Annotated in this window: 45 protein-coding genes (1 of these 45 only partly in view); 10 read left to right on the top strand and 35 right to left on the bottom strand. The window is 74.5% G+C overall.

Annotated elements, in window-relative coordinates; all coding sequences use genetic code 11:
* A protein-coding gene (locus QBL21_RS13545) for a TetR/AcrR family transcriptional regulator (protein WP_407562412.1) crosses the window boundary here: on the bottom strand, positions 1-634 show its 5' portion. 29 nt of this gene lie to the left of the window's left edge; 634 of the gene's 663 nt are visible here — the first part of the coding sequence; it begins with the start codon at positions 632-634; the stop codon falls past the left edge of the window.
* A 94-nt stretch (positions 635-728) separates the two neighbouring features.
* Here QBL21_RS13545 and QBL21_RS13540 point away from each other — a divergent pair, with 94 nt between their 5' ends.
* Positions 729-1433: an NAD(P)-dependent oxidoreductase gene (locus QBL21_RS13540; protein WP_407562411.1), complete on the top strand. Its 705-nt coding sequence runs from the start codon at positions 729-731 to the stop codon at positions 1431-1433.
* 107 nt (positions 1434-1540) lie between these two features.
* Here QBL21_RS13540 and QBL21_RS13535 read toward each other — a convergent pair whose 3' ends face one another.
* Together QBL21_RS13535 and QBL21_RS13530 are read right to left on the bottom strand one after the other, a co-directional pair.
* Positions 1541-2632 carry an NAD(P)/FAD-dependent oxidoreductase gene (locus QBL21_RS13535; RefSeq protein WP_407562410.1) on the bottom strand — a complete coding sequence of 364 codons (1092 nt, stop codon included), beginning with the start codon at positions 2630-2632 and terminating at the stop codon, positions 1541-1543.
* 60 nt (positions 2633-2692) lie between these two features.
* Positions 2693-2965, bottom strand: a complete 273-nt coding sequence (locus QBL21_RS13530; RefSeq protein ID WP_407566412.1) for a DUF5132 domain-containing protein — start codon at positions 2963-2965, stop codon at positions 2693-2695.
* A gap of 150 nt (positions 2966-3115) precedes the next feature.
* On the opposite strand from QBL21_RS13530, the gene QBL21_RS13525 reads away from it, so the two are divergent.
* A complete protein-coding gene (locus QBL21_RS13525; RefSeq protein WP_407562409.1) occupies positions 3116-3319 on the top strand; it encodes a hypothetical protein in 204 nt (67 codons plus the stop codon).
* A gap of 21 nt (positions 3320-3340) precedes the next feature.
* Here the strand turns inward: QBL21_RS13525 and QBL21_RS13520 are convergent, their stop codons facing one another.
* From QBL21_RS13520 to QBL21_RS13485, 8 genes are all read right to left on the bottom strand, one after another.
* Positions 3341-4837 (bottom strand): acyl-CoA dehydrogenase family protein, encoded by a 1497-nt coding sequence (locus QBL21_RS13520; RefSeq protein ID WP_407562408.1) that lies wholly within the window; start codon positions 4835-4837, stop codon positions 3341-3343.
* On the bottom strand, positions 4834-5058 hold the full coding sequence (locus QBL21_RS13515; RefSeq protein ID WP_407562407.1) for an MbtH family protein: 225 nt from the start codon (positions 5056-5058) through the stop codon (positions 4834-4836). The genes QBL21_RS13520 and QBL21_RS13515 overlap by 4 nt, the downstream gene beginning before the upstream one ends.
* A gap of 97 nt (positions 5059-5155) precedes the next feature.
* Positions 5156-7579: an ATP-binding cassette domain-containing protein gene (locus QBL21_RS13510; RefSeq protein ID WP_407562406.1), complete on the bottom strand. Its 2424-nt coding sequence runs from the start codon at positions 7577-7579 to the stop codon at positions 5156-5158.
* A 77-nt stretch (positions 7580-7656) separates the two neighbouring features.
* A complete protein-coding gene (locus QBL21_RS13505) occupies positions 7657-15321 on the bottom strand; it encodes an amino acid adenylation domain-containing protein (protein WP_407562405.1) in 7665 nt (2554 codons plus the stop codon).
* Positions 15322-15495: 174 nt separating this feature from the next.
* Complete coding sequence (locus QBL21_RS13500; RefSeq protein ID WP_407562404.1) at positions 15496-16968, bottom strand: arylsulfatase; 1473 nt, start codon at positions 16966-16968, stop codon at positions 15496-15498.
* Between the two features lie 514 nt (positions 16969-17482).
* Complete coding sequence (locus QBL21_RS13495; protein ID WP_407562403.1) at positions 17483-19471, bottom strand: protein kinase domain-containing protein; 1989 nt, start codon at positions 19469-19471, stop codon at positions 17483-17485.
* The gene (locus QBL21_RS13490; protein WP_407562402.1) at positions 19468-21336 is read right to left on the bottom strand and encodes a serine/threonine-protein kinase; all 1869 of its coding nucleotides are present in this window, start codon (positions 21334-21336) and stop codon (positions 19468-19470) included. The genes QBL21_RS13495 and QBL21_RS13490 overlap by 4 nt, the downstream gene beginning before the upstream one ends.
* A gap of 230 nt (positions 21337-21566) precedes the next feature.
* Positions 21567-22763 carry a serine hydrolase domain-containing protein gene (locus QBL21_RS13485; protein WP_407562401.1) on the bottom strand — a complete coding sequence of 399 codons (1197 nt, stop codon included), beginning with the start codon at positions 22761-22763 and terminating at the stop codon, positions 21567-21569.
* A 212-nt stretch (positions 22764-22975) separates the two neighbouring features.
* On the opposite strand from QBL21_RS13485, the gene QBL21_RS13480 reads away from it, so the two are divergent.
* The 4 genes from QBL21_RS13480 to QBL21_RS13465 all read left to right on the top strand — a co-directional run bounded on the left by QBL21_RS13480 (position 22976) and on the right by QBL21_RS13465 (position 26479).
* On the top strand, positions 22976-24412 hold the full coding sequence (locus QBL21_RS13480) for an MFS transporter (RefSeq protein ID WP_407562400.1): 1437 nt from the start codon (positions 22976-22978) through the stop codon (positions 24410-24412).
* A 320-nt stretch (positions 24413-24732) separates the two neighbouring features.
* Complete coding sequence (locus tag QBL21_RS13475) at positions 24733-25194, top strand: hypothetical protein (RefSeq protein WP_407562399.1); 462 nt, start codon at positions 24733-24735, stop codon at positions 25192-25194.
* Positions 25182-25751, top strand: coding sequence for a hypothetical protein (locus QBL21_RS13470; RefSeq protein WP_407562398.1), 570 nt, complete (start codon positions 25182-25184; stop codon positions 25749-25751). Before QBL21_RS13475 ends, QBL21_RS13470 begins: the two co-directional genes overlap by 13 nt.
* 191 nt (positions 25752-25942) lie before the next feature.
* Positions 25943-26479 (top strand): hypothetical protein, encoded by a 537-nt coding sequence (locus tag QBL21_RS13465; protein WP_407562397.1) that lies wholly within the window; start codon positions 25943-25945, stop codon positions 26477-26479.
* Positions 26480-26495: 16 nt separating this feature from the next.
* Here QBL21_RS13465 and QBL21_RS13460 read toward each other — a convergent pair whose 3' ends face one another.
* The 3 genes from QBL21_RS13460 to QBL21_RS13450 form a co-directional block, all read right to left on the bottom strand.
* Complete coding sequence (locus tag QBL21_RS13460) at positions 26496-27728, bottom strand: RNA polymerase sigma factor (RefSeq protein WP_407562396.1); 1233 nt, start codon at positions 27726-27728, stop codon at positions 26496-26498.
* A complete protein-coding gene (locus tag QBL21_RS13455; protein ID WP_407562395.1) occupies positions 27725-28048 on the bottom strand; it encodes a YciI family protein in 324 nt (107 codons plus the stop codon). The genes QBL21_RS13460 and QBL21_RS13455 overlap by 4 nt, the downstream gene beginning before the upstream one ends.
* 111 nt (positions 28049-28159) lie before the next feature.
* Entirely contained in the window at positions 28160-28792 is a 633-nt protein-coding gene (locus QBL21_RS13450) for a dihydrofolate reductase family protein (RefSeq protein WP_407562394.1), read from the bottom strand.
* Positions 28793-29081: 289 nt separating this feature from the next.
* Here QBL21_RS13450 and QBL21_RS13445 point away from each other — a divergent pair, with 289 nt between their 5' ends.
* A complete protein-coding gene (locus QBL21_RS13445) occupies positions 29082-33638 on the top strand; it encodes an RHS repeat-associated core domain-containing protein (protein WP_407562393.1) in 4557 nt (1518 codons plus the stop codon).
* Positions 33635-34081: a hypothetical protein gene (locus QBL21_RS13440; protein ID WP_407562392.1), complete on the top strand. Its 447-nt coding sequence runs from the start codon at positions 33635-33637 to the stop codon at positions 34079-34081. Before QBL21_RS13445 ends, QBL21_RS13440 begins: the two co-directional genes overlap by 4 nt.
* 216 nt (positions 34082-34297) lie before the next feature.
* Here the strand turns inward: QBL21_RS13440 and QBL21_RS13435 are convergent, their stop codons facing one another.
* The gene (locus tag QBL21_RS13435; protein ID WP_407562391.1) at positions 34298-34681 is read right to left on the bottom strand and encodes a hypothetical protein; all 384 of its coding nucleotides are present in this window, start codon (positions 34679-34681) and stop codon (positions 34298-34300) included.
* Between the two features lie 40 nt (positions 34682-34721).
* Positions 34722-35096 (bottom strand): PaaI family thioesterase, encoded by a 375-nt coding sequence (locus tag QBL21_RS13430; RefSeq protein WP_407566411.1) that lies wholly within the window; start codon positions 35094-35096, stop codon positions 34722-34724.
* Positions 35097-35379: 283 nt separating this feature from the next.
* Here QBL21_RS13430 and QBL21_RS13425 point away from each other — a divergent pair, with 283 nt between their 5' ends.
* Together QBL21_RS13425 and QBL21_RS13420 are read left to right on the top strand one after the other, a co-directional pair.
* Positions 35380-36789 (top strand): hypothetical protein, encoded by a 1410-nt coding sequence (locus tag QBL21_RS13425; RefSeq protein WP_407562390.1) that lies wholly within the window; start codon positions 35380-35382, stop codon positions 36787-36789.
* Between the two features lie 196 nt (positions 36790-36985).
* Positions 36986-38827 carry an alpha-L-fucosidase gene (locus tag QBL21_RS13420; RefSeq protein WP_407562389.1) on the top strand — a complete coding sequence of 614 codons (1842 nt, stop codon included), beginning with the start codon at positions 36986-36988 and terminating at the stop codon, positions 38825-38827.
* Positions 38828-38919: 92 nt separating this feature from the next.
* On the opposite strand, the gene dmpG is transcribed toward QBL21_RS13420, so the two are convergent.
* The 19 genes from dmpG to QBL21_RS13325 form a co-directional block, all read right to left on the bottom strand.
* Positions 38920-39942 carry a 4-hydroxy-2-oxovalerate aldolase gene (gene dmpG / locus QBL21_RS13415; protein ID WP_407562388.1) on the bottom strand — a complete coding sequence of 341 codons (1023 nt, stop codon included), beginning with the start codon at positions 39940-39942 and terminating at the stop codon, positions 38920-38922.
* Positions 39939-40898 (bottom strand): acetaldehyde dehydrogenase (acetylating), encoded by a 960-nt coding sequence (locus QBL21_RS13410; RefSeq protein ID WP_407562387.1) that lies wholly within the window; start codon positions 40896-40898, stop codon positions 39939-39941. Before QBL21_RS13410 ends, dmpG begins: the two co-directional genes overlap by 4 nt.
* Positions 40895-41734, bottom strand: a complete 840-nt coding sequence (locus tag QBL21_RS13405; RefSeq protein WP_407562386.1) for a 2-keto-4-pentenoate hydratase — start codon at positions 41732-41734, stop codon at positions 40895-40897. Before QBL21_RS13405 ends, QBL21_RS13410 begins: the two co-directional genes overlap by 4 nt.
* 88 nt (positions 41735-41822) lie before the next feature.
* Entirely contained in the window at positions 41823-43259 is a 1437-nt protein-coding gene (locus QBL21_RS13400) for an aldehyde dehydrogenase (RefSeq protein WP_407562385.1), read from the bottom strand.
* Complete coding sequence (locus QBL21_RS13395; RefSeq protein ID WP_407562384.1) at positions 43234-43464, bottom strand: 2-hydroxymuconate tautomerase; 231 nt, start codon at positions 43462-43464, stop codon at positions 43234-43236. Before QBL21_RS13395 ends, QBL21_RS13400 begins: the two co-directional genes overlap by 26 nt.
* On the bottom strand, positions 43436-44119 hold the full coding sequence (locus QBL21_RS13390) for a cysteine hydrolase family protein (RefSeq protein ID WP_407562383.1): 684 nt from the start codon (positions 44117-44119) through the stop codon (positions 43436-43438). The genes QBL21_RS13395 and QBL21_RS13390 overlap by 29 nt, the downstream gene beginning before the upstream one ends.
* Positions 44116-44829: a FadR/GntR family transcriptional regulator gene (locus tag QBL21_RS13385; protein WP_407562382.1), complete on the bottom strand. Its 714-nt coding sequence runs from the start codon at positions 44827-44829 to the stop codon at positions 44116-44118. Before QBL21_RS13385 ends, QBL21_RS13390 begins: the two co-directional genes overlap by 4 nt.
* Before the next feature lie 5 nt (positions 44830-44834).
* The gene (locus QBL21_RS13380) at positions 44835-45944 is read right to left on the bottom strand and encodes an amidohydrolase family protein (protein ID WP_407562381.1); all 1110 of its coding nucleotides are present in this window, start codon (positions 45942-45944) and stop codon (positions 44835-44837) included.
* Positions 45937-46266 carry an extradiol ring-cleavage dioxygenase gene (locus tag QBL21_RS13375; protein ID WP_407562380.1) on the bottom strand — a complete coding sequence of 110 codons (330 nt, stop codon included), beginning with the start codon at positions 46264-46266 and terminating at the stop codon, positions 45937-45939. The genes QBL21_RS13380 and QBL21_RS13375 overlap by 8 nt, the downstream gene beginning before the upstream one ends.
* A gap of 52 nt (positions 46267-46318) precedes the next feature.
* On the bottom strand, positions 46319-47164 hold the full coding sequence (locus tag QBL21_RS13370; RefSeq protein WP_407562379.1) for a hypothetical protein: 846 nt from the start codon (positions 47162-47164) through the stop codon (positions 46319-46321).
* Between the two features lie 86 nt (positions 47165-47250).
* On the bottom strand, positions 47251-48195 hold the full coding sequence (locus tag QBL21_RS13365; protein WP_407562378.1) for a creatininase family protein: 945 nt from the start codon (positions 48193-48195) through the stop codon (positions 47251-47253).
* Positions 48192-49046: an ABC transporter ATP-binding protein gene (locus QBL21_RS13360; RefSeq protein ID WP_407562377.1), complete on the bottom strand. Its 855-nt coding sequence runs from the start codon at positions 49044-49046 to the stop codon at positions 48192-48194. Before QBL21_RS13360 ends, QBL21_RS13365 begins: the two co-directional genes overlap by 4 nt.
* Positions 49043-49831, bottom strand: a complete 789-nt coding sequence (locus QBL21_RS13355; protein ID WP_407566410.1) for an ABC transporter permease — start codon at positions 49829-49831, stop codon at positions 49043-49045. Before QBL21_RS13355 ends, QBL21_RS13360 begins: the two co-directional genes overlap by 4 nt.
* A gap of 95 nt (positions 49832-49926) precedes the next feature.
* Positions 49927-50820, bottom strand: a complete 894-nt coding sequence (locus QBL21_RS13350) for an ABC transporter permease (protein ID WP_407562376.1) — start codon at positions 50818-50820, stop codon at positions 49927-49929.
* Positions 50821-50928: 108 nt separating this feature from the next.
* Positions 50929-51909 carry an ABC transporter substrate-binding protein gene (locus QBL21_RS13345; protein ID WP_407562375.1) on the bottom strand — a complete coding sequence of 327 codons (981 nt, stop codon included), beginning with the start codon at positions 51907-51909 and terminating at the stop codon, positions 50929-50931.
* A 193-nt stretch (positions 51910-52102) separates the two neighbouring features.
* Positions 52103-52885 (bottom strand): 2-keto-4-pentenoate hydratase, encoded by a 783-nt coding sequence (locus QBL21_RS13340; protein WP_407562374.1) that lies wholly within the window; start codon positions 52883-52885, stop codon positions 52103-52105.
* A gap of 123 nt (positions 52886-53008) precedes the next feature.
* The gene (locus QBL21_RS13335) at positions 53009-53545 is read right to left on the bottom strand and encodes an NADAR family protein (protein ID WP_407562373.1); all 537 of its coding nucleotides are present in this window, start codon (positions 53543-53545) and stop codon (positions 53009-53011) included.
* A gap of 132 nt (positions 53546-53677) precedes the next feature.
* Complete coding sequence (locus tag QBL21_RS13330) at positions 53678-54181, bottom strand: hypothetical protein (RefSeq protein ID WP_407562372.1); 504 nt, start codon at positions 54179-54181, stop codon at positions 53678-53680.
* Between the two features lie 80 nt (positions 54182-54261).
* Positions 54262-57474, bottom strand: coding sequence for an amidohydrolase family protein (locus QBL21_RS13325; RefSeq protein ID WP_407562371.1), 3213 nt, complete (start codon positions 57472-57474; stop codon positions 54262-54264).
* Positions 57475-57671 lie beyond the last annotated feature (197 nt).

Raw genomic sequence — 57671 nt, 5'->3', positions numbered from 1 at the left:
GGATGAGGTCCAGGCCCAAGGTGAACTCCCCGGCGTGGTCGTAGCCCGGCTTGAGGGCGTGCTCCGTGGCGAGTTCGGTGAGGTGGGGGTACGCGCCGGGGGGCATGTTCCGGACGATGGCGCCGGCGACCTCCTCCAGCTCCGTCGTGCCGTCGAACGGCAGGCTCGTCTCCTGGATGACGAAGCCGTAGAGGTAACTGTCGATCAGCGAGAAGGCGTGCGCCGTCATGGCGACGGAGAAGCCGGCGGCCCGCAGGGCGCCGATGACCGCGTCGTGGTGGCGGAGGGTGGCGGGACCGGGGTGGGTGCGGGAGTCCATCAGGGAGACGGCCCAGGGGTGGCGGCGCAGGGCGGTGCGGGCGGAGTGGGCCCGGGCGCGCATCGCGGCCCTCCAGTCCGTGTCGTGCGCGGGCAGTTCGATCTCCGCGAACACCGCGTCCACCATGCCGTCGAGGATGTCCTCCCGGCCCGCGACGTGGTGGTACAGGGACATCGCCTCGACGCTCAGGGGCCCGGCGACGGCCCGCATGGTGAGGGCGCCCGTGCCCTTCTCGTCCGCGACCGCGACCGCCGTGCGGATCACCAGCTCGCGGCTGAGGGGCGTGCGCCCCCGGCGCTTCCTTCCCTCGGGCATCCCTTCGCTCCTGTCGGTCCGTTGACTGCCTTACGCCATAAGGTTAACCTGCCTTACGTCATAAGGTTGCGCTTCGGCGGAAGAGGCACACGTCATGGGCACGAAGCGGAAGGTCTGCATCGTCGGCGCCTCGGGGAAGCTCGGGCAGTACATGGTCCGGCACGCGCTGGACCGGGGATACGAGGTCGTCGGCGTCTGCCGCGAGCGCAGCGTGCCGAAGCTCGCCGCGTACGAGGGGCGGATCACCGTCGCGCCCGGACCCACGAACGACCCCGAGGTGATACGCCGCGCGGTCGACGGCTGCGACGGCGTGCTGACGGTGCTGGTGCCCTGGGGGGTGCGCCAGTACTCGTCCGGTACGGCGCAGGCGGTGCTCGACCACGCGCGGCCGGGTGCGCGGCTCGTCTTCTCCTGCGGGTGGCACATCACCCGGGACGGCCGGGACCGCTACTCCCGCCGGTTCACCGCGGGCCTGCGGGTCGCCGCCGTGCTCGGCAAGCTCGTACGGGCCGTGGAAATCGACGACCAGGTGGAGGCGTGCCGGCGGATCTTCGCCAGCGACACCCGCTGGACGGTGGTGCGCGGCAGTTCGCTGGAGGAGGGCGAGAGCCAGGGGCTTCCCGTGTGGAGCAGGCACGTGGGCGACCCGGTGCTGGCCAGCGATCTGACCCGGCGGGTGGACTTCGCGCTGTTCATGGTGGCGGCGCTCACGGACGACACCCTGGTCCGGGAGGCACCGGCGATCGTCGGCTGCGCCACCCCCAGCGCCCTCGCCCACTCCTCTCGCGATCACCCCTAGCCGCGCGGGCCCGTACCGGGCGAGGGGGTGCACGGCGGCCGTGCAGACGGCGAGGATCGGGGCGCAGGCGTAGCCGGGAAGGACGTACGCGGCGGCGGCCCGCTTTTCTACGGGGCGCCTTCCTGCAAAGCGCCCTGCGGGCGGCAGCGGCGCAGTTCCGGGGCCGGTTCGCCGGTGGCGAGTTCGGCCGCGGCCAGCCGCCCGGCGGTGGGGGCGAGGGTCACGGCCGAGTGCATGACGGCGACGTACGCGGAGCGGTCGGGCGTCGCGTAGCCGATGAGCGGTCCGCGGGGCGGCATCGGGCGCCGGCCGAGGCGGTGGTCGAGCCGGCGGCAGGTGCCGGCGCCGCGGAACGCGTCCCGCAGGTGGCGCAGGGCGTCCTGGGCGGCCCGCTCCAGGGCCGGCGGCGAGGTGTCGTCGGGGCACGGGACGGTCATGAGGAGTTCGCCGTCGCGGACCTCGCGGACCTCGAACTCCGGTGCCGACACGATGGTCCTGACCAGCCCGGGCGGCGCCGCGAGGCGGACCCGGAAGGCCGGGGACACGGGCACGGGTACGTCGGCGGGAAGCGGCGCGCTGAGGTCGGCGACGCCGGTGCCGGCGGCGAGGACGACCGTCGCCGCGGGGTGGAGTCCGGCCGTGGACCGCGCGCCGACGACCCGGCCGCCGGAGGTCTCCAGCGACGTCACGGCCGTGCCGAGGAGCACCGTCGCACCGCGGGCGCGGGCGGCGGCGATCAGCGCGTGGGTCATCGCCGCCGGGTCGAGACCTCCGTCGCCCGGGATGTGGAGGGCGTGCGCGGGCGGGTTGCGGAGGTGCGGCTCCAGTGCGGCGATCTCGTCCCGTACGACCCGGTGGCCGCCCGGCGCCGGGGGGTCCTCGTCCGCGGCCGGCTCGCCGGTCCACGCCAGCGAGCCCGTCCAGCGGACCGCGTAGCCCGGCACCTCGGCCGCCAGCCGCCGGTGGTCGGCGAGCACGGCCCCGCGCAGGTCCGCCGCGCCGCCGGGCCAGTCGCCGCCGGTGCCGCCGATCCAGGCGAAGGAGGCGCCGGTGACGCCCGCCGCCGGCGCCGGCTCGCGGTCGAGCAGCGTGACACGTACCCCGAGACGGGCCAGGTGGTACGTCACGGAGGCGCCGACCACCCCGGCACCGACGACAACGACGCCGCCGCGCGGCGGAGTCGGACTCCCGGACACCATGCGATCACCTCGGCAGCAGTGTCGCATCCGGGCCCGGCGCCGCCGGGCCCGCCGCCCGCGTCAGTCCGTCGCGACCGCCTTGCCGGCGCGCGGCTTCTTGGCGCCCTGACGCGGCACGTCCGCGTCACCCCGGACATCGGAGGCGAACGCCTCCGCGCTCGCCTCGGCGGCGATGTCGCTGATGTCCTCGTTGATCTCGTGCGCAGCACGTTTCACATCGACCGCCAGTTTCACGGAGGTCTTGATGGTGCCGCGGACGACCGGCCGGATGACCTTCTTGATAAGGGGCGCGGATACCGCCCCGACCAAGAACACAGGAAGCACTGGAATCATCGCCAGCACCCACCCCTTCGAATTTCGTTCATGATTTCCCCGTCTGCCATTTCAGAGCCTAGCGGACGAAGCGGACTTCCTACCATGCTGACCTGGGAATCTTCACTCTTTCGAGTGCCGCGGGATTGAGTCGATCTTCCGCTTCCCGACGTGACCTATGGTTTCCCTGTGAATGAACGAGAAAACCTGGATGACGGCGTCCTGTATTCCGCGGAACTGCGGCACGCGGACGGCGAATACATGCTCACCATCAACGACCACCGATGCGACGAGATCGAGGTATTTCCGGTATCCCGCAAGGCCGTGAAGAGAATCCCCTTTTATCTTTCCGCGCTGCGCGGAAAGCTTCCCTGACCGCAGCCCGCGAGCCTCCGCTCACATCCGCCGCTGCCGCACCATGCGCACGCCGGCCCGGGAGCCTTCGAGCAGCGAGTGCGCCAGCACGCTGTACAGGACGTCGTTCGGGCCGTCGGCGATACGGAGTCCGCGGATGTCGCGGAGGCGCTTCTCCATCGGGGTGTGGCACGTGTACCCGTCGCTGCCGTGGAGTTGGAGCGCGAGGTCGACCACGCGGTACGACGCATCCGTGGCCAGCGCCTTCGCCGCCGAGCACGCCGCCTCGTCGACGCCGTCCGCGTCGCGGTCGATGCTCTCCAGCAGCGAGAAGCACCAGGCGGTGGCCGCCTGCACCTCCGCCGCCGCGGTACCGAGCCGGGACGCCACGGACGGGATGCTCGCCAGCGACGTCCTGCCGACGCTGCGCCGGCGGGTACGTACCGTCGCCTCGTCGATCGCGGCGCCGGCCGCGCCCAGGCAGACCAGCGCCATCATCAGCCGCCAGCCGGCGAAGTGCGCGTCGAAGATCCGGCGGCCGTCGCCCGGGGCGCCGAGCAGCCGGTCGCGTTCGACCCGTACGCCGTCGAAGTGCAGGTGGCCCAGGCTCCAGCCGCGCAGGCCCAGCGGGGCGGCGGTCTGGGTGCGTACGCCCGGGGCGTCCATCGGCAGCCAGAGCGCCGACAGCGGTACCTCGCGCAGACCCGCGTGGTCACCGGCGGCGTCGGCTCCCTCCGCGGTCAGCGCGGCGGCCTGCTCGGGCGCGACCACCTTGCAGAAGACGACGAAGCCGACGGCCTCCTCGACCCGGCTGACCAGCCCCTTGGTGCCCGACAGGACCAGGTGGTCGCCGTGGTCGGCCGCCACCGTGCGCAGCCCGCGCAGGTCCGAGCCGGAGTGCGGCTCGCTGGAGGCGACGCCCGCCAGCTCGCCGCGCCCGACCACCCGGTCGCGTACCGCCCGGGCGACGGCGGGCGCGCCGTAGCGCAGGGCCATCGCGCCGTGGCCCGAGCTGAAGACCTCGCGCGCGTCGCAGTCGCGCCGCCCGGCGAGGAACATCGCGAGCCCCTGCGCCACCCGCTCCAGCCCCGCGGGCACCGCACCGGCCGGGCCGCACCCGGCCGCGTGGGCGCGACCGCCGGCGAGGTCCGCGCCGCCGCCCGCCGCGGCCGGCGGACCGGCCACGTCGAAGCCGGTCAGCCCCGCCCGGGCCGCGTGGCTGCGCAGGTCGAGCCAGGGCGGCCGGGCCGCCTCCTCGGTGACCGGATCGGGCAGATGCAGGTCGAGGAAGTCGGTGACGCGGCAGGCGAAGTCCCCGAGCGCGGGGTGGCGGGCGAGGACGGCGCCGAGTTCCGGGGAGGTCGCGTACGGGGTCCCGGAGGGCGGGAGTTGGCGGGCGGGACGGTACGGTGCGGCACCCGTCGAGGCGGGGCCCGACGTCGTACCCGACGACGCGGCACCCGCCGGTGCGGAGCCTGCCGGCGCGGAGCCCGCCGGTGCGGAGCCCGCCGGTGCCGGGGCGGTCTGCGGCGAGGTCATCGGCCACCGTCCGCGGCCTCGGCGAGGCTGCGCGGCCGCATGTCGGTCCACGTCCTCTCGACGTACTCCAGGCACGCCTGCCGGGTGCCCTCGGGGAGGGCGACGGCCCAGCCCTTCGGTACGTCGGCGAAGGACGGCCAGAGCGAATGCTCTCCCTCGTCGTTGACGAGCACCAGGAAACGGGCTTCGTCGTCCTCGAACGGATTGGTCGCGTGCGTCATTCCACGCTCCTGGTTCTCAACGGACAATCACTGTCTGGGTTCAGCGGCTTTGCTTGAGGCCCTGCGTGGCGTTACCACCCGAAGGAATGACCACCTGCTACACGGGCGCCGGCCCGCCTGCCTGGAGCTTCCACAGGGAGGTGTAGACGCCGCCGAGCGCGACGAGTTCGTCGTGCGTGCCCCGCTCGGCGACCACTCCCCCGGAGCCCATGACGTAGATGCGGTCCGCGCCCTGGACGGTGGAGAGCCGGTGGGCGATGACGAGCATCGTGCGGTCGGCGCCGAAGACCTGGAGGGCCCGCTGGATGGTGGCCTCGGTCTCGTTGTCGACGGCGGACGTGGCCTCGTCGAGGATCACCACCGGAGGGTCGCGCAGCACGGTACGGGCCAGCGCGATCCGCTGGCGCTGCCCGCCGGAGAGCGCCGCGCCCCGCTCCCCGACCCTGGTGTCGTAGCCGTCGGGGAGACTGTCGATGAACGCGTGCGCTCCCGCCGTGCGGGCGGCGGCGACGAGTTGGGCCTCGGTGGCGTGGAAGGTGCCGTAGCGGATGTTCTCCGCGATCGTCGCGTCGAAGAGGAACGGCTCCTGGGTGACGTACCCGATGGCGCGCCGCAGGTCGGGCAGCGCGAGGGTGCGTACGTCGGTGCCGTCGAGCAGCACCTGTCCCTCCTCGGGGTGGCGGAAGCGCATGAGGAGCTTGGCGATCGTGGTCTTGCCCGCGCCGGTGGTGCCGACCAGGGCGGTGGTCCGGCCGGACGGGATGACCAGCGAGGTGTCGCGCAGCGCGGGGGCTCGGCCGGGGTAGGAGAAGGTCACCTTCCGCAGCTCGATGCGCCCCTTCAGGCTGCGCGGGGACAGCTCGCGGCCTTCCACGGCCGGGCCGTCCGGCCCGACGTGCGCGACCGGCTCCACGGGCAGTTCGTACAGCCGCTCGACGCGCTCCAGGGCGGCGAGGGTGCGCTGGTAGTGATCCGAGGCGCTGCCGACGCGGGACAGCTTCAGCATGGCGATGCCCGGGAGTTCGATCAGCGGGCCGAACGCCGCCACCGCCAGCTCGCCGCGCAGCACGGCCCGTCCGCCCAGCAGCACCGTGCCCACCAGCGCCGAGCCGCCGGCCAGCCGCAGGATCTGCGGCGGCATCGCGGCGCTGCGGTCGGCGGACCTGTTGGCCTCGCTGCACCGGCCGTTCAGCTCGCTGATACGGGCGATCTCGTGCGCCTCGGTCGTCGCGGCCTTGATGGTGGTGTGGGCGTGCAGGTTCTCGGTCACCCGGCTGTTGAGCTGCGCCCGGCGCTCGCCGCATGCGGCGGTGTCGGCCACCGCGCGCTCGTGGAAGCGGAACGACAGCCAGGTCACCAGCGGGATCGGCGCGAACGCGATCCAGGCGAGCTGCGGCGCGAGCAGCAGGAACATCGGTACGAGCAGCGCCAGTCCCGCGCCCATCTGCACGACGTCGTGCATGTTCGTGCCGACGAACGTGCCGAGTTGGCCGATGTCCTCGGACAGCACGGCGTTGACGCGGCTGACGCGCTCGTTCTCCAGGTCGGCCGGCGCGACGCTCTGGACGTGCGCGTAGGTACGGATGCGCCAGTCGTCCTCGACGTCCTGGGCCACTCCGCGCCAGGCGACGCTGGCCGCGTAGCCGGAGCCCGCCATGACGACGCAGGCGAACGCGCCGGCGCCGGCGAGCATGCCCAGTTGGGCGGGGAGGCCGGCGATGCCGAACCGGGCGAGGGTGGCGCTGCCGCCGCGCGCGACCAGCAGCACGATCGAGGGGGTGAGCGCGAAGAGCGCCATCTCCGCCAGCGTGGACACCGCGGAAAGCAGCGCCGCCACGCCGAACTTGCGCCGGTGCCGGCCGACGATGCGTCTGACGGCGTGGCGCCGCGGGCCCGTCCCGGACGGCCCCTCGCGGCCCCGGTCGGTCCTGCGCCACGCCCGCCGCACGACGACGGCCGTCGCCACGGCCGCCGCGCCGAGGGTCAGCAGGGGGCGTCTGAGGAACCGCAGCAGCAGCGGCCCGCCGGCGACCGCCGCCGCCGCGGCGCAGCCGAGGCCCAGGATCTTGGGCAGCCGGCGGGCGGTGCCTTCGGGGCCGCGCCGGGGGCGGGCGCCGCCGCGGGGCGCGGCGCCGGGCCCGGTGGTCTCGGGCGGGGCGGCGGGGTCGCGGACCAGCAGGTCGGCCGAGGGCGTGTGCAGGGCCGTCAGCACGCGGTCGACCGCGAGGTGCAGCAGCCGGGCGGCGTCGCGCGGGCCGAGGGTGTGGTCGTGCCGCAGGAGTACGCGGCCGGTGACCGGGTTGACGTGTACGTCCTCGATGCCCGGGGACTGCCGCAGCGACGCCTCCGCCACCCGGGCCAGACCGGGCCGGCCCCGGAAGAGGTCGACCTCCCAGCGCTGCCGCCCGGGCAGGATCGAGCGCGGCCTCGGTCTCGCGCGGCTCCCGGCGCGGATACGGGCGCTCGGTGCCGCCACCGCCGCACCGTTGGTGCGGGGGGCTGCGGCCAGGGTCGGGGTCATCGAAGCAGTCACCGGTTCTCTCGGGCGGTGCGCCGCCGCGGCGGCGCGGACGGTCGGTCTCGTACGGCAGGCGCGCGCTAGTGGTTCACGAAGGTCCAGTAGGCGTCGACGGCGGTGGCATCGACGTCCGGGAGGGCGATCCCGTACCGCCGCAGCCGCGCGACCGTCCTGCCGTTGTCGAACGCAGGACCTGGCGGGCCTGGTCTCGCCGCCGGCGCGGCGGCCAGGCTCTCCAGGTATTCGCGGTACGGCGCGATCGGCAGCTCAAGGCCGCGTGCGCCCGTCTCGCGCAGGCGCTCCAGCCACACGGCGAGCGGCACCTCGGCGGAGCGCGTCCCGTGCAGCCGGTCGTGTCCGGCCATGAAGGCGCCGGGGCCGGTGCGTTGCGGGTGGTGCAGGTGGTGGACGGCGCCGGGGCCGCCGTCGTCCCGCAGCACCAGCGCGACGACGGCGCGGGCGAGGACGTCGACGGGGAGCAGCGCCTCGTCGAGCGCCGGCTCCACCGGGTGGCAGCCGAGTTCGGCGCAGCTCGCCAGGAGTCGCGAGAACATGTCGTCGCGGTTGACGGCGCCGGTCGCGGAGTGCGCCCAGATGCGGCCGAGCCGGTGGATCCCGCCGCTCGCGCCGCGCGCGAACGCCCGCTCCACCAGCCGGTCGGCGACCCACTTGCTCGCGGAGTAGCCCTTGCCGTACGGGTGCTGCTCGCCGCCGGTCGGCGACTCCTCCGTGACGGGCGGGGCGGCGGGGCCGTGCGCCCGGAACACCCCGAGCGTCGACAGGTGGTGGAACGCCTTCGGCCGCCCTTCGGCCGCCAGCCCCAGCAGGGTGCGGGTGCCCTCGACGTTGGCCGGCTTCAGCCGGGCGTACGGCGAGAGGTGGTGGACGCGGGCGCCGGCGTGGACGATCGTGTCGACGCCGTCGCGCAGCCCGGCCCAGCGCTCCGGCCCGGCGCCGAGGTCGACGGCACCGAGGTCGCCCGGGACGACGACGGTCCGCGGGTCGCCGGCCGCGGCGTCGATGCCGTACGCGCGCAGGGCGGCGGCCAGCCGCTCGCACGCCTCGGCGGCGGTGCGCGCCCGGACCAGGCAGTGCACCCGGGCGGTGGTGGCGCGCAGCAACTCGGCGAGGAGGAACGCCCCGACGAAGCCGGTGGCGCCGGTCAGCAGCACCTCGCGCGGGCCGCCGGCCGGCGGCGGGGCGGCGGTGAACCGCAGCGCGGGGCTGAGTTTGGCCTCGGTGTCCGGCACCCAGGAGGGTGCGGCCCGCGGGCCGTCGGCGGTGAGCTGCCGGGCGAGCCCGGCCGGGGTGGGGGCCTCCAGGAGCGCGGAGAGGCTGAAGGGGACGGCGAGCCGTTCGCCGATGCGGCCGGCGAGCCGGGTGGCGAGCAGGGAGTGGCCGCCCAGTTCGAAGAAGTCGTCGTCGACGCCGACCGCGGGCAGCTCCAGCGTTTCGGCGAACAGCTCGCACAGGGCCTTCTCGTACGGGGTGCGCGGGGCGCGGCCGGCGCCGGGAGGCGCGGCGGTGCCCGGGTCCGGCAGGGCGCGGCGGTCGAGTTTGCCGTTGGGCGTCAGCGGCAGCTCGGGCAGCGCCACGACCGCCGACGGCACGGCGTGGGCGGGCAGCCGTTCGCGGAGGAAGGTGCGCAGCGCCGCGGGGCCGGTGCCGGGGTCGCCGGCGGCGGGCACGGCGTAGGCGACGAGCCTGGTGTCGCCGCGGTGGTCGGCGCGGGCGGTCACGGCGGCGTGGGCGACGGCGGGGTGGGCGGCGAGGGCGGCTTCGACCTCGCCGGGTTCGACGCGGTGGCCGCGGACCTTGACCTGGTCGTCGGCGCGGCCGGCGAAGTCGAGGCGGCCGTCGCGGCGGCGGCGGGCGAGGTCGCCGGTGCGGTACATCCGCGTGCCCGGGGGGCCGTACGGGTCGGCCACGAACCGCCGGGCCGTCTCGCCGGGGCGGCGCAGGTAGCCGCGCGCCAGGCCGGCCCCGGCGATGTACAGCTCGCCGGTCACGCCGGGCGGCACCGGGCGCAGCGCGGCGTCCAGGACGTACGCGCGGGCGCCGGGGACGGGCCGGCCGAGCACGGGGGTGGCGGCGTCGTCCAGCCGCGCCTGCACGCAGTCGACGGTGCACTCGGTGGGCCCGTACATGTTGTGGGCGGTCAGCCCGGGCACGGCGCGCAGCTCGCGCCAGAGCCCCTCCGGCAGCGCCTCGCCGCCCAGGACGGCGAGGGCGGGGTGCCGGCGCCCGTGCGCGAACAGGCCGCGGTCGCACAGCACCTGCATGTACGAGGGCGTGACGTCGACGCTGTCGACGCGCCGTTCGGCCAGCCACGCGACGAAGCGGTCGGCGTCCGCCCACGTACCGGCGTCCGGCACGTGCAGCTCGTGGCCGCCGGCGAGGGCCGCGAGCTGGCCCCACGAGGCGTCGAAGGACACCGAGGCGGTCAGCGCGACCCGCAGCGGCCGGCCGCCGGCGCGCCGGGCCACCGGGCCGAAGACCCGCTCCCGGTACCGCTCGGCGACGGCGGCGACGCTCGCGTGCCGGGCGACGACGCCCTTGGGCGCGCCGGTCGAGCCGGAGGTGTAGATGACGTACGCGGGGTGCCCGGGCCGCGGGGCGGGGCCGGGGTCGGTGTCGGGCAGGCCCTTCAGCTCCGCGGCGGTCTCGGGGGTGTCGAGCAGCAGCCGCGGGGTGCCGGTGCCGAGGGTGCCGGCGGACGCGGTGGCGGTGTCCGTGAGCAGCAGCACGGGGCGGGCGTCGGCGACCATGGCCGCGAGGCGCGGGGCCGGGTAGCCGGGGTCGAGCGGCAGGTAGGCGGCGCCGGCCTTGAGCACGGCGAGGAGGGCCACGACGAGGTCGGCGGAGCGCGGCAGGGCGAGGGCGACGACGTCCTCGGCGCCGGCGCCGCGGGCGGCGACGGCGTGCGCGAGCCGGCCGGCGCGGGCGTCGAGTTCGGCGTACGTCAGCTCCGTACCGCCCGCCGCGACGGCGATCGCGTCGGGGGCGGCACGTACCCGCGCGCGGAACAGCTCGGTGAGCGTGCGCGCGGGCGGCGGCGCCGGGGCGGGGGCGCGGTCGTCGGCGGCGCCGCCGGTCAGCAGGCGGCGTTCGGCGTCGGTGAGCACGTCGATGCGGCTGATCCGCAGGTTCGGTTCGGCCGCGGCGGCCCGCAGCAGGCGCACCCAGCGGTCGGCGAGGTCCTGGACGGTGGCGCGGTCGAACACGTCGGTGGCGTAGTCGAGGGTGCCGGTCAGACCGAGGTGTTCGCCTCGCGGGGAGCGCTGTTCGCCGATGCCGATGTCCAGGTCGAACTTGGCGGTCTGCGTGGGCACCCGCATCCGGGAGGTGCGCAGCCCGGGGAGCGTGAACTCCGCGGTCTCGTCGGCGTCGACGGAGAGCGCGACCTGGAACAGCGGGTGGCGGCCCGGGGAGCGGGGCGGGCCGAGCGCTTCGACGAGCCGCTCGAAGGGCACGTCCTGGTGGGCGTACGCGGCCAGCGCGGTGTCGCGTACGCGCTCCAGCAGCTCCGCGAACGCGGGGTCGCCCGAGGTGTCGGTGCGCAGCACCAGCGTGTTGACGAAGAAGCCCACCAGGTCGTCCAGGGCCTGGTCGGTGCGGCCGGCGATCACGCTGCCGACGGGCACGTCGGTGCCCGCGCCGAGCTTGGTCAGCAGGGCCGCCAGGCCCGCGTGCAGCACCATGAACAGGCTGGCGCCCGAGCGGGTCCCCAACTGGGCGAGCGCGGCGTGCAGTTCGGCGTCGATGTGCAGCGGGACCCGGCCGCCCGCGTACGAGGCGACGGCGGGCCGGGGCCGGTCGCGGGGCAGCGCGATCTCGTCGGGCAGCCCGGCGAGCGCCGACGTCCAGTGGGCGAGCTGGCGGTGCAGCAGGCCGTCCGGGTCGTCGGGGGCGCCGAGGAGGCTGCGCTGCCAGAGGGTGTAGTCGGTGTAGCGGACGGGCAGCGGCGGCCAGTCGGGCTCCCGGCCGCGCAGGCGGGCGGCGTACGCGGTCGCCAGGTCGCGGGTGAGCGGGGTCATGGACCAGCCGTCGGCGGCGATGTGGTGGATGACGAGGCACAGCACGGACTCGGCGGGGCCGAGCACGAACAGCTCGGCGCGCAGCGGCGGTTCGACGGCGAGGTCGAAGCCGTAGCGCACGGCCTCGGCCAGCCGCCGCCGCAGCTCCGCCTCGCCGGCGACCTCGGTGACGGGCAGCGCGGGCCGGGCCGCGGCGGGGCCGAGGATCCGCTGCCGCGGCCCGGGGTCGGCGCCGGTGCCGGCGTCCGTGCCGCCGCCCGTGTCGGGGAAGACCGTGCGCAGGCTCTCGTGCCGGGCCACCACGTCGCCCAGCGCCCGCTCCAGCGCGTCCCGGTCGATCTCGCCGGTGAACCGCTGCGCGAAGGGGATGTTGTACGTGGCGCCGGGGCCCTCGGCGCGGTGCAGGAACCACAGCCGCTGCTGCGCGTACGACAGCGGCGCCGCCTCCGCCCGCGGCCCGGCGGTGAGCGGCGGCCGGGCCGGGCCGGCGCCGTCGAGCCGCGCCGCCAGCCGGGCGGCCGTCGGCGCCTCGAAGAGCGCGCTGAGCGCGAGGTCGGCCCCGAGAGCGGTACGGATCCTGGCGACCAGGCGGATCGCCTGGAGCGAGTGCCCGCCCGCGGCGAAGAAGTCGGTGTCCGCGCCGACGTCCGGCACGCCGAGCACGTCGGCGAACAGCTCGCACAGCAGCCGCTCGCGCGGGGTGCGCGGCGGCGCGCCCGCGGCCTCCCCGGGGTCCCCCTCGGGAGCGGGCAGGGCGTCGCGGTCGATCTTCCCGTTGGCGTTCAGCGGCAGTTCGCCGAGCATGACGAACGCCGAGGGCACCATGAAGCCGGGCAGCCGGGCGCGCAGGGGCTCGCGCAGCGCGGGCGCGCGCAGCCCGTCCTCGGCCGCCACGACGTACGCGACGAGCCGCAGGTCGCCGTCCGGCGGGTCGCGGCGGGCGAGCACCGCGGCCCCGGCGACGCCGGGGCAGGCGAGCAGCGCCGCCTCGACCTCCTCCTGCTCGATGCGGAAGCCGCGGATCTTGACCTGCCGGTCGGCGCGGCCGACGAAGTCCACCTGCCCGTCGGGGCGCCAGCGCACCACGTCGCCGGTCCGGTACATCCGGGTCCCGGGCGGGCCGTACGGGTCGGCCACGAACCGCAGGGCCGTCAGCCCCGGCCGGCACAGATAGCCGCGGGCGAGGGACACTCCGGCGATGTACAGCTCCCCGGGGGTGCCCACGGGGACGGGCTGGAGCGCGCTGTCCAGGACGTACAGGCGGGTGCCGGAGTGCGGCCCGCCGATCGGCGGGGCGGTGCCGTCCGGCGTGAGGGGCAGGCTGGTGGTCACCATCGCGGTGGTCTCGGTCGGCCCGTAGACGTTCATGAACCGCCGGCCGGGCGCCCACCGTGCGACCAGCCCCGGCGGCACCGGCTCGCCGCCGACCGCGAGCGTCGACACGGGGCTGTCCGGCTCGGACACCACGGCGAGGGCGGACGGCGGCACGAAGGCGTGGGTGATGCCGAAGGCGGGGTCGGTGAGGACGGCCAGCGGGTCGTCCTCGGGGGCGAGCACGAGCGTGGCGCCGGTGAGCAGCGCGACGCACATCTCCCAGGTGCAGGCGTCGAAGCTGGGGGAGGCGAGCTGCGGGAAGCGGCTGCCGGGGGTGATCCGCAGCCGATCGGTGTGGAAGGCGACGAGCGAGGCGACGCCCCGGTGCGGCACCACGACGCCCTTGGGGCGGCCGGTGGAGCCCGAGGTGTAGATCACGTACGCGGGGCGGCGCGGGTCGACGTCGATGCCCGGGTCGGTGTCGGGCCGGCCGGCGGCCAGCTCGGCGAGGGCGCGCGGGTCGGAAAGGACGAGGGCGGGGCGGGCGTCGCCGAGCATGAACTCCCGCCGCGCGGGCGGGTATCCGGGGTCGACCGGCAGGTAGGCGGCGCCGGCCTTCAGCACGGCGAGTTCGGCGACAACGAGGTCCACCGACCGCGGCAGGACGAGCGCGACGACGTCCTCCGCCCCGATCCCCCGGGCGGCGAGCGCGTGCGCGAGCCGGTTGGCGCGGGCGTTCAGCTCCGCGTACGACACGGTGGTGCCGCCGGACGCCACGGCGGGCGCCTCGGGCGTCCGGCGCACCTGCGCCTCGAAGAGCGCCCCGACCGGCGTCGCGGGCGCGGCGGCGGCGGTGGCGTCGCCGAGCGCGAGCAACTGCCGCCGCTCACCGGCGGGCAGCGCGTCGAGCCGGCCGACGGGGACGTGCGGGTCGGTGTCCGCCAGATGCGCCACGAACTCCAGCAGCCGGCGCTGGGTGTCCGCCAGTTCGGCGGCGCCGTGGACGCCGGGCGGCGCGTGCAGCCGCAGGTGCGGGCCGCGGCCGTCCCGGCGGTCCCACACCATGATCATCAGGTCGGCGCCGAGCGGGAACGACAGGTTGTGGGCAGTGCAGCGGTGGCCGGCGAAGGAGATGTCGTAGTCGAAGCCGATGAGGTTGACCATCGGCGCGTACGCGGTGCCGGGGCCGCGGGACAGGCCGAGGTCGCGGTGCAGGTCCTCGGCGCGGTAGCGCTGGTGCTCCACCGCCTCGCGCATGCGCGCGTCGACCTGGGCGAGCAGGTCCCGCAGCGGCATGCCGGGCCGTACGGTCAGGCGTACCGGGACGCTGTTGGCCAGCATCCCCGGGGTGGCGCGGGAGTCCGGTCCCGTCCGGCCGGCGACGGTCAGGCCGAGGACGATGTCGCGGGCGCCGGTGCGGCGGTGCTCGTAGAGCGCGACGGCGGCGAACACCAGGCGGAAGCGGGAGATCCCGGCGCGCCGGGCGGCGGCGCGCAGCTCCCGCGGGCGCAGCAGCGGCAGCAACTCGGTGCGCGGCACGGGCCGGTGGGCGGGCCGGTCCGCGGGGTCCCCGGCCGCCGGTCCCGCGGGGCCTTCGGGGGAGGCGGCTTCTTCGGCCGCCGGCCGCTGCTGCGGCAGCCGCGCGGTCCCGCCGCCCCTGCCGTCCGCGGTGCTCCTGCCGTCCCGGGCGCCTGCGTCGGCAGCGGCGGCGCGCGTCCAGCCGGCCAACTGCCGTGTCCAGTACGCGCGGTCGGCGGCGCGGTCGGCGGACTCCTGGTACTCCCGGTCGGCCCGGACCAGCGCCGCCAGCGGGCCGAAGGGCGAGGGGCCGGCGTCGTGGCCCCGTACGAGAGCCGTGTACACCTCGGCGGCGCGTCGGGCCACGAGGGCGTAGCCGAACGCGTCGACGGCCGCGTGGTGGTACGTGTGGTACCACCAGAACCGATCCGGCGCGAGCTTGAGCAGCGCGAAGCTGAACAGCGGCCCGGTGGCCAGGTCCATGGGCCGGGCCACGTCGGCGTCGACCCACGCGCGTGCGGCCGCCTCGGGGTCGGGTGCGCCGCTCAGGTCGACGGAGGCGAGCGTCCACGGCAGTTCGCGCTCCAGCACCTGTACGGGACCGTCCGCGCCCGCCACCAGCCGTACGCGCAACGCGTCGGCCTCGCGGACGACCTGGCGCAGCGCCGCCTCGAACAGGTTAGGCTCCACCGGCCCGTCGATCGCCAGGTATTCGCCGAGCCGCAGCGCCGACCGGTGCGCCGGCGAGTGCTGCTCGGCGAGCCACACCTCCCGCTGCCCCGCGGTCACCGGCAGGGTGACCGACGGCGCCTGTGGCGCCGGCAGGTCGCGGGGCGGCGCGCCGCCGTGCTCTGCGGAGACCTGACTACGGGACAACGACGGACCTCCTGCTGGTGCCGGCAATCTCTGCTGGAGAACGGTGGCTTGGGCCGCTTCGGCCCCGGGGGAGGAAGATGTGGATCATCGTGCCAGCCGTTGCAGAGCATTCCTGCACCTGGAGGTGCACAACACTCGAAGGAATGAGGTGCAGTGCGATAGGACGATTTCAGCTCATCGCGCCGCCACGGCGTCGGCCAGCAGCCGCTCGGCGCGCCGGACCAGCGCCGGGTGCGCGGCGGCGACGTCCGTCGACTCGTACGGGTCCCGGCGCAGGTGGTACAGCTCCACGGGTCCCCCCTCGGGCCGTACGCCCTTCCAGTCGCCGAACCGCACCGCCTCGTCCGCGCCGTCGGCCTCCCAGTACAGGTAGGCGTGCTCCGGCTGCGCCCGGCCGGTCAGCGCCGGTACGAACGACACCCCGTCCAGGCCCGGCGGCACCTCGGCGCGCCCGGCGTCGGCGAGCGTCGGCAGCAGGTCCCACACGGCCACCGGCTGCCGCAGCACCGTGCCCGGCGCGAGGCCGCCCGCGCGCCGCAGCGCGGCGGGCGGCCGGACGATGAGCGGCACCCGGACGCCGCCCTCGTACACGCCGAACTTGCGGCCGCGGAGGGGGCCGTTGCTGTCGAAGAACTCCACGTCGTGCGGCAGCGTACTGCCGACGTGCCCCATGTTGTGCCCGGCGGCGTGCGGGCCGTTGTCGCTGGTGACGAGGACAAGGGTGTCGTCGGCGAGGCCGTGCCGCGCGAGCCGGTCGAGCACCCGGCCGATGTCGGCGTCGGTGCGGGTGATCTGCGCCGCGTGGTTGCGCTCCCCCTCGGGCCAGTCCTCGCCGCCGTACGGGGCGTCGCTGGGGATCTCGTTGGGCGCGTGCGGCGTGGTGTAGGCGAGGTAGAGGAAGAAGGGGTCGTCCTTGCTGCGGTCGATGAAGTCCAGCGCCTCCTGCGTGAACAGGTCGGTGGTGTACGTGGTGTCGGCGCCCTCGTTCTCCGGGTGGCTGACGCGCTCGCCGTTGCGCCAGAGGTAGGTGGGCCAGTAGTCGTGCGCGTGCCGCTGGTCGATGTGGCCGAAGAAGTGGTCGAAGCCCTGGCTGTTGGGGTGGCTGGGGTTGGCGCCGTTGTCGGGGCCGAGGCCCCACTTGCCGACGTGCCCGGTCGTGTACCCGGCCGCGCGCAGCACCTCGGCCACGGTCACGTCCTCGGCCCGCAGGCCGGCGGTGGCATCGGCGTTGGACTTCACCCGGGCGTGTCCGGTGTGCAGCCCGGTCAGCAGCGACGCCCGGGTGGGCGCGCAGGAGGGGTTCGCGTACGCGTCCGTGAACCGCAGCCCGTCGGCGGCCAGTCGGTCCAGCACCGGGGTGCGGATGGTGCGCTGGCCGTAGCTGCCGACCTCCCCGCGGCCGAGGTCGTCGAGGACGACGAGCACGATGTTCGGCCGCCGCCGCCCGGGGCGGGGCGGCCCCGCGGCGACGCGGGCGGACGCCGGTCGCGCCGGGGCGGCCGGTGCCGCGGACGGCGTTCCCGGCGAGCGGGCGGCGGACACCGCGGAGAGGGCGGCCAGGCCGGCCAGCGGGGCGGCGGCGAGGCCGCCGACGAGGCCGCGCCGGGAGACGCCCGTACGGCGCGGTGCACGCGGTTCAGATGTCATGTCCGGAGGGGAACACGCGCCCGACCAGGGGGTCCACGGATCTCATCACCCTGCAACAAGACGGACATGCCACGCCGGAACACCCGTACTCCCGCTGCCCACCGTTCACACGCAGGCCATGCGCTCCACGGGCGCGGGTCGGGCCGGGCGGCGGCGGCCGGCAGGCGGTCGGGCGCGAGAGCGAGGCGCTGGCGGCCGGGCACCGGGAGAGCTGCGACGCGGAGCTGCCGATCGGGGCCAGCGCCATGGAGCGCCGGCACGGGTGCGCCACGGCGATCTCCGTCGCCTGGCGCTGCACGCCTTCGCCGCCCTCACCGAACTCGACCTGCGCGGCCACGAGATCGGCGAGGAGGGAGCGGAGGCCCTGCTCGCGGCGCCGTTCCCGGGCGCTTGTGCGGGTGCTGCCTTACGCTGCCGACGCTGCCGACGCTGCCGACGCTGCCGACGCTGCCGACGCTGCCGACGCTGCCGACGCTGCCGACGCCGGCGCGCGCCGACTCGGCGGCACGCGGGTTCAGAGCGTGCCCGCGCAGAGGGCCAGGCCGCGGTCCGTGAAGGGCCAGTAGATGTCCGTGCCCGGTGGGCATGTCTGCGGGTCGGCCAGCGGCTCCACGCCGGTGATGCGGTACATGCGGTTGTCGATCTCGGGGATCTCGGTGTTGCTGCACCGAGTCACGGACATGAAGCTCGCGGCGCTGTCCGAGGGCTGGTCGGCCGCGTAGAGGCCGGGGAAGCACTGCCCCGCGCGGAACTGCCGCGTGACGCAGACGGCGACGGCGAGATCGGTGTAGCTGCCGTTTCCGGGGTCGTAGTCGACGGGGAACTCGTCGCGGCCCTCGCCTCGTGGGCACACCGGGTCGGCGTTGGACTCGCTCCAGCGCAGCCCGGTCACCTTCACGTACGCGTTGTCCGCGCCGCAGGCCACGGGGTCCGGCTCCTCCGCTCCGGACCACGGGTCGAACATGGCCAGGTTGCGGTCGGCGGGCTGGCGGATGGCGAGGCAGTCGCCCTTCTCCACCCCGGCGATCTCGGTCCTGGGCGGGGTGGGGTCGGGGGCCGGGGTGCGCGGCGGCGCCCACGTCGGGTCCTGCGCGGCGGGCGTGCCCTCGGCCGGGGACGCGGGCGGGGCGGAGCCGCGCGGGCCGGGGGACTCGCCGGGCAGCCCGTTGATGAGGAGAGCGGCGACGATGCCGAGGCACAGCAGGCCCGCGAACGCGGCGATCCGGGCCGGCCCGCGGGCGGGCCGCGGCGGGGCGGTGGCGGCCCGTCCGCCGGGGGTACGGGCCGGGGCGGGCACCGTCGCGGCGGCGCCGGGGCCTTCGGGGCGGCGGGCGGGCCGGGAGGCGCCGGTGCGCAGGGGGAGGGTGCCGGTGCCCGTCGGGGGGTCGGCGGGCGGGGTGCGGGGCCCGTCCTTCGCGGCCCCGGCCGGCTCGGGCCGTTCTTCCGGCCCGTCGTCCTCGATCTGCGCGGCCTGTTCGATCTGCGCGGCCTGCTCGGCCTGCCCGGCCTGCCCGGACCGTCCGCCGGTCGGCCGGGCCGGTGCCGGCGGGGCGCTCGGGGGCGCCGGGCGGGCGTCCTCCAGCGCCGGTGCCGTCTCCGCCTCCGCCGCCGCGGCGGCACCCGCGCGCTCGTACCCCGCGATCCGCTCCAGCCACTCCCCCGGCAGCAGCCCGGCGCCGCCGACCCCGTCCGGCCGCCCGGCGACGCGGGCGGTCAGGGCCCGTAGCAGCTCCGGCACCGTGGGCCGGTCGGCCGGCGCCAGGCGGAGGCAGGGGCGTATCAGGTCGTCCGACTGCGGGGGCAGCCCGTCGAGTTCGACGCGCGCCTCCGACACCCTGACCAGCAGTTGCAGCGGCTCGCTCTCGGGGTACGGCGGGTGTCCGGTGGCCAGGTGGAAGAGGGTGGCGCCCAGCGCGTACACGTCGGACGCCGGCGTGCTCGGCTCGCCGCGCGCCTGCTCCGGCGAGGTGAAGGCGATGGTGCCCAGCGTGACCTGCGTCCTGGTGAGGTCGGTGGCGTGCGCAATGCCGAAGTCGACGACCTTCGGACCGGCCACGGGCAGCAGCACGTTCGACGGCTTGACGTCCCGGTGGACGACGCCCACGGCGTGCAGCGCGAGCAGCGCCTCGGCCACACCCGCGCCGACCCAGCCGATCGCCGCGGGGTCGTGCAGCAGCCCGCAGTCGCGGACCAGTTCGCCGAGCGACGGGGCGGCCACGTACTCCGTCGCCATCCACGGCACGGCCGCCTCCGGGTCCGCGCCGATGACCGCGGCGGTGTGGGCGCCGCCGGCCCGGCGGGCGAGCGCGATCTCGCGGGCGAACCGCGCGCGTTCCACCGCGCCCAGCGGCGCCGTCTCGGAGAGCAGGGTCTTCACCGCCACCGGCCGGCCGGCGGGCGATCGGGCGAGGTACACCTCGCCCATGCCGCCGCGGCCGAGGAGCCGCAGCACCTCGTACGGGCCGAACCGGTCGCCCCGGGCGGCCCCTTCGCCCGCGCTCACGCGATCACCTCCGTGCAGACGGCCCGGGTGCCGCTCTGCACCTTCCAGGCGTCGGCGCACACGCCGTCGTCCGCGGCGGAGGCCGGGTGCACGGCGGTCACCCGGGCCAGCCGTTCGAAGATCCGCGACGGGCTGCCGCCGGAGCAGTCGGTCTTGGACGCGAGGTTGGCGGCCCAGCGGCGGGAGGAGGAGACGGCGTACCCCTCGTCGCGCCTGCCGCCGACGTACTCGCGGACGGGGAAGCAGTCGCCGACCCGGAAGTTGCGGTCGAGGCAGAGCCCGGTGCCGTAGTCGAGCAGCGACCACTCCACGCTGTCCCGGCCCGAGGGGCAGCCGTCGGACGTGCCTTGGGACTTGCCGGTGACGCGGGTGGCGGCGCGCGGCGAGTCGCACGGCACCCTGTCGGGTGCGGCCTTCTCGGGTTCGAAGCCGATGACGGCGTAGTGGACGGTCAGGCAGTCGCCTTCGCGTACGGAGTCGATGAGCTCGGCGCTCGCCATGTCCTCCTTCGTTTCGAGTGCGGCGTACGGGTCCTCGGTGGCGCCGTCCGCGCCGGCCCCGCCGTCCGCGTCCTTCGCGCCGCCCGGGTCGGCCTCGTCGTCGGCGGGCTGGTCGCGGTCCGCCGCGCCGTCCGCGGCGGCCCCGTCGTCGGCGGTCGCCGGCGGGAGTTTGCGGCCGTCGTCGTCGGCCAGGGCGACGAGCGCGATCGAGGACGCGGCGACGGCGACGGCCGCGGCGGAGGCGACCAGCCACGTCAGCCGGCGACGGCGACGGCGCCCGGCCGGGGGCCGCGCGGGCGCCGGGGCGCCGGGCGCGTCCGGGGCGTCGTCGGGCAGCAGCGCCGCGGTACGCGCCACGTCACCGGCGCCCCGCGTCACGTCCGCGCCGCCCGGTTCCGTACCGGCCGCCGCAGCGCCGTCCGGTTCCGCGCCGGCCGCCTCCGTACCGTCCGGCTCCTCCCCCGCGACCCGCTCGCGCGCCTCGCGCGCCCGGATCGCCGCCAGCCACTGCGCCGGCAGCCAGTCCCCGCCGCCCGCCGCACCCGGCCGCGCCGCCAGCCGGGAGCCGAACTCGGCGACGACCGCCGCCGCGTCCGGCCGCTCCGCGGGCTCCGCCCGCAGGCACGGCAGCACCGCGTCGGCCAGCTCCGGCGGCAGCCCCGTGAGATCCTGCTCGGCCCTGGCCACGCGGGGCAGCAGCCGGAAGAAGTCGGTGGTGTCGGCGTACGGCGGGCGGCCGGTGACGAGGTAGAACACCGTGGCGCCCAGCGCGTACAGGTCGGCGGCAGGCGTGCTCGCCTCGCCGCGCGCCTGCTCCGGGGCGCTGAAGGCGACGCTGCCCAGGCTGACCGTGGTGCGCGTGAGGTCGGCCGGGCGCGAGATGCCGAAGTCGATGAGGCGCGGGCCGTCGAGGGGCAGCAGCACGTTCGACGGCTTCAGGTCGCGGTGCACGATCCCGCGGGCGTGCAGCGCAGCCAGCGCCTCCGCCGTGCCGGCCGCGACCCACAGCGCGGCGTCGGCGGGCAGCGGGCCGCGGGTGCGGACCAGTTCGGCGAGCGACGGGGCGGGCACGTACTCCGTCGCCATCCACGGGACCGCCGCCTCGGGGTCGGCGTCGATGACCGCCGCCGTGTACGCCCCGCTCACCCGGCGCGCGAGGGCGACCTCGCGGGCGAACCGGCGCCGCGCGTCGTCGGTGACCGGGCCGCCGGAGTCCACCGTCTTGACGGCCACCGGGCGGCCGGTGGCGGAGCGCGCCAGATACACCTGCCCCATGCCGCCGGCGCCGAGCCGTCTGACGATCCGGTACGGCCCGACCTCGGCCGGCTCGGCTGCCGGCACCCCGACCGGTGGCTCCCCCGTCATCCCCGGTACTCCCCCCAACTCGCCCCGGCGCAACGCCCGTCGGCGTACGCCGGGAGCAGGCTACCCGCGCCGCGCGGGCGCCGCCCCCGGACCGTACCTACCTCGGACGCCACCGCGCGGACCGGCGGTTGCGGGCCGGCTCCGGCCGCACACGACGGCCGCCACCCGAATCACAGGAGTGGGCGGCGGCCACCGGGGCCCCCCGCTCGCGGCGGGGCGGCCCACGGCCGTCAGTCGCAGAACTCGGCCTCCAGCACCGCGTCCTCCCCGGCCTGGCCGCCCCAGTCGCCGTTGCGGTTGAGGGTGAGCACGTGGCGCCCGTCGCGGGTGCCCGCCGCCCGGGACAGGGAGCCGGGCACCTGGCCGCCGTGGCCCCAGACGGTGACGCCGCAGGAGAGCCGGTCGGAGCGGATGCCCAGGCCGTACGCGGCGGTGGGTGCGCCGCTCGTGCGCGACTCCTCCGCGTCGATGGGCACGGTGGTGAGCATCTCCTTCAACTGCTCGCGGGCCAGCAGTTTCCCGCCCAGCAGGGCCCGGTAGAAGCGGTTCAGGTCGCGGGTGGAGGAGATGACCTGGCCGGCGGAGCCGGCGACGGAGGGGTTGAATTCGGTGACGTCGTACACGGGGGCGTCCGGGTCCTCCTCGTAGAGCTTGGAGTAGTGCCGGCCGTGGGGCCGCGGCACCGCGGCGGAGGAGCCGGGCACGGAGGTGGCCCGCAGCCCCAGCGGCTCGATGATCCACTGCTCGACCTGGGAGGCGTAGTCGTCGTCGGTGGCGCTCTCGATGACCATGCCGGCGAGGATGTAGTTGGTGTCGGAGTACTCCCAGCCCGTGCCCGGTTCGAAGAGCGGCGGGTGGGACAGGCCGATTGCGACCAGTTCTTCCGGGGTGGCCCCGTCGTAGCGGTGGACGAGGAAGGACTCGCCGGTGAACTTGGCGAGGAAGCCGTCGTCGCGGTTGTAGTTGAAGATCCCGCTGGTGTGGTTGAGCAGTTGGCGCACGGTGACCTTGCGGCCGTCGTTGCCGTTGCCGCGTACGACGCCGGGGAGCCAGCGCTCGACGGTGTCGTCGAGCGAGAGCACGCCCTCGGCGTCGAGCCGGAGCAGCACCGTGGCGGTGAACGTCTTCGTCAGGCTCCCCACCCGGAACCGGTCGCGGTCCCGGCGCGCCTCGCCCGTCGCCAGGTCGGCCACCCCCGCGTCGCCGGACCACCGGTCGCGCCCCTGGCGCACCGCGGCGAGCGCGCCGGGCGTGCCCTCGGCGACGATCGCGTCCAGCGCCGCCTGGGTGGTGTCGTGGTCCTTTGAGGCCGCGCCCCGCTCCCCCGCGTCGAGCGCGGCGGCGGGTGCGATGGCGCCCACCATCAGGGCCCCCGCCGCGGCGAGCAGCGCCCAGCGCCGCGCCGTCCCGGGCATGCCGTCGGTCATGTCTTCCCCCTGCCTCGACAGACCCGCGCCGGTCGGCGCGGGCCGTTGATCGCAGTCAACCGGCGAGCAGGCCCCCGGGCGTCAGGGATCACCCCCACCGGGCCCCGGACGCCACCCTCAGCCACCCCGGACTTGCATACCCCCCGGGGGTAATGTTATATCACTCCGACATACCCCCAAGGGGTATCAGTTCCTCAAGGAGGCGTACTGCCATGTCATCCGCCAAGCCCCGCCGCTGGTGGGCACTCCTGGTGCTCGCCACCGCGCAGTTCATGGTCATCATGGACACCTCGATCATCGGCGTCGCGCTCCCCGAGATGCAGCGTGACCTGGGCTTCTCACCGGGCGATCTCCAGTGGGTCTTCAACGCCCACGTCGTCGCCTTCGGCGGCCTGCTGCTCCTGGGCGGGCGGCTGTCCGACCTCTTCGGCGCCCGGCGCGTGTTCGTCACCGGATGGGGCGTGCTCATCGCCGGCTCCGTGGTCGCCGCGGCGGCGCAGAGCGCCTGGGTCGAGGTCGCCGGCCGCGCCGTACAGGGCGTCGGCGGGGCACTCATCGCGCCGTCCGCCATGACCCTGCTGATGATCCTCTTCAGCCACGACCCGCGGGAGCTGGGCAAGGCGCTCGCCCTCTACGGCGCCGCGGCACCGGCCGGCGGCACCGCCGGGGTGTTCCTCGGCGGCGTGTTCACCGAGTGGCTGAGCTGGCCGTGGATCTTCATCATCTACGTGCCCATCGGCATCGCCACCCTGCTCGCCACCGGCCTGCTGCCGTCCGTGCAGCCCCGCCGCGGCGGCGTGGACGTGCTCGGCGCCGGCGCCGTCACCGCCGGTCTTGCGCTCGCGGTCTTCGCCGTCGTCCGGGCCCCCGAGGAGGGCTGGGGCTCCGCCGGCACCGTCGTCCAACTGGCCGGCGCCGCCGCGCTGCTGGCGCTCTTCCTGGTGGTCCAGCGCACCTCGCGGTCGCCGCTGATGCCGCTGGGCGTCTGGCGGACGCCGCGGCTCGCGTCCGCGAACGTGGCCATGGCGCTGCTCGGCGCCGCCTGGATCCCGATGTGGTACTTCCTCAACCTCTACCTCCAGCAGGTGCTCGGCTACGGGGCCTTCGCCTCCGGCGCCGCGCTGCTGCCGATGACCGGGCTGCTGATGGTCGTCATGACCCTGCTGGCCGCGCGGCTGCTCGGCCGGTTCGGGCCCGGGCCGCTGCTGGTGGCCGGGCTGCTGACGCTGGCCGCGGGCCTGCTGTGGCTGTCGGCGGTCGAGCCGACCGGGTCGTTCGCGGTCGACGTCCTGCCCGCCTCGCTGGTCGCGGCGCTGGGCATGTCGCTGGCGTACATCCCGGGGCTGATGGCCGCCATGTCCGGCGTCCCGCAGGAGCAGGCGGGGCTCGCGTCCGGCATCGTCAACACCACGTACCAGGTGGGCTCCGCCCTCGGCCTCGCCGCGCTGACCGCGCTGGCCACCTCGCAGGGCGCCGACCGCCTCGGCGATCTGCCCGCGCTCACCGACGGGTACAGTGCCGCGTTCACCGGTGCCGCCGGGGTGGCGGCGGCGGGTGCGCTGCTGACCGCGGTGTTCATGGGCCGCCGCGGCAGCCGCCCGGAGGTCGCCACCGCCGGGGCGGGCGCCGCCGAGGAGGCGCGCCGCTGACGGACGGCCGCGCCGCGCCACCGGGGTGCGGGTCACGGGAGGCCGCCGCACGGCGGGCCCGTCACCCGCGCCCCGTACGCGTACTCGGGAGGGGTACCGGGCCGCGCGCAGTACAACTGACCGGGCGGCGGTGACCGGGCGGACACGGACCGTACCCGGCCCGGTCCCCGCCGCCGTACCCGACAGACACCGAGACCGAGACCTAGACCTAGACCTAGACCTAGACCTAGACCGACAGCAGACCGACACCGATATCGGCGAAGGGCCCCGCGCCCGCCGGGCACCCGGCCGCCGTCCGTGCCCGACCGCGAGGAGGACCCGTGCCCACCGACTCACGAGTGTTCGCCGAGGCCAGCCGCGTCCTGCGCTACACGATCGCCGGGATCGTGATGCTCGCCCTCGTCTACGTCGCCGGCGTCTTCGCCTGGGGCGGCGCGTCCTGGTCCACCGCGCCGTTCCGCGGCGAGGCCGAGGCCCGCAACCGCACCGTGGGCTCGGGCGAGTTCCGCATCTCCACGTACGAGGAGTTCTTCGACCTCTGCGCGGCGGTGGAGACGAAGGAGGACGAGATCGGTGCGCTGCGGGACGAGCTGGACACCGAGCCGTCCGCGTACCGCACCGAGCAGATCCACACCTCCCTGACCGCGCTCCGCGCCACGCGGTCCGAGCTGGTCAACGACTACAACGCCAAGTCCCGGCAGGAGCACCGCAAGGCGTTCAAGGACGCCGGGCTGCCTGCCGAGCTGAGCACCGACGCGAAGGAGACCTCGTGCGCCGCCTGACCCGGATCCTCACCGCCCTCGCCGCGACCGCCGTCCTGGGCTTCACCGCCGCGGCCTGTACGGACGACTCCTCCCAGGCCCAGGAGTCGCGGACCAAGCAGTCCGGCTACGACAGGCTGGTCAAGCGGCAGCCGGCGGAGGTGATGAAGTACTCGCCGACGCGGGAGACCATCAACAAGTGGGTCGACACCTGGGAGAAGCCGGGGAAGCTGTCGTACGTCTACCTCCAGAACGCCAACGGCGAGTACGGCTACTTCGTGCTCAAGGGGCTGCCGGTCTCGTACTGCGCCATGCTCACCCCGCCGGAGGAGACCGAGGGCTCCAGCGGCGGCGGCCTGGTGACGAAGACCGCGCCGAGTATGGACGGCGTCTACTACTCCGGCGGCCAGTGCAACGCGTACTACGGCATCGACGCCACCACCGGCGCGTACATGGAGTTCACCATCGGCAGCAACCAGAGCTTCTTCCTCTACGACCGGCCGATGTCCCTGCCGGAGTTCCGCGACGCGACTCCCCTGGGCCAGACGCGCCTTGAGGACGGCGAGATCACCCGGTAGGGGCCGGACGCGGTGATCACCGCCGTGAGCTGCGCGCGGTGAACGGGCAGGACTGAAACCGGCCGTTCGACCATCCCTCCCTGTCCGGGGGGCGCCACCCCAACGAGTGAACTGCCCGCTCCCCATTTCACGCTGGGTCTACGGTAGAACTACGTAGAGCTACATATGGTAATCATCCGATGAGGAGACCCATGACATCGCCCTGCGACCCCCGGTACGCGCCCGCCGGCGATGTGGGCGCCGCCCTCATGCTGATCGACTCCCAGCTCAAGGGCATCCGCGACGGCAGGACCGGGACCGACGCCGAGCAGCGGGCGCTCGTCGGCCAACTCACCGGCGGCATGGGCCCCAAGGGCGTCGACGACGTGCTGGACGGCACGTGCACGCTCATCTTCATGTTCATGAAGTGGCTGCGCATGGCCCACGAGTCGCAGGAGAAGGACGTCGTGGAGTACGTGGTGCCCAACCTGGTGGCCTCGCTGCGCATGATGCCCGCCAGCATCCGCCCCGAGACGATCCCCACCATGGCCGCCCTGCTCGTCGCCTCGGGCACCGGGCTGAGCCCCAGCCTGTGGCGGCGGCAGTTCGGCGACTGGTCCCGGGACGAGATGAACCCGCTGGAGGCGACCGCCCTGCTGCTCGCCGAGTACATCAACCGCCTCACCGACGACCCCGACTTCGCCACCCGCATGATCAGCGACACCTTCGCCGCCGCGGAAGACCACTGACCGGCCCGCCCCGCGGCTACCCCAACTGGTCGCGGCGGCGCGTCAGATAGGCGGTCTCTGCGGTGTTGCCCGCCAGCTCGACGGCCCTGTCGTACGCCGCGCGCGCCGCGCCGCCGCGGCCCAGCCGGCGCAGCAGGTCGGCGCGGGTGGCGTGGTAGGCGTGGTAGCCGGCGAGGCTGCCGGCCAGCCGGTCGACGCTCGCCAGCGCCACCTGGGGCCCGTCGATCTCGGCGACCGCGACGGCCCGGTTGAGGGCGACGATCGGCGAGGGATCGAGGCGTACGAGTTGGTCGTAGAGGGCGACGACCTGCGACCAGTCGGTGTCGCGCACGTCGGGGGCGGAGGTGTGCACGGCGTTGATCGCGGCGAGGATCTGGTAGCGCCCCGGGGCCTGTCCCGTGGCCAGCCGCTCGCGCACCAGCCGGTGGCCCTCGGCGACCAGGGCCGCGTCCCAGGATCCGCGGTCCTGTTCGCCGAGGGGCACGAGTTCGCCGCTCGCCGAGACACGCGCGGGGCGGCGGGCCTCGGTGAGGAGCATCAGCGCCAGCAGCCCGGCGACCTCGCCGTCCGCGGGGAGCAGGGCGCGGACCAGGCGGGTCAGGCGGATCGCCTCGGCGGTCAGGTCGCGGCGTACGGGACCGGCGCCGGAACCGGTCGGCAGATAGCCCTCGTTGAAGACCAGGTAGAGCACGGCGAGAACGCCGGAGACCCGCGCCGGCAGATCCTCCGCGGCCGGCACCCGGTAAGGGATGCGCGCCGCCTTGATCTTGGCCTTCGCGCGGGTGATCCGCTGCCCCATCGCGGACTCCTGCACCAGGAACGCGCGGGCGATCTCGGGCACGGTCAGCCCGCCGACCATGCGCAGCGTCAGCGCCACCCGGGTCTCCGGCGCGAGCGCCGGGTGGCAGCAGGTGAAGATCAGCCGGAGCCGGTCGTCGTCGACGGCGCCGACCGGTTCCAGCGGGGTGTCGTCGTGCAGCATCCGGGCCTCCCGCTGCCTGTCGTCGCGCTTGCTCTCGCGCCGGATCCGGTCGATGGCCTTGCGGGTGGCGGTGGTGCTGAGCCAGCCGCCGGGGTTCGGCGGCACGCCGTCGGCGGGCCAGCGCTCGACGGCGGCGGCGAACGCCTCGGCCGCCGCCTCCTCGGCGGTGTCAAGGTCGCCGAAGCGCCGGGTGAGCGCGGCGACGATACGCGCCCAATCGGCGCGGTGCGCGCGGGCGACCGCCTCCCGTACGTCGGCGCCGCTCACAGGAACGGCCGTACCTCGACCCGGCGGTTGCAGTGCTTCGACCCCTCGGCGGCGAGCGCGAGCGCGACGTCGAGGTCGGGCGCCTCGATGACCCAGAAGCCCGCGAGGAACTCCTTGGACTCCAGGAACGGCCCGTCGGTGAACAGCGCCTGCTCGCCCCGGTTGTCGATGACGGTGGCCGTGTCGGGCGCGGCGAGGCCGCCGGCGAAGACCCAGTTGCCTGCGGCCTGGAGCCGGTCGTTGAAGCTGTGGATGGCGGTCATCTCCTCCTCGGTGGCGGAGGCGGTCCTGTCGTCGATCACGGAAACCAGGTACTGCATCTCGGGTCCTCTCCTGCGTGCGGGCCGCCCGGGGGGCGGTCGTTCGGTGCGGCGGGCCGTCCCCGGTCGCGTACGACGGCCGGGGACGGCGGTCGGGGACGGCGCCCGTCGCTACGCGTCCCGGCCCGGGCCGACGTTCTCGCCGGCGTACTCCGGGCGCCCGGAGGGCCGGTACACCTGGCCCGTGATACCACCCGGGAAGACCCGGTGGTCGACCAGGTCGAGCGCCGCGTCCGGGCCGTCGGCGGGAAACAGCCGCCGCCCCTGGCCGACGACCACGGGGTAGGTCAGCAGGGTGATCTCGTCGACCAGGCCGTTCGCCAGCAGGGAGCGGACCAGCTTGCCGCTGCCGTGCACCTGCACCTCGCCGTCGCCGGCGGCCTTCAGCTCCCGTACGGCGGACACCGGATCGCCGGACAGGACGTGCGTGCCCGCCCACCGCGGGTCGGTGAGCGTGTTCGACACCACGTACTTGGTCTGCCGGTTCAGGGGCCCGCCGATCGGGTTGGTCTCGGGGTCGGGCAGCACGCCCCAGGAGCCGGCGAAGACTTCGTACGTCCAGCGGCCGAAGAGGAAGGCGTCGGCGCGCCCGTAGATCTCGCCGAGGTACGTCTCGACCTCGCCCACGAAGAGCGGCAGCGCCCAGCCGCCCCGCTCGAACCCGCTCCTGCGGTCCTCGTCCGACCCGCCGAGGCCCTGCATCACTCCGTCGACGGAAACGTTGGTGACGGTCGTCAGCTTCATGATCGTTCCTTTCTCCGGACGCCCCTCGCGGGCGCCCTCTCACCTCTTCCACGAACGCCGCCGCCCGGATCCGACACCCATCCCGTCGTGGCTTGACGAAAAGTGACGCTACCGGCGTGATCGCCACTCCCCGCGCAGGTACGAGCTCGGGGCGCCACCCCGGTTCCGGGGCTAACCGGGCATGGAGACGACCGGTGTACCGTCGTAAAAGAGGCTCACCGCCCACAACGCGGCGGCGGGCACGGGGGGTTGGTGGGTACGCATGGGGAGTCGGCCGACCGATTGGCATGTGCTCGATCTGGATGACGACCCCACGCCGGGGGATCCGGAGCGGGTCAGGCAGCTCGCGCGGGAGTTGCACGACTTCGCGGACGACGTGGCGGACGCGCTGCGGCAGATCAAGGGCATGGCCGGTGAGGATGCGCTGCTCCGCTGGGCGGGGAAGACGGCGAAGGCGTTCCAGGACGAGTTCGAAGAGGTCCCCAAGAACCTCAGGAAACTCCAGCGCTCCTACGACCTGGCGGGCGATGCCCTTGCCGCGTACTGGCCGAAGCTGGAGCGGGCGCAGTCCCTCGCCGACAAGGCCCTCGCCAAGGGGCGCGAAGCGCAGAGCGACCTGACCGCCGCCAACGGACGGCTGGATTCCGCCAATTCCTGGGTCGAGCGGGCGACGGACAAGACCAAGGAGTACGACGAGAAGGAGGGCAAGGAGAAGCCCGACGAGTCCGAGGTGCGGGCCGCCACCCGTAACGCGACGGACGCCAAGTCCGCGCAGTCCTCCGCCCAGACCGCCGTCGACAACGCGCAGGGCAGGCTCGAAGCGGCGAAGAAGATGGCCGCCGACGCCAGGAAGATGCGCGAGGACGCCGCCTCCGAGGCCAAGGACAAGCTGGAGGACGCCTCCGACGCCGGGATCCAGAACCGCAAGTGGTGGGAGAAGGCGGTCGACTGGGTCAAGGACAACTGGGACACCATCGTCACCGTCTGCAAAGTCATCGTCGCCGTCCTCGGCATCGTCGTCCTCATCATCGGCGGCCCCCTCGCCTGGGTCGTCCTCGCCGCCGCCCTCGTCGTCCTCGCCGACACCCTCGTGAAGTACATGAACGGCGAAGCGTCCCTGTGGGACGTCGCCTTCGCCGCCCTCGACTGCATCCCCGGCCTGAAGGGCCTCACCACCCTCGGCGGCCTCGCCAAGGGCCTCAAGGGCGGGCTGAACGCGCTCAAGGGTCTGAAGTCGATGAAGTCCGCCGTCCTCGGGCTCGCCAAGCGCGGCGGCGACATGCTCGCCAACGGCGCCAAGGGCGCGTACAACCGCCTCAAGAACGTCATCCGCGGCTGCGGCGACCCCGTCGACATGGCGACGGGAAAGATGTTCCTGACGCAGACCGACGTCGAACTGCCGGGCGCGCTGCCGCTGGTGTTCACCCGCCGGGCGGAGTCGGGCTACCTGGCCGGCCGCTGGTTCGGCCCCACCTGGACCTCCACCGCCGACCAGCGGCTGGAGACCGAGGACGACGGCGTCGTCTTCGTCTCCGAGGACGGGCTGCTGCTGAAGTACCCGCATCCCGCCGGGACCGACGAGGACGTCCTGCCCGAGGCCGGGCCCCGCTGGCCGCTGCGGCGGCTGGCGGGCGGCGGCTACCGCCTCACCGATCCCGCCGGCGGCCACACCCGCAGCTTCGCGCCGCCCGCGGACGACGACGTCCTCGGCCCCGGCGTGGCCCGTATCGAGCAGGTGTCGGACCGCGACGGCCACACCCTCGACTTCGACTACGACGAGAGCGGCGCCCCGGCCGGCATCCGCCACTCCGGCGGCTACCACCTCAAGGTCACCACCGCCGGGGACCGCATCACCGCGCTGTCCGTCGCCCGTGCCGCCGACGACGGCGCCGACGTCACCGTCAAGAGCTTCGCCTACGACGAGGACGGCAACCTCACCGAGGACGTCAACTCCTCGGGCCTGCCGCTGGTCTTCACCTACGACGAGCGGCTGCGCATCACCTCGTGGACCGACCGCAACAGCCGCCGCTACACGTACACGTACGACGAGCACGACCGCTGTGTCGCGCAGCGCGGCGAGTCCGGCGTCCTCGCCCTCGTCCTCGCCTACGACGGCGCCGACCCCGCGTGGCCGGGCGCGCGCATCACCACGCTCACCACACCGGAAGGCGCCGCCACGCGCTTCGTGATCGACGAGGACACCCAGGTCGTCGCCGAGATCGACGCGGTCGGGGCGGTCTCGCGCACCGAGTACGACGCGCACCACCACGTCGTCTCCGAGACCGACCCCCTCGGCCACACCACCCGCTACACCAACGACCCGGGCGGCCGGCCGACCCGGGTGGTGCACCCGGACGGCACCGAGTCGGAGCTGACGTACACCGGTCTCGGCAGGCTCGCCTCGCTGCGGCTCACCGACGGCGCCGCCTGGCTCTGGCGGTACGACGCCGAGGGCCACTGCACGTCGGTCACCGACCCCGCGGGCGCCGTCACGCACTACACGTACGACGAGTTCGGCCATCTCGCCGGGATCACCGATCCGCTGGGCCAGACGACGAGCGTGAAGTGCGACGCCGCGGGGCTGCCCCTGGTCATCGCCACGTCCGCCGGCCGCATCGTCCGCCGCCACGACGCCTTCGGCCGGGTGGCCGCGGTGACGGACCAGTACGGCGGCGTCACCCGGCTGCGGTGGACGGTGGAGGGCAAGCTCGCCGCCCGCACCGGGCCGGACGGCGCGCGGGAGACCTGGGAGTACGACGGCGAGGGCAACCGCGTCGGGCACCGCGACGCGCAGGGCGGCGCCACCCGCTACGAGTACACCCACTTCGACCTCCTCGCCGCCCGCACCAACCCGGACGGGGCGACGTACCGCTACACCTACGACCCCCTGCTGCGGCTCACCGCGGTGGCCGACCCCGAGGGCCGTCAGTGGACGTACGAGTACGACCCGGCCGGGAACCTCACCGCCGAGACCGACTTCCACGGCGTGCGCATCGCCTACGGCCACGACGCGGCGGGCCGGATGTCCTCGCGGACCAACCCGCTCGGCCAGACCGTGGAGTTCGAGCGGGACTGGACCGGCCAGATCGTGGCCAAGCGCGTCGGCGGCGCCGCCACGACGTTCGCGCACGACCCGCTCGGCAGGCTGCTGCGGGCCACCTCCCCCGGCTGCGACCTGCGGCGCACCCACGACGTACTGGGCCGGCTGACCGCCGAGACGGTCAACGGCCGGACGCTGACCCTCGCGCACGACGCGATCGGGCGGCCCACGGAGCGCGTCACGCCCGGCGGCAGGCGTACCCGCTACGGCTACGACGAGACCGGGCAGCGCACCGCGGTGGACTTCGCCGGGCACGTCATCCGCTCGGCCTTCGACGCCGCGGGCCGGGAGACGACGCGGGCGATCGACGGCGCCCTCCTCCTGGACAACGTCTGGGACGCGGCCGGCCGCCTCGGCGAGCAGCGGGTGCGCACCCCCGCCGACGACGTGCTGCGGCGCCGGTACGCCTACCGCGGTGACGGGCACCTCGTGCACGTCGAGGACGACGACCGGGGCTCCCGCCGCTTCCGGCTCGACCCCGTCGGCCGGATCACCGGCGTCGAGGCCGCCGGCTGGCGCGAGGAGTACGCCTACGACGCCGCCGGGAACCAGACGCGGGCGTCCTGGCCCGAGCAGTGGGACCCCGACGCCCAGGGGGCCCGCGAGCTGGACGGCGGCCGGCTCGTCGGCGCGGGCCGGGTGCGCTACACGTACGACGCCGCCGGGCGCGTCACCGTACGCACCAGGACCCGCCTGTCGCGCAAGCCGGAGGTCTGGCGCTACGAGTGGGACGCCGAGGACCGGATCACCGCCGTCACCACCCCCGACGGCATCGTCTGGCGCTACCTCTACGACCCGTTCGGCCGCCGCCTCGCCAAGCGGCGGATGACGCCGGACGGCTCCGTGGTCGCGGAGGAGATCCTGTTCACCTGGGACGAGAACACCCTGGTGGAGCAGACCACGGTGACCGCGGGGCAGTCCCACCACACCACGCTGACCTGGGAGTACGACGGGCTCCAGCCCGTCGCGCAGGCGGAGCGGCTGACGGACGCCGCCACGCAGGAGGAGATCGACTCCCGCTTCTTCGCCATCGTCACCGACCTCGTCGGGGCCCCGACCGAACTGGTCGACCCGCGCGGGGAGGTCGCGTGGCGGGCCCGGCGCACCGTCTGGGGCCACACCCGCTGGCCGGCCGACTCCGCCGGCTACACGCCGCTGCGCTTCCCGGGTCAGTACTTCGATCCGGAGACGGGTCTCCACTACAACTGCCAGCGGTACTACGACCCGGACACCGCCCGCTACGCGAGCCCCGACCCCCTCGGGCTCACCCCGGCGCCCAACCCGTACGCCTACGTCCACAACCCCCACACGTGGTTCGACCCGCTGGGCCTCACCCCCTGCTTCATCGGCCCGCTCGACCACGTCGCCCTCGGCCGCAGCGTGCGCGGCGGACTCCAGGTCCAGGACTTCGCCCAAGTGGTGCAGGCCCGGCACTTCATGGACCCGGCGTTCGCCGCCACCTGGCAGGACGAGGTGGTCAACGCCATCGCCCGGGTGGGCCGCGGCGAGGGCCGCATCTCCTTCATGCTCGACGGCCTGCCCGCCGCGGGCGGCGGCCCGGCGCGCGCGCTGAACAGGGCGCTCACCGACGCGGGCGGCCTGCACCTGGCGGACGACGCGTTCGCCAGCGGGCGCATCTTCGCGACCCAGTGGGAGCTGATCCAGGTCCACAGGGCCGGGCTGATGGATAAGGTCGACTTCTACCGCTGGAACAGGAAGTTCGACGAATGGAGGCCCGTTACGTGACGACGGAACGACGGGAAGAAGCGGAGCCCGACTTCCGGGACGACCGTCACTTCGGGCTGCTGGTCTACCGCCCCAACTACCCCTGCGCGGTCTTCCGCGGCACTCCGCCGCTGGAGGACCTCGACGTGGACGACACCCTCGTCGTACGGGACATCCTCTTCTCCGACCTGTGGCGGATCTCCAGTTGGAACGACCTCGGCCCCGTCCACCTGCGCAGGGCCGCGCCGGCGGAGCGGGAGACGCTGGCGGGGCGGCTCGGGGAGATCCGGGCGGGGCACGGGATCTACCTGCTGGAGTCCGGGTCGCTGGAGACGTACGTCATCGCCGGCGGCGTCACCTGGGCCGACTACGAGCTGGACTCGCCCCTCCAGGACACCCCGCTGCTCGCCCGCGCCGCGGACCGCCGGCCGCCGGTCGACGGCGTCATCCGCCACGCGCGCTGACGGACCGGCCGCCCCGCCCCACCGGCGCGGTGCGGAGGAGGGCCAGGGCCTGAGCATCGCGGAGATCGCCGGCCGCCTCGATGTCTCCGGGCACGCCGTGAAGAGCCACGTCGGCCGCCTCCCGGCCGGGACCGGCTGCCGCGACCGCGCGCAGGCCGCGCCCCCGGCCCGCCGCATCGGCCGCCGCGGAGCGGGCTTCGCGGGTCGGGCGGCCCGTCAGTCGGCGCGCCGGAAGCGGTACACGGCGTCGCCCGGTGCGCCGGTCGGGGTGGCCTCCAGGGTGTCCCCGCTGACCCGTACGTCCAGGCTCAGCGGCACGTCGACCGTGACGCACCACTGGGAACCGGGGAACGCGATCCGGAAGCCGTCGTCGCCCGTGGCCTCCACCTCCGCGCCGCCGCACAGGCTCGACGGCGACGTACCGAGCGTGGCCTCGCCGCCCTCGACCCTGATCATCGCGTGGTCCGCGAAGTGCGCGAAGCCCGCCGGCTGCGCTCCCTCGGCCGTCCACTCGCCGCTGACCGGGTCGAGTTCGTCCGAGCCGGAGCAGCCGGCCACCAAAGCGATCACGGCGGCGCTGCCCGCCAGCATTCGACGCATGAGATAACCCCCCACAAGGCCGCGGACAGCGTACGCGCAATCACCGCTCCCGCGGCACGCGGATCAGCGTCTGCTGGCCGTTGGCGACGAGCTTGCGGGCGCCGTCGTCCCGGTGCCCGTACACCTCCAGGCCGCACACCGTCAGGGTCCGCCCGGACTTCAGCACCGTCCCCACCGCCTCCAGGCGGTCGCCGACGGCGGGTGCGAGGAGGTTGATCTTGTACTCGACGGTGAGGACGTCGGCGTCCTCGGGGAAGAGCGTGTACGCGGCGTACCCGCCCGCGCTGTCCGCGATCGCGCTGGTGGCGCCCGCGTGGAAATAGCCGTGCTGCTGGGTGACTTCGGGCCGGCCCGGCAGCACGATGTGCACGCGCCCCGGCTCGACGCGGGAGATCCGCGCGCCGAGGTGGCTCATCAGCCCCTGCCGGCCGAAGCTCTCCCGCACCCGCTTCACCACCGCGGGGCTCGCTTCCCCGGTGTTCTCTCCCCCGGGGCTCGCTTCCCCGGACTGCGCCTGCTCTTCCACGGGCTCTCCCCTTCCGGCCGCCCCGTGCGCCGTACGGGGCCGCACGCGCATCGGCCGGTTGTCCGTCAACGGGCGTCGGTGGTGCGCAGCGTACCTACGCCGCCCCTTGTCAGATGACATTCCCACGTGAGAATCCACAGAGACATCACCTCACGGACCGCAGGAGCGCCGTATGACCTCTTCGCACCGTCTGTCCCGCCGCCGTCTCCTCGGCGCCTCCGCCGTCATCGGCGCCGCCTCGGCCCTCGGCCTGCCGGCGACCGCCCGCGCCGCGGGGGCGCCGGCCGCCGGCGGGGTGGTCCCCATCGACTGGGCCCGGCTCGGTTCGTACGGCGCCAAGGACGCCGCCGGACGGCGGATCAAGGCGATCCTGGCGGGCAGCTCGCGCTACCTCATCGGCCCCTGGTACGCCGCCACCTACCGCACCTACCTCCCGGACGGCTACATCGACCTCCGCGGCACCGACGAACGCGCCATCCGCCTGCCCGCCATGGCCGCCGTCGCCGCCACCACCGCCCTGGTCACCGGCGTCTACGACCCGCGCACCCTCTCCGCCGCCAACGCCACCATCCGCACCCGCAACCTCATCCGCACCGTCGCGGCCCGGCACCTGGCCAACAACACCGACCCCGCCACCCGTTGGGGCGACAACTGGCAGACCGCCCTGTGGGCGTACTACACCGCGCTCGCCGGCTGGCTGTTCTGGGACGAGCTGGACGACGGGGAACGCGGCCACCTCGCCGCCATGACGGCCTGGGAGGCGGACCGCCTCACCACCGGCAACGACGTCTTCCTCGTCGGCACCTCCGGCCACCAGCTCTACGAGAAGCGCCGCGACGGCACCGCCGTCACCCCCGGCGACAGCAAGGCGGAGGAGGACAACTGGAGCGCCGCCGTCCTCTCCCTCGCCGAGGCGATGATGCCCGACCACCCCCGCGCCTCCGCCTGGGCCCGCCGCAACGTCGAACTGCTGCTGGCCGCCGCGGCCTGCCCCGCCGACCTGACCGGCGACGAGACGATCAACGGCATCGAGCTGTCCACCTGGCTCCGGGGCACGAACATCGCCGACGACGGCACCCTGGACAACCACCACATCCTGCACCCGCTCTACATGGTCGCGTTCGACCAGAGCCTCTACGAGGGCTTCGTCTACGGCCTCGCCGGCCGCACCGCCCCGCGTGCCGCCCTGCACAACATCACCCGCGTCTACTCCGCCCTGGTAGACCTGCCCTTCACCGCCCCGGACGGCACCACGAAGACCATCTACCAGCCCGGCAGCGGCGAGATCCACTACCCCGAGGGCAACGACTGGGGCACCCACTTCCCCTTCTACTTCGGCAACTTCGATCTCCTGGTCTCCCTCACCGCCCAGGACACGGGCATCGACCCGGGCGCCGCCTCCTGGGAGCGCCGCCACAACGAGGAGCAGTTGCGGATGATGTCCCGCTTCGACGACGGCCGCACATACGGCGCGTCCGGGGAGAACACCTACTACGGGCGCGAGCACCGCATCGGCGCCATGGCCGGCCAGGCGTTCCTGACCCTGCACCTGGCCCGGCAGAACAAGCTGCGGTTCACCTAGCACGCGGCACGGAGCCGCCGGGGGTGTGTCCGCAGACGGATCCCGGACTCGCCCCCGTACCGCCCCCGTACCGCGAAACATAGGATCTATCGAGAGCAACTCGCGGTATTCATCGTCGATTTACCCGCACGAGGTCCGTTGACATCCGATGTGTCAGTTCCTATCTTCCCGGGTGATCCGATGAATTGGAGCTGCGATGCACACCCCTCACCCCCGCACCACGCGGAGAGTCACCGCACTGCCCCTGCTCGTCGCCGCCGCGCTCGCCGCCGCGGCACTGCCCGGCGCGACGCCCGCCGGCGCCGCGGCACCGCCGCCGGCGGCCGGCCCCGGGACCGACCACGCCGTCGACGACCCCTTCGCGTCCGACCGGACGAGCTGGTTCCGGCAGGACCGCTTCGGCATGTTCATCCACTTCGGCGCCTACTCCAACCTGGAGGGCGAGTACACCCGCCCCGACGGCACCGTCTGCCGCGACGCCGAGTGGATCAAGCGGCAGTGCGCCATCCCGAACAACGCGTACGAGCAGCAGGCCGCCACGTTCGACCCGGCCGGCTTCGACGCCGAGGCCGTGGTCGGCGCGGCCAAGGACGCCGGGATGCGCTACATCGTCATCACGTCGAAGCACCACGACGGGTACGCGATGTGGCCGACGAAGGTCAACTCCTGGAACCTGCGGGACCACTCGGCCTTCGACAAGCGCCGCGACATCATGGCCGAGCTGAAGACGGCCGCGGAGACGGCCGGCATCAAGCTCGGCTTCTACTACTCGATCTGGGACTGGCACGACCCGGACTTCGCCGACCCGGCCACCTTCCCGCAGTACGAGAAGCGGATGTACGCCCAGCTCAAGGAGCTGGTCGACAACTACGACCCGGCGCTGCTGTGGTTCGACGGCGAGTGGGACACGGACAATCCGCACAACCCCTGGACCGCGCAGGACGGCGAGCGGCTGGAGACGTACCTGCGCGGCCTGAACCCGGATCTCGTCGTCAACAACCGGGTCGGCAAGCGCCGGGTGACCGACGGCGACTACGGCACCCCGGAGCAGGAGATCCCCGGCGCGCCGGTCGACGGTCAGCTCTGGGAGTCGTGCATGACCCTCAACGGCCACTGGGGGTACGCCCGCTACGACGAGGACTGGAAGTCCAGCGCCTCCCTGGTCCGCAACCTGCTCTCCACCGCCTCGCGCAGCGGCAACTACCTGCTCAACGTCGGCCCCGACGCCCGCGGGCGCGTGCCGGAGCCCTCCCTCCAGCGTCTCGGGGAGATGGGCGACTGGCTGCGTACGGCGGGCCAGGGCGAGGCCGTCCACGGCGCCGGTTTCGGCGGGCTGGTCGAGCAGCCGGACTGGGGCACCGTCAGCCGCAAGGGCGACAAGCTCTACGCGGCCGTCACCGAGTGGCCCGCGGCCGGCGCCGCCCTGCACCTCAGGGCCCGTACCGACATCGACGTCACCGGCGCCCGCGTGCTCGGCTCCGACCAGCGGGTGACGGTCGCCGAGTCGGGCGACAGCTTCGACCTCACCCCCGCCGGCGCCGCCACCAACGACGCCGCCACCGTCATCGAGCTGACCGTCGACCCCGGCCCGACGGCCGCGCCCGGCAGCGGCACCGGCCTGAAGCAGGAGGTCTACGACAACCCCGCGCTGTCCGGCTCGCCGAAGGTCACCCGCACGGACGCGGACGTCAACCACTCCTGGAAGTACACCGGTTCACCGGCGGAGAACATCCCGGCCGACGGCTTCAGCGTGCGCTGGACCGGCACCGTCGAACCGCGCCGCTCCGAGACGTACACCCTGACCACCGTCTCGGACGACAACGTGCGCGTCTGGCTCGACGACAAGCTGGTCATCGACAACTGGACCCCGCACACCGTGGCGATCGACAAGGCCCAGGTGGAGCTGAAGGCGGGCAGCCGCCACTCCCTCCGGGTCGAGTACGCGGAGCAGATGGGCGACGCCCACATGAAGCTGCTCTGGTCCAGCCCGGGCCAGGACCAGCAGATCGTCCCGCGGCAGCAGCTCTACCCGAACTGACGCCCCGCGCCGAAAGACGCCCCGTCGCACCCCCCACCGGCGCGACGGGGCGCGCCCGGTGGCCGGGCCCCGAGCCCCGCGTCGCCCCGCAGCTACGCGCCCGCGAGGTCGAGGGCGATGTCGGTGATCATGTCTTCCTGGCCGCCGACCATGCCCCTGCGGCCCACCTCGACCAGGATCGTGCGCGTGTCCAGGCCGTAGCGCTCCGCCGCGGCCTCCGCGTGGCGCAGGAAGCTGGAGTACACGCCCGCGTAGCCCAGGGTCAGAGTCTCGCGGTCCACGCGGACCTCGCGGTCCTGGAGGGGGCGCACCACGTCGTCGGCGGCGTCCATCAGGGGGAAGAGGTCGCAGCCGTGCTTCCAGCCCATCAGGTCCGCGACGGCGACGAACGCCTCCAGCGGGCAGTTGCCCGCGCCGGCGCCCTGGCCGGCCAGCGAGGCGTCGACGCGGACGGCGCCGCTCTCGACCGCGACGACGGTGTTGGCCACGCCGAGCGCCAGGTTGTGGTGGGCGTGGATGCCGAGTTCGGTGCCGGGGTCGAGGACGTCGCGGTAGGCGCGGAAGCGGTCGCGTACGCCGTCCATCGTCAGCCGGCCGCCTGAGTCGGTGACGTACACGCAGTGGGCGCCGTACGACTCCATCAGCTTGGCCTGCCGGGCCAGTTCCGCCGGCTCGGCCAGGTGGGACATCATCAGGAAGCCGGCCACGTCCATGCCCAGTTCGCGGGCGGCGGAGATGTGCTGCGCCGAGATGTCCGCCTCGGTGCAGTGGGTGGCGACGCGCACCGAGCGGATGCCGAGGCTGTGGGCGAGGTTCAGGTCGGCCAGGGTGCCGATGCCGGGCAGCAGCAGCGTGGTGGGGACGGCGGTGCGGGCGGCGTCGGTGACGGCTTCTATCCACTCCCAGTCGGTGTGGGCGCCGATGCCGTACGTGATGCTGGAGCCGGACAGGCCGTCGCCGTGGGCGATCTCGATCGCGCCCACGCCTGCGGCGTCCAGCGCGGCGGCGATGGTACGGGCCTGCTCGACGGTGTAGCGGTGGCGCAGGGCGTGCATGCCGTCCCGCAGGGTCACGTCCTGGACGTACAGCGCGGCGGAGCCGGGGGTCGCGGTCACGGGGTGCTCACCTTCGCGGTTCGGTCGGCGGCCATGCGCTCCGCGGTGCGCAGCGCGGCGGAGGTCATGATGTCGAGGTTCCCGGCGTACGACGGCAGGTAGTGGGCGGCGCCCTCGACCTCCAGGAACACCGAGACCTTCACGGCGTCGGGGGCGTCCGCGGGCGCGAGGGCGCGCAGCGGGTCGTCGGCGGCGACGCGGTCGAACTGGACGCGCTGCTTGAGCCGGTAGCCGGGCACGTACGCCTGCACGGACGCGACCATCTCCGCCACCGAGTCCGCGACCGCGCCCTCGTCGCACGGGCCGACGAGGCAGTACACCGTGTCGCGCATGATCAGCGGCGGCTCCGCCGGGTTCAGCACGATGATCGCCTTGCCCCGGGCCGCGCCCCCGACCTGCGCGAGCGCGGCGGCGGTGGTCTCGGTGAACTCGTCGATGTTGGCGCGGGTACCGGGTCCGGCGGAGCGGGAGGCGATGGAGGCGACGATCTCCGCGTAGTGCACCGGGGTGACCCGGCTGACGGCGGCCACGACCGGGACCGTGGCCTGGCCGCCGCAGGTGACCATGTTGACGTTCGGCGCGTCGAGGTGGGCGTCGAGGTTCACCGGCGGTACGACGTACGGGCCGAGCGCGGCCGGCGTCAGGTCGACGACCCGGCGGCCCGCCGCCCGCAGCACCTCGTCGTGCCGGCGGTGCGCGCCCGCCGAGGTGGCGTCGAAGACGATCGCCACCTCGGCGAACTCGTCCAGCTCCAGCAGCCCGTCCACCCCGGTGTGCGTGGTGGCCACGCCGAGCCGGCGGGCCCGGGCCAGGCCGTCGGAGCCGGGGTCGATGCCCGCCATGGCGGCCATCTCCAGGGTGCCGGAGAGCCGGAGCACCTTGATCATGAGGTCGGTGCCGATGTTCCCGGAGCCGATGACGGCGACCTTCGTACGGCCGCCCGGTGTGTCGCTCATCGCGCCTCTTCCTTCCCGAAGGTGACCCGCACCGAGCCGAGGCCGGAGATGCGGGCTTCGAACACGTCGCCCGGGGCCGCGGGCACCATCGGCCCGAGCGCACCGGTCAGCACGACGTCGCCGGCGCGCAGCGGATCGCCGGCGGCGGCGAGCGTGCCGGCCAGCCAGACGGCCGCGTTGAGCGGGCCGCCGAGGCAGTCCGTGCCGCTGCCCGCCGAGGTCTGCTCGCCGTCGCGGGTGAGCACCATCTCCACCGCGCGCAGGTCGACGCCGGTCAGCGGCACCGGCGTGCCGCCGAGCACGAACAGCCCGCTGGAGGCGTTGTCGGCGACGGTGTCGGCGTAGGTGATGTCCCAGTCCGCGATCCGGCTGTCGACGATCTCCAGCGCGGGCAGCGCGAAGTCGACGGCGCGCAGCACGTCGGCGACCGTGCTCTGCGCGTGCGGCAGCCCGGCGCCCAGGACGAGGGCGACCTCCGCCTCCACCTTGGGCTGGAGCAGCCGGCCCGCGGGCACGGTGCCGCCGTCCGGCACGGCCATGTCGGACAGCAGCGCGCCGAAGTCGGGGCGGTCGACGCCCAGTTGCCGCTGCACGGCGGGCGACGTCAGGCCGATCTTGCGGCCGACGACGCGCCGCCCGGCGCCGAGCAGCCGCTCGGTGTTCAGACGCTGCACGGCGTACGCCGCGGCGGTGTCGTCCGCGTCGGCCGCGTCGATCAGGCCGCGTACGGGCGGACACGGGACGCCGGTGCGGGCGGCCTCGGCGAGCGCGTCGGCGGCCTTGGCCACCGCGTCGGACGGCGGTGCGGCGCCGGCGGCCCGGGAGGGAGCAGGCATGCGGGCACTCCTGACGTGAGGAAGGACGGAGGTGAGGGGGACGGCGGGGTGAGGGGGACGGGGGTGCTCCGGGGGCGGGGCCCGGGGCTCAGGCGGGTGCCACTGCCATCACCACTGCCTTCGGCTCGGTGAAGAACTCCCTGCTGAAGTTCCCCCCTTCGCGCCCCACCCCCGAGTCGCCGACCCCGCCGAAGGGCGCGCGCAGATCGCGGATGAAGAAGCAGTTCGCCCACACCGTCCCCGCCTTCAGCGCCGCCGCCACGCGGTGCGCCCGGGAGAGGTTCTCGGTGAAGACCATCGCGTTCAGGCCGTACGGGCTGTCGTTGGCGGCGGCGACCGCCTCCGCCTCGGTGTCGAAGGGGGTGACGACGACGACCGGGCCGAAGATCTCCTCGCGGCAGACCCGCGCCTCGGGCGGCGCGCCGGTGACGACGGTCGGGCGGACCGTCCAGCCGTCGCCGCGCCCGCCGGTGACGACGGTGCCGCCGTCGTCCCGCACGCTGTCGAGGTAGGAGGTGACCTTGGCGTGGTGTTCGGCCGAGGCGAGCGGGCCGAGCTGGGTGGCCGGGTCCTTGGGGTCGCCGGTGACCAGTGTCTCGGCGGCGGCGGTGAAGCGGGCCAGGAACTCGTCGTAGACCTCGCGCTGGACGAACAGCCTGCTGCCGGCGAGGCACACCTGGCCGGCGTTGCTGAAGATCGCCTTGATCGACCAGGAGACGGCGGCGTCCAGGTCGGCGTCGGCGAAGACCACGTTGGCGCCCTTGCCGCCGAGTTCGAGGCTGACCGGGGTGAGGTTCGCCGCCGCCGCCCGGGCGATGGCGCGGCCGGTGCCGGACTCGCCGGTGAAGGTGATGCGGTCCACCCGCGGGTCGGTGGTCAGCGCCTCGCCGGCGGCTGCCGGACCGTAGCCGTGCACGACGTTGAGCACGCCGGGCGGCATGCCGGCCCGCAGGGCGAGGCGGGCGAGCAGCGTCGCGGACGCCGGGGTGTCCTCGGCGGGCTTGAGCACGACGGTGTTGCCCCAGGCCAGGGCGGGCGCGACCTTCCAGGTCTCCAGCATCAGCGGGAAGTTCCACGGCGCGATGGCCGCGACCACGCCGGCGGGCTCGAAGCGGCTGTAGGCGTGGTGCCCGCTGTCCATGGGCAGCGCGTCGCCGGCGGAGAGCCTGGCGTGGTCGGCGAAGAAGCGGAAGTTCAGGGCCGAGCGGGGTACGTCCTTGGCGGTGCTGTCCGCGATCGGCTTGCCCATGTCGGTGGTGTCGGCGAGGGCGAGTTCGTCGCGGTGCTCGTCGATCAGGTCCGCGAGCCGGTGCAGGATCGCGCCGCGCTCGGCGAAGCCCATCCGCGGCCACGGCCCGTCGTCGAACGCGCGCCGCGCGGCGGCGACGGCGAGCCCGGCCTCCTCCGCGCCGCCGAGGGACACCTCGGCCCACGGCTCGCGGGTCCACGGGTCGACGGTGGCGAACGTACCGCCGGCGGCCGACAGGGTCTCCCGGCCGTCAACGATGTGCGGAATGAGGTCCATGGTCCTCGCCTCTCTGCTCCTGCTTCTCCTGGATGGTCACGTCGCCCGCCGCCCAGTGCGTGGCGGGCACCTCGCGGAGGATCACGCGGACGCTCTCGGGCGGCGCGTCCGCGGTGCGGGCGACGGCCCGGGTCACCTCGCCGATCAGCTCGCGCAGTTGGCGCGGCGACCGGCCCTCAACGAGCGTCACTTCGACCAGCGGCACCGGTCCTGCTCCTCTCGTACGCGGCGTCCTCGCCGGGCGGTGCGGCGGCGGGCCGCCCCGCGAGCAGCCCGGCGGCCTGCTCGCCGCCGACGACGTCGGCGAAGACGGTGCCCATCAGCCGCAGGCTGGCGGTGTGCAGCTCCTCGACGTACCCGGCGACGGCGTCGCGGGCGACGACGACCCGCAGGTCCCGGAAGAAGGCATCGCGCACGGTCGACTCCACGCAGAAGTCGGTGCGTACGCCCGCCACCACCAGGGTGCCGACGCCGAGCCGGGCCAGCAGGTCGTCCAGCGAGGTCCGGTGGAAGGCGCTGAACCGCGGCTTGACCACCTCGTGGTCCCCGGGCCGCCGGTCGAGTCCGGCGACCGGCTCCGCACCCCAGGTGCCGCGCCGCAGGCCGCGCTCGCGCAGGAACGGGCTGCGCTCGGCGAGCAGCCCGACGCCGGCGTCGTCGGCCCACTCCATCCGGACCCACACCACCGGCCGGCCGCCGGTACGGGCCGCCGCCACCAGGGCGTTGACGCGTTCCACCAGGCCGTCGAGGTCGTCGACCGCAAGGCCGGCCGCGGCGAAGACGCCGTCGGGGTGGCAGTAGTCGTTCTGGACGTCGATCACCACGAGGGCCGTCGTGGCAGGGGGGGTGGGTGTGCTCATCCGGGCTCCCTGGGTGTGACGGTGAGGCCGGCGTGGGCGGCCATGGCGGCGTCGAGCCGCTGCCGGCTGCCGGAGGCGATGGCCTCGACCAGTTCGCGGTGCACGGCGGCGCCGTCGGGGTTGATCCGGCTCGGCTCGTCGGCGGTGACGCCGCGCAGCCGGCTGGCGACGAACTCCAGCAGCGAGACGTAGGTGTGGCGCAGGATCTGGTTGGGCGTGATCTCGGCGATCCTGCGGTGCAGCGCCCAGTTGGCCGCGAGGTAGTCCGCGGCGGACAGCCCCTCGACGGCCATCTCCTCGGCGAGCCTGCGCAGTTCCGCCACGTCGGCGTCCGTGCGGTGGCGCATCGCCTCCTGCGCCACGAGCGGCTCCAGGTTGTCGCGTACCACCAGGCAGTCGGAGACCGACACGGAATCGCCGCTCAGCTCCAGCATCTTGCGGCCCAGCCGGACGAGCGCGGGCGGCGAGGCGACGAAGATGCCGCCCTTGACCCCGGGGCGTACGGAGACGGTGCCGCGGGAGACCAGCAGCCGGACGGCCTCGCTGAACGTGGCCGCGGCCACGTCGTACTCGCGCCGCAGGCTCTCCTTGGTGCCCAGCTTGTGACCGCTGGGCAGCGACTGCTCGGCGATCCGCCCCTCGATCCGCTTGGCGACCGCCTCGGCGCGGGATGACCGGCGCAGCTCGTCCGTCCCTGCTTCGCTGCTCAATGTCCTCAGCCCTTCGACTGGATGGAATGGGATGGCGAGGGTAGCGAGCGCCCCTTGGCGGCCGGCGCGGGCCCGGTGCCCAGGCCGAGGCCGGGCAGCAGCGCGGCGGCATTGCCGCCGAGGATCGCGGCCTCGTCGGCGGCGTCGAGGCCGATGCGCCGCACGGTCTCCAGCGGCCGGTCGTCCACGAGGTCGAACGGGGTGTCGGTGCCGAGCAGTACGTTGCGGGCGCCGACGTCCTCGACGAGCCGGGCGATGGTCCGCACGTCGAAGACCGCCGTGTCGTACAGCAGCCGGCGCAGGAACTCGGTCGGCTCGCTGCCGACCACGCGCGCCACGGGCTTGCGGTGCCAGCCGAGGTCGAGCCGGGCGCCGACGGCGCGTGCGCAGCCGCCGCCGTGCGCCAGGCAGAGGGTCAGCTCGTGCCGTTCGAGTACGCCGCCGAAGATCAGCCGGGAGACGGCGAGGGCGGTCTCCAGGGGATAGCCGAGGAGTTGGACGAGGTGGTAGTCGGCGAGCCGGTCGCGCTCCGAGACCCGGCTGGGGTGCAGCAGGGTGAAGCAGCGGCGTTCGGCCAGCACCGTCCACAGGTCCTCGTTGACCGGGTCGTCCAGCTCGCGCCCGGCGCCGAAGGTGCCCATCGTGGCGCCCACCAGGCCGAGTTCGTCCAGCGCGCGGGTCAGCTCCGCGGCGGCCTCCGGGTGGCCGACGGGTACGGTCGCCAGCCCGTGCAGCCGGCCGCCGGAGCCGGCGGCGAACTCCGCCAGCGCGTCGTTCGAGCGCCGGGCCAGCTCCAGCGCCAGCGCGTCGTCCGTCGCCTGCGAGGCGAAGAGGAACGGCGGCGCGGCCACCACGTGGTGGTCGACGCCGGAGGCGTCGAGCAGGGCGAGCCGGCGGTCCATGGCGTACTGCTCGGGCGGCAGCGGCACCGGCGCCCCCGCGGGCAGCCCGCACAGCGCCGGGTCGAGGGTGAGCACCCGGTCCGCGGCCCGGGAGAGGTCCGCGCGCCCCTCCCGCTCCAGCCCGCGCAGCAGCGGCAGGGGCATGGCGTGGGTGTGGATGTCGACCACTGGCGTGGGGGGTGCGGTCCCCGTGCCGGTCAGCGTGTCAGTCACCGCGCGCTGCCATGTAGGTCTCGTACTCGTCCCCCAGCAGCGAGCGGATCAGCGCCGTCGCGGCCTGTGAGGTGCCCGCCTTCTCGCCCGTGCCGTAGATCAGCCGGGCGAGCTGCGACAGGAGGTAGGGGTGCAGCCCCAGGTGGTAGAGCCGCCGGAAGTCGCGCTCGGCGATCGCGGTGCGCTCCTCCTCGGTGAGGGGGTACGCGGCCAGGACCTCCGCCTCGGCGGTCTCGAAGCGGGTGCGCAGTTCGCGGTCCCACTTCAGCTCCTGCACCAGGTCGTTCGTCCGCAGCCGCGGATCGAAGTGGTCGAGTGCCATCAGGTGTCCTTCTGTAGTGATCGGGCGTCGTCGGAGCGTCGGTGCCGGCGTGTCAGGACAGGTGCCACTGCACGGCGCCGACGCCGCAGCGCCACTGCTCGACCGCGACGTACCCCAGCGAGGTGCACGGGCGCGGGCCGATGGCGCCCATGACCACCGTCCACGACAGCAGTTCCGCGGTGCCGCCCGAGCCGGCCTGTTCCATGCGGTCGAACGTCGCCTCGGTCAGGATCCGCTCGTGGTCGCCCTCCTGGAGCAGGTCGAGGTACCAGCGGTCGAACTTCTCGTCGATGTCCAGGTAGCGGGGTCCGCCTGGCTCGTGGCTGAGCCCGCCGGAGCCGAGCAGGCCCACCCGCAGCCCGTCGGGGAGGGCGCGGATCGCCTCGCCGAGCGCCTCGCCGAAGGCGTAGCAGGCGCGCTCGTCGGGGACCGGGGGGACGGTGCAGTTCTGGAGTACGGGGACGACCCGGACACCGGTGTCGACGAGCCGGGCCATGGCGGTGGGCACCGAGAGGTTGTCGTCGAAGCGCAGGTCGCCGGGTTCGGCGCGGACGCCGGGGCCGCTGTCCCGTACGGCCTCGTAGAGCCGGGAGGCGACGTCGGGGGCGCCGGGCAGCGTGTAGTCGTCGACGCGCAGCCAGGGCTTGAACCACTCGTCGGGGCCGCGGTGTTCCGCCGCGAGGCCGAAGGTGAAGTCGGCGTAGTCGCTCACCCGGGCGTTGGCGACGTGGTCGTTGCCGACGACCAGCAGCACGTCCGCGCCCGAGGCGGCGACGGCGTCGTGCACGGCGTCGTACGCCTCGGTGACCACCCGGCGCTCGGGCTCCGGCGCCTTGTCGAACCAGCCGGTGAGGCCGGGCGTGTGGCTCGCGGCCAGGGCCAGGCATATCTCTGCCATTGCTCCTCGAACTCCTCCGTGTGTCGCTGAACTGTCGTGCGCTGCGCGTGCGGTACGCGCCGGGGGCCCCGCCGCGGGCGCGGGGTTCAGCCGGGTCTGAGCCGCTCCTCGATGGCGTCCGCCGCCAGTCCGGCGGCGGCGGCGTGCAGCCGGCGCCCCTCGTCGGCGCCGGCGGCGGCGGGGTCGCCGAAGTAGCCGAGCGGGGTGACGCGCCGGGCGTCGTCGTATCCGCGCCGCCACACGGCGAGTTCTGACAGGCCATGCCCGGTGGCGGGGAGCGTGGCCCGTACCTCGTCGCGGACGAGGCCGGGGTGGGTGTGCAGCATCATCGACGTCTCCCACCGGCCGGCGTGCACGTCGATGTCGCCCGCCCGCGCGTCGCCCGCGGCCGACCCGGGCGAGGAGAGGGCCACCCGGCCGCCGGGCGCCGCCCCGGCGGGCGCGGCGGAGGCGTGCACGGTCAGGGCCGGGTCGTCCGGGTCCAGGCCGAGGCGCTGCGCCAGCTCCGGTTCCATGACGAAGCTGATGTCGGCGCCGGTGCGCTTCCGCCCCGCCCGGACCCCGGCGTGCACGGTGCGGTTGTGCAGCGCGTCGCCGTGGCCGGAGAAGCAGAAGACGTGCCCGAAGCCGTCCCCCGCCATGCCGGCGAGCAGGTCGGCCATGACCTGCTCCATCAGCTCGGGGCGGATCCCGTACGAGGCGGGGAAGCTGCCGGAGACGACGTTGACGCCCCAGTAGTACGGGGGCACGACCAGCGCCTCGATGCCGCGGGCGGCCAGCAGCCGCCGCACCTCGCGCAGCCGGGCACCGGGCAGGTAGACGTCGGTGCCGGCGGGCAGGTGCGGGCCGTGCTGCTCGATCACGCCGAAGGCCCAGAGCAGCACGGCCCCGTCGCGGGCGGCGCGCTCGACCTCGTACCAGGTCAGCTCGGCGATGGTGTCGGCGAACACGTCCGTCGTCCCGGCCGCGGCGGCGGGCACCGCCGGCCCCGCCCCGGTGGGCACGGCGCCGTCCACTCCGCCGCCCGTCACGGCCGGTCCCCCGCGCCGGCCGCGCCGGCGGCGGCGGAGTGGAAGGTCTTGGCGCGCTGCACCTGGCCGTACACCGCGGCGCGCAGTTCGGTGAAACGGGGCAGTGCGCGGGTGGTCAACTGCTCGCGCTCCGCGGGCAGGTCGACGGCGATGTCCTCCATGACCACCGTCGGCGAGGCGGACAGCACGAGCACCCGCTCGCCCAGGTAGACCGCCTCGTCGATGTCGTGGGTCACGAACAGCACCGTCATGCCCAGCTTCCGCCACAGCGAGCGGGTCAGGTCCTCCAGCTCCGCCCGGGTCTGCGCGTCCACGGCGGCGAACGGCTCGTCCATGAGCAGCACCTTCGGCTCGTACGCGATGGCGCGCGCGATGGCCACGCGCTGCTGCATGCCGCCGGAGAGCTGCCAGGGGTACGCGGACGGGGCGTCCGCGAGACCGACCGACTCCAGCGCCTGCGCCACGAGCGCCGCCCGCTCCGCCTTGGCGATCTTCTTCTGCTTCAGCGGCAGTTCGACGTTCGCGCCGACGGTCATCCACGGGAACAGGCTGCGGCCGTACTCCTGGAAGACGACCGCCATGCCGGGCGGCGGGCCCTGCACCCGCGTCTCGCCCAGCCGCACCTCTCCGGACGTGGGCGCGAGCAGCCCCGCGACGCACTTGAGCAGCGTCGTCTTGCCGGCGCCCGAAGGGCCGACGATGCAGGTCAGGTCACCCGCGCCGACGGTGAACGTGAGGTCGCGGACGGCCTCGACGGTCCGCCCGGAGCCCTGGTAGACCTTCCGCACTCCGCGGACGGTCAGCGCGCCCGCGCTGTCGGTGGCGGCGGTCGCCGCCTTCGTGCCGGTCATTTCTCACCTCGCTGCGACTGCCTCAGGCCGCGGTACCAGCCGAGGACTCGGGACTCGAACAGGGCGAACAGCAGCGACAGGGCGAAGCCGAGGAGACCGAGCAGCAGGATGCCGCTCCACATCTCCGGGATGGCGAACGACCGCTGGAACTGCACGACGGTGAAGCCCAGGCCGCTGGAGCTGGCGAACATCTCGCTGATCACCATGAGGATGATCGAGATCGAGAGCGCCTGGCGCAGGCCGGCGACGATCTGCGGCGCCGCGCCCGGCAGCACCAGCCGGCGCAGCCGGGCGGTGCCGGTCAGGCCGTAGCAGCGCGCGGTGTCGGAGAGCACCTCGTCGATCGCGCGCACCCCCTCGACGGTGTTGAGCAGCACCGGCCAGAGGGCGCCGGAGATGATCACGACGATCTTCATCGTGTCGCCGATACCGGCGACCAGCATGAGGACGGGGATGAGCACCGGCGGCGGCACCGCGCGGAAGAACTCCAGCACCGGCTCCAGCAGCGCCCGGACCCGCGGCCGGGTGCCGAGGAGTACGCCCAGGGCGACGCCGATGACCGCCGCGCCGAGATAGCCGGCGGCCAGCCGGCCGAGGCTGGGCAGCACGTCGTCTACGAGCCGGTCGGAGAACCAGGTGTCGACGAACGCGGTCAGGATCTCGTCCAGCGTCGGGTAGTAGAAGTTGGTGCTGCGCGCGGCGAGCACCCACCACAGCGCGAGCAGCGCGGCGGGCAGCCCGAACAGGTACCCCAGGTGCACCGCGCCGTTCTTCAGCAGCCGCAGCCCCCGCCGCCCCTTGCGGCCGCCGGTGTCCTTGACGGCCGTTGCGTCCTGCCGGCCGTTGACGCCGTTGATGTCGTTCACGCCGTTCACGCCGTTCACGCGCCGGCCTCCGTCCGTACGGAGGTGTGCCAGGACAGCACGCGCCGCTCCAGCAACCGGGCCAGCACGTTCACGCAGACCCCCAGCGCGCCGGCCACCAGCACCAGCGCGTACATCCGCGGGATGGCGTTGCTGGACTGGGCGCGGGCGATCTCGCTGCCCAGCCCGGGGCTGCCGATGATGAGCTGGGAGCTGACGGCCAGGATCAGCGCCACCGACGCGGCCAGCCGCAGCCCGGTCATCAGGTACGGCAGCGTGGTCGGCCACACCACGTAACGCAGCCGCGCCCAGGGCGAGAAGCCGTAGCCGACGGCGGTGTCCCGGGCCACCGGGTCGACGTCCCTGACGCCGCTGAGCACCTGGAGGAGCACGGGCCAGAAGGACGCGTAGACCACCAGCAGCAGCGTCGAGCCGAGGCCGGTGCCCAGCACGAGCACGGCCAGGGGTATCAGCGCCACCGACGGGATCGGGCGCAGGAACTCGATGGTGGACGCGGTGGCCTTGCGCAGCACCTCGACGCCGCCGATCACCAGCCCCAGCACCGTCCCGGCGACGAAGGCGATGGCCAGTCCGTACGCCCAGCCCTCGACGGTGTCGAGCAGGGCGGTCCAGAAGACGGACGAGCCCAGCTCGTCGCCGAGCGCGCCGACCATTTCGCTGAACGGCGGCAGGTACTTCGCGGGGACCGCGCCGGAGCGCGGCAGCAGCTCCAGCACGCCGGCGAAGAGGACGATGCCGAGGACGCCGAGCGCGGCGTCGGGCACGGCCTTCAGCCGGGCCGCGGGCGAGGGCGAGGCGGTGGCCGCCTCGGCCGGCGGGCCCGGGGGCCGGTCCGCCGCCGGCGACAGAGCGGGCGGGTGCCCGGTGTCGTCACGTTGCTGAACTCTCACGTCTTCTCCGACATCTCAGGGGCCGGTGGGTCGGTGCTCCTCGGGGCAGAGCAGGGGGCCGGCGGCGGCCCGCCGGGGGTACGGCGGGGGCCGGCACGGGTACGACGCTCAGTCGGCGAGCAGGTCGTCCAGCGGGTCGAGGTTGTCGATCAGACCGGCGTCGACCGTCAGTTGGGCGAGGCCGGCGATCTCGTCACGGTCGGACTCGGGGTTCCAGCCGGGGAGCGTCAGGTCGTCGGTGAGGCCCTGGTCGAGGTCGAGGTAGGTGTTCAGGACCTCGCGCGCCTCGTCCGGGTGCTCCTCGGCGTAGCGCAGGGACTTCTGGAGCGCCTTGGTGAAGCGCTCGACGACCTCGGGGTTCTTGCCGGCGTACGCCTCGGAGGCGAACCAGCCCGCGAACGGCAGTCGCTCGCCCATCCCGGCGTAGCTGACGGGCAGCGCGTGCCCGCCGTCCTTCTCCACGATGCTGATGAACGGCTCGCTCAGCATGGCGGCGTCGACGTTGCCCTTGTCGAGCGCGGCGGGCATGTCGGGGATGGGCACCTCCACGAGCTTGGCGGCGTCCCGGTCCAGGCCGTTGTCCTCCAGGCTGGCGCGTACGGCGACCTCGTTGATGCCGAGGAGGGTGTTGACGGCGACGGTCTTGCCCTCCAGGTCGGCGACGTCCTTGATGCCGTCGTCCTTGGTCATGAGCTGGCCGGAGCCGTCGTCGAGCACGTCGTCCGACGCGCGCGCCCCCACCGAGAGCATCGTGACCGGCACCCCCTCGCTCTTGGCGATGAGGAGGCTGACGATGTTGGAGTAGCCGAACTGGTAGTCGCCGCTGACGACCGCGGGGGTGATCGCGGCGCCGCCCTGGGACTCCTTCAGGGTGGGGTTGAGGTCCTGCTCCTTGAAGAAGCCCTTCTCGATGCCGAGCTTGACCGGGGCGATGTCGATGATCGGGATGACCCCGAGGGTGATGTCGGTGGGACCGGAACCGCTGTCCTCTCCCCCGCCGTCCGAGCCGCAGGCGGTCGCGGCGGTGAGGAGGAGAGCGGCACCGGCCGCTATGGAGATGGTTCTGGTACGACGGCGCGACGACGGCATGCCGGACTCCCTGCTGCGTGAAGGGTCGATGGGGTGGCCGTCGGCGCCTTGACGGGCACGGCGAGGACGGCGGGCGAGGGGGGTGGCGTAGACGGGTGGCCGGACCGGGGCGGGGTGCCCGTGGCGGCGGGCGGGGCCGGGGCCCGTGGCGGTGGAAGGGGTCGGGGCGGGGCGCGGTGGGTGGTGCGGCGCCTCAGCCGCCGACGACGGTGACGGTGCCGAGGGTCGCGAACTCGGCGGAGATCGTCCGCCCCGGTTCGACGAACACGGCGTCGGTGAGCCCGCCGGTGAGCACGGTCCACCCTGCTTCGAGGGCGATGCCGCGCCGGGACAGGGCGTTGGCGGCGAGCGCGAGCGCCCGGGCCGGATGGCCCTGGACGGCCGCGCCGGTGGCGGTGTCGACGACCTCGCCGTCGACGGTGAGCCGGCAGGCTTCGGCGGCGAGGTCGAGCGCGTCCGGCGGCACGGCGTCGGCGGAGACGACGAACCGGCACGACGAGGCGTTGTCGGCGACGACATCGGGCAGGGCGAAGCTGAAGTCGCGGTACCGGCTGTCGATGACCTCGAACCCGGCGCGCACCTCCGCGACGGCGGCGAGCGCGTCCTCCGCGGTGACCCCCGGCCCGGCGAGCCGCCGGCCCAGGGTGAACACGATCTCGGGCTCGACCCGCGGATGGATGGTCTGCGCCATCGGCACGGGCACCCCGGCCGGCAGCACCATCGCGTCCGTGAGCCACCCGGTGAGCGGGGCGTCGATGCCCATCCGCCGCTGCTTCGCGGCGGACGTCAGTCCCAGCTTCACCCCGATCACCCGCTCCCCCGCGGAGACCTTCCGCGCCAGCAGCTCGTCCTGCGCCCGGTAGGCCGTGTCCAGGTCGAGCCCGGGCCACTCGTCGGTGATCCGCCCGCCGTCGCGACGCTCCCGCTCGCGGCGGATCAGCTCGTCGACGGTGCGCTCGACCGTCCATACGCTCATGAGACCCCGCCTCCCTCCCGGACACGCGGCCGTGGGAACGGCCGCAACGATCTACGCGGTGCGCGCTGGTCCCTGAGTATGTGACAAGAAAACATTGCAATCAATAGATTGATAGCAATGAGTTTACGAACCGCCTGCCGCCGCCTGCCCGGCGAGCGTGGTCCGCACCTCCATCAGGGCGAAGCCCAGCAGGTTCAGCCCGCGCCACGCGCCGGGGTCCTGTGCCTCGGCGTCGGTGGCTGCCAGGCCGATGCCCCAGACGCGGTCCACCGGGCTCGCCTCCACCAGTACCCGGCCGCCGGTGCCGCGCAGGTACGCGCCGAGGGCGGGGTGCTGGCCGAACTTCGCCAGGTTGCCCCGCACCACCGCCGCGAAGCGGTGCTCCTGCCACTGCGCTTCGTCGAAGCCCCGCACCTTGCGGCCCTCGGCCTTGGCGGCGCCGGGGTGGCGGGTCGCGAGTATCCGCTCCTCCGCCGCCCCGTCGCCGAACAGCCGCGCCTTGGCCGCCATCATCCAGTGCTCGGCGGTCACGTACACGGTGCCGTCCACCTCGAACTCCACCGGCCACCACTGGCTGAGGCAGGCCGCGTCCACCACTCCCTCGCGCTTGGCCCGGTGCCCCCAGAAGTACAGGTACTTCAGCCGGCGTCCCTCGCCCACGGCCGCGCGCACCTGCGCAACCGAACCCGGCAGATCACTCACGAGCGCCACCCCTCATCTCTGCGACCTTCGCGTCGAGGTCCCGCTCAAGGATCTCCCGGCCCGCTCGACCGAGGTGTCCCGAGGTCCCCGTCAGTCGGCCTCGGGGGCGCACTCGTATGCGTTCATCGCGTCGAACGACGGGTTGACGTCGTCCCCGAGGAGCGGGCCGACGAGGGCGGTGCCCGAGGCGCCCGGCTTCAGCCTGTTTGCCGACGTGCGGACCGCCTTGCGTACGGCGTGGAAGTCCTCGGCGATGTCCGGGGGTGCGGTGGACTTCATCTCGTCGCCCAGCATCTCGACGTTGGCGGCCCGGGCCTTCAGGTCCTCGATGTCCGTCGGCTCGCCCTGGGCGGCCCTGAGCACGTCGGCGCGGAAGGTGACCAGGCCGACCTGGTAGACCTCCAGGTCGAGGCAGAAGGCCGAGTCCGGGTCGGCGCCCGGCTTCGCGGCGGGGGAAGCGGGCGTGGAGGCGGACGGGGAGCCGGACGAGGCGCGGGGAGACGAAGCCGGGTCGTCCTCGGCGGAGTCGGCGCAGCCCGCCGACGTCAGGGTGGCGGCGGCCAGCGCGAGGATGATCGTGCGTGGGGGGATCATGAACGCAGAGTAGCCGCCCGATTCGGGGAGGGGTCCCGGCCCTCCCCGCGGAGGAGGGCCGGAACCGGTCGTACGAGCGCCTACAGGCCCGTGTCGCAGCAGCCGTCCCGCCGCATGAGGCGGCCGACGTCCAGCCAGTCCACGTCGGGCCCCGCGCCCCGGCCGCCGGGCCTCGGGGTCGCCGCCGGTTCGAAGGACCGCACCAGGTCGGCCTGTTCGTAGGGCCTGCCGCCCCGCAGCACCGACTCGGTGCGTACCAGCGTCGCGAAGTCGGTGAACGGGTCGCCGTCGATCACGGTCGCGTCGGCGTACTTGCCCGGCTCCAGCGTGCCCAGGTGCTCCGCCGCGCCGAACGCCCGCGCCGGGAGCACCGTCGCCGTGCGCAGCGCTTCGGCCGGGGTCAGGCCCGCGCGGTGCAGGGCGCGCAGGGCCAGGTGGAGGTGGATTCCTACGGGCACGAGCGGCTGGTCGGTGCCGAGGGCGACGACGCCGCCCGCGGCCAGGATCCGCCGGTAGACGTCCGTTTCGGTGGCCAGCGTCCGCAACTCCGCGGCGCTGGGCGGCCGGCCGGCCCGCTGTTCGACGGCGGCGGTGTCCCACGGCGGCATCAGCACCGTCACCCGCGGGTCGGCGGCCAGCGCGGGGTCGGCGCCGAGGAGGGGCAGCGCGGTGAAGGGGCTGGCGATGAGGTGGAAGTCGCCGGTCGCGGTGTAGATGTCGACGAGATCGGCGTACGAGCGGCCCGAAGCGGTCGTCGCGTGGCCGAACTCCAGCCGCTGCGTGGCCTGGAGATGCGTCGTCAGGTCCTGGCCGAGCTGCACGCCCGGCGAGCAGAGGTGGCTGCCGCTGCGGACGCCCAGCCGCTCGTGCGCGAAGGCCGCGGCCTCGGCCATGACCCAGCCGGGCGCGCGCACATAGGTTTTGACGAAGTCCCAGTCCAGCCCCTCCGCCCGCGCCAGCGAGCGGCGCAGGCCCGCGCGGGTGCCGTGGGCGCGGCCCATGCTGTACGCGACGCGCGCGCCGTCGAGGAGTTCGCCGGTGGCCAGGAGCCGGGGCCCGGCCAGGTCGCCGGCGTCGGCGGCCTCGCGGACGCGGGCCTGCTCGTACGCGAAGCCGCCCAGCGACACGGCGGTGGTGATGCCGTACGCGAGTTGCAGCGCGGTCTGCCGGCCGCCGTAGGTGGACTGCCACGGGTGGATGTGCGCGTCCCAGAGCCCGGGGACGACGGTGCGCGCGGAGGCGTCCACGCGGCGGGCCGCGGGGCGGCCGGCGCGGTGCGGTTCGACGGCGGTGATGCGGCCGCGGCGGATGACGATGTCGGCGTCGTCGCGTACGGCGTCGGAGGTGCCGTCCCAGAGCCGGCCGGCGTGCACGACGGTGTCGGGGGCGACGGGGCGGCGGTAGTCGAGTGGGACGCGTACCGTACGGGCCGCGCCGGAGGCGACGTCGGCGATGCGGACGCGCCCCGCCGACAGGTACGCCACCCGCCGGCCGTCGCCGGAGAACGACGGGTGGTCGGCGGCCTCGCCGGTCAGTTGCCGCGGCTTGCCGGCCGGCGTGCCGTCGGGGCGTACGGGCAGCAGCCACAGCGCGGAGTCCGCGACGACCGCCAGCCAGCGGCCGTCCGGCGACCAGACGGGGCCGGAGTCGTAGCGGTCGGAGATCGAGGTGTGCGGGGCGACCTGGTGGAGGCGGGCGGTGCCGGTGGTGGAGTCGACGAGGCGGATGAGGTTGTAGCCCTCGCGGAAGCGCTGGTTGAGGCGGTTGCGGTCGCACAGCGCCAGGTACCTGCCGTCCGGCGACCAGCTCGGCCGGCCCGGCAGCCCGCCCGCGCCGAGCGGCGCGGCGAGCACCTTCTCCGTACCGGAGGCGAGGTCGCCGACGACGAGGTTGCCGGTCATGTCGACGCACGCGAGCCGCTTGCCGTCCGGGGACAGCGCCGGGAAGATCCGGCCGCCTTCCGCGAGCACGCGCTCCTCGCCGGAGGCGAGGTCGCGGCGGCGGACGGCGAAGAGGCCGTCGCGGTCGTCGGCGTAGAGCAGGCCGCGGCCGTCGGGGGTCCAGGCGGGGGCGACGACGTAGCGGGTCCTGTCCGCCTGGAGGACCTTGCGCGGGCGCCGGGCGCCGGTGACGTCCGCGATCCAGAGCGCGCCGAGCGCGCAGAAGGCCAGCCGCCGGCCGTCCGGAGACAGCGCGGGCAGGTGGACGGCGCGTACGCGGCGGACACCGCCGTCCTCGAAGTCGTACGCCTTGGTGCGGTACCGGGGGCGGCCTGTGGGCAGCGTGGCGGTGAAGGGGATCGCCTCGGTCCGGGCGGGCGCCGCGACGTTCAGGATGCGGAACTGCCCGCCGGAGGTGAGCAGCAGCTCCTCGCCGGAGATCCAGCGGGGCGGCACGGGCGCCACGTCCGCGTCCGTCCCGCCCGCGGTGCCCCCGGTGCCGATGGCGATGGGCTCGCCGTCGACGACGAGCGTGCACGACGCCGAAGGCGCCGCCGTCGTACGCAGATACGCCAGCCGCCCGCCGGGACTCACCGCCGGGGTCATCACCTGGAACCCGGTGGTCTCCGTGTGCTCGGTACGCACCTCCCCCGGGCCGTCCGCGGCCACGGACGCGACGGTGCGGGCCGCGAGCACGCCGGCTACGGAGACGGCGGCGCGTACGAAGAAGACCCGCGCGCCGTCCGGCGACCAGGCCGGGTCGAAGTCCTCCCAGGCGCCGCCCTGATGGGGACCCTGCTGGTCCGGCAGCCCGGTGAGCGGCGTCAGCTCGCCGGTGGCGACGGAGAGCACCCAGATGCGGTACGGGCTGCCGGCCACCGGGTCGCCGCCGCGCTCGGAGCAGAACGCGATGCGGGTGCCGTCGGGGGACCAGGCGGGTGCGCGGTCGTCCCAGGGGCCGTCGGTGAGTTGGGTGAGCCCGGACCCGTCGGGCCGCACCGTCCACAGGTGGAAGCCGCCGCCGCGGTAGGCGCACACGACCAGCCGGCGGCCGTCGGGCGCGAACTGCGGGCGGTTGGGCTCCAGTCCGGCGGTGGTGAGGGCGACGGCCTTGCCACCCGATCGAGGGATCGACCACAGCACGTTCTGCACCTCGGCGACGAGGCGGTCGCCGGCGGGGGCAAGGGTGGCGGAGCCGTTGGTGGCGGCGGTGAAGGACAGGGTGTCGGCGGCGGTGCGCGGTGCGGCGGCGGCCGGTGCGTCGAGGACGGCGCCGGCGGTGGCCGCGGTGGTGGCGGCGGCCGTGGCCTGGAGGAAGCGACGGCGGGAGAGATCGAAGAGCTCGGCGTCCAAGGGTCCTCCCGGGGACTCGTACGGTACAGGAGCAGTACGGGACGATACGGAGGAGTTTTGGGCAGTACGGGCAGGCGTGCGGCGATCCGGAACGGAACACCTGCCTGACAGTTGTACGCCGCCGAACGCACCTGCTGTAGACCGCCCCTTGGCGCCCGGGTGCCCCAGCAGACCTCAGGTCTACCGGCAGCCGGCGC

The sequence above is a fragment of the Streptomyces sp. 184 genome (assembly GCF_045781775.1).
Lineage (GTDB): Bacteria > Actinomycetota > Actinomycetes > Streptomycetales > Streptomycetaceae > Streptomyces.
Note: the sequence above shows the minus strand (reverse complement) of the source record. Positions and strands in the feature narration are given on the sequence as shown.

What these genes read in the sequence shown, in the direction of transcription:
- QBL21_RS13540 (WP_407562411.1), top strand. Translation starts at nt 729, where the DNA reads ATGGGCACGAAGCGGAAGGTCTGCATCGTCGGCGCCTCGGGGAAGCTC.
- QBL21_RS13535 (WP_407562410.1), bottom strand. Translation starts at nt 2,632, where the DNA reads ATGGTGTCCGGGAGTCCGACTCCGCCGCGCGGCGGCGTCGTTGTCGTC.
- QBL21_RS13530 (WP_407566412.1), bottom strand. Translation starts at nt 2,965, where the DNA reads ATGATTCCAGTGCTTCCTGTGTTCTTGGTCGGGGCGGTATCCGCGCCC.
- QBL21_RS13520 (WP_407562408.1), bottom strand. Translation starts at nt 4,837, where the DNA reads ATGACCTCGCCGCAGACCGCCCCGGCACCGGCGGGCTCCGCACCGGCG.
- QBL21_RS13515 (WP_407562407.1), bottom strand. Translation starts at nt 5,058, where the DNA reads ATGACGCACGCGACCAATCCGTTCGAGGACGACGAAGCCCGTTTCCTG.
- QBL21_RS13510 (WP_407562406.1), bottom strand. Translation starts at nt 7,579, where the DNA reads ATGACCCCGACCCTGGCCGCAGCCCCCCGCACCAACGGTGCGGCGGTG.
- QBL21_RS13500 (WP_407562404.1), bottom strand. Translation starts at nt 16,968, where the DNA reads ATGACATCTGAACCGCGTGCACCGCGCCGTACGGGCGTCTCCCGGCGC.
- QBL21_RS13490 (WP_407562402.1), bottom strand. Translation starts at nt 21,336, where the DNA reads ATGACGGGGGAGCCACCGGTCGGGGTGCCGGCAGCCGAGCCGGCCGAG.
- QBL21_RS13485 (WP_407562401.1), bottom strand. Translation starts at nt 22,763, where the DNA reads ATGACCGACGGCATGCCCGGGACGGCGCGGCGCTGGGCGCTGCTCGCC.
- QBL21_RS13480 (WP_407562400.1), top strand. Translation starts at nt 22,976, where the DNA reads ATGTCATCCGCCAAGCCCCGCCGCTGGTGGGCACTCCTGGTGCTCGCC.
- QBL21_RS13465 (WP_407562397.1), top strand. Translation starts at nt 25,943, where the DNA reads ATGACATCGCCCTGCGACCCCCGGTACGCGCCCGCCGGCGATGTGGGC.
- QBL21_RS13455 (WP_407562395.1), bottom strand. Translation starts at nt 28,048, where the DNA reads ATGCAGTACCTGGTTTCCGTGATCGACGACAGGACCGCCTCCGCCACC.
- QBL21_RS13450 (WP_407562394.1), bottom strand. Translation starts at nt 28,792, where the DNA reads ATGAAGCTGACGACCGTCACCAACGTTTCCGTCGACGGAGTGATGCAG.
- QBL21_RS13435 (WP_407562391.1), bottom strand. Translation starts at nt 34,681, where the DNA reads ATGCGTCGAATGCTGGCGGGCAGCGCCGCCGTGATCGCTTTGGTGGCC.
- QBL21_RS13430 (WP_407566411.1), bottom strand. Translation starts at nt 35,096, where the DNA reads ATGAGCCACCTCGGCGCGCGGATCTCCCGCGTCGAGCCGGGGCGCGTG.
- QBL21_RS13425 (WP_407562390.1), top strand. Translation starts at nt 35,380, where the DNA reads ATGACCTCTTCGCACCGTCTGTCCCGCCGCCGTCTCCTCGGCGCCTCC.
- QBL21_RS13420 (WP_407562389.1), top strand. Translation starts at nt 36,986, where the DNA reads ATGCACACCCCTCACCCCCGCACCACGCGGAGAGTCACCGCACTGCCC.
- QBL21_RS13410 (WP_407562387.1), bottom strand. Translation starts at nt 40,898, where the DNA reads ATGAGCGACACACCGGGCGGCCGTACGAAGGTCGCCGTCATCGGCTCC.
- QBL21_RS13405 (WP_407562386.1), bottom strand. Translation starts at nt 41,734, where the DNA reads ATGCCTGCTCCCTCCCGGGCCGCCGGCGCCGCACCGCCGTCCGACGCG.
- QBL21_RS13400 (WP_407562385.1), bottom strand. Translation starts at nt 43,259, where the DNA reads ATGGACCTCATTCCGCACATCGTTGACGGCCGGGAGACCCTGTCGGCC.
- QBL21_RS13390 (WP_407562383.1), bottom strand. Translation starts at nt 44,119, where the DNA reads ATGAGCACACCCACCCCCCCTGCCACGACGGCCCTCGTGGTGATCGAC.
- QBL21_RS13375 (WP_407562380.1), bottom strand. Translation starts at nt 46,266, where the DNA reads ATGGCACTCGACCACTTCGATCCGCGGCTGCGGACGAACGACCTGGTG.
- QBL21_RS13370 (WP_407562379.1), bottom strand. Translation starts at nt 47,164, where the DNA reads ATGGCAGAGATATGCCTGGCCCTGGCCGCGAGCCACACGCCCGGCCTC.
- QBL21_RS13360 (WP_407562377.1), bottom strand. Translation starts at nt 49,046, where the DNA reads ATGACCGGCACGAAGGCGGCGACCGCCGCCACCGACAGCGCGGGCGCG.
- QBL21_RS13345 (WP_407562375.1), bottom strand. Translation starts at nt 51,909, where the DNA reads ATGCCGTCGTCGCGCCGTCGTACCAGAACCATCTCCATAGCGGCCGGT.
- QBL21_RS13340 (WP_407562374.1), bottom strand. Translation starts at nt 52,885, where the DNA reads ATGAGCGTATGGACGGTCGAGCGCACCGTCGACGAGCTGATCCGCCGC.
- QBL21_RS13330 (WP_407562372.1), bottom strand. Translation starts at nt 54,181, where the DNA reads ATGATCCCCCCACGCACGATCATCCTCGCGCTGGCCGCCGCCACCCTG.